The 57,671-nt window shown below is 46.3% G+C and carries 52 protein-coding genes and 2 pseudogenes (1 of these 54 running past the window's edge); 24 read left to right on the plus strand and 30 right to left on the minus strand.

What is annotated here, in order from left to right:
- The 7 genes and pseudogenes from AC2VDX_RS14470 to AC2VDX_RS14500 form a co-directional block, all read right to left on the minus strand.
- A pseudogene (locus AC2VDX_RS14470) lies at positions 1-231 on the minus strand (IS4 family transposase); the annotation flags it as partial.
- 158 nt (positions 232-389) lie between these two features.
- A complete protein-coding gene (locus AC2VDX_RS14475; protein ID WP_378182245.1) occupies positions 390-1,172 on the minus strand; it encodes an ABC transporter permease in 783 nt (260 codons plus the stop codon).
- 65 nt (positions 1,173-1,237) lie between these two features.
- Positions 1,238-1,698, minus strand: a pseudogene (locus AC2VDX_RS14480) (HNH endonuclease).
- Entirely contained in the window at positions 1,695-1,928 is a 234-nt protein-coding gene (locus AC2VDX_RS14485) for a hypothetical protein (protein ID WP_378182242.1), read from the minus strand. The pseudogene AC2VDX_RS14480 and the gene AC2VDX_RS14485 overlap by 4 nt, the downstream one beginning before the upstream one ends.
- Before the next feature lie 97 nt (positions 1,929-2,025).
- Positions 2,026-2,817, minus strand: a complete 792-nt coding sequence (locus AC2VDX_RS14490) for an ABC transporter permease (RefSeq protein ID WP_378182239.1) — start codon at positions 2,815-2,817, stop codon at positions 2,026-2,028.
- Positions 2,814-3,821, minus strand: a complete 1,008-nt coding sequence (locus AC2VDX_RS14495; protein ID WP_378182236.1) for an ABC transporter ATP-binding protein — start codon at positions 3,819-3,821, stop codon at positions 2,814-2,816. Before AC2VDX_RS14495 ends, AC2VDX_RS14490 begins: the two co-directional genes overlap by 4 nt.
- Positions 3,822-4,193: 372 nt before the next feature.
- Positions 4,194-5,492 carry a Glu/Leu/Phe/Val family dehydrogenase gene (locus AC2VDX_RS14500; protein WP_378182233.1) on the minus strand — a complete coding sequence of 433 codons (1,299 nt, stop codon included), beginning with the start codon at positions 5,490-5,492 and terminating at the stop codon, positions 4,194-4,196.
- A 784-nt stretch (positions 5,493-6,276) separates the two neighbouring features.
- On the opposite strand from AC2VDX_RS14500, the gene AC2VDX_RS14505 reads away from it, so the two are divergent.
- Positions 6,277-6,855, plus strand: a complete 579-nt coding sequence (locus AC2VDX_RS14505; RefSeq protein ID WP_378182230.1) for a DUF4126 domain-containing protein — start codon at positions 6,277-6,279, stop codon at positions 6,853-6,855.
- Positions 6,856-6,926: 71 nt separating this feature from the next.
- Here the strand turns inward: AC2VDX_RS14505 and hemH are convergent, their stop codons facing one another.
- On the minus strand, positions 6,927-8,090 hold the full coding sequence (gene hemH, locus AC2VDX_RS14510; protein WP_378182254.1) for a ferrochelatase: 1,164 nt from the start codon (positions 8,088-8,090) through the stop codon (positions 6,927-6,929).
- Positions 8,091-8,201: 111 nt separating this feature from the next.
- Between hemH and AC2VDX_RS14515 the strand changes: the two genes are divergently transcribed.
- Positions 8,202-8,828, plus strand: coding sequence for a class I SAM-dependent methyltransferase (locus tag AC2VDX_RS14515; RefSeq protein WP_378182227.1), 627 nt, complete (start codon positions 8,202-8,204; stop codon positions 8,826-8,828).
- Positions 8,829-8,977: 149 nt separating this feature from the next.
- A complete protein-coding gene (map, locus tag AC2VDX_RS14520) occupies positions 8,978-9,739 on the plus strand; it encodes a type I methionyl aminopeptidase (protein WP_378182224.1) in 762 nt (253 codons plus the stop codon).
- A gap of 116 nt (positions 9,740-9,855) precedes the next feature.
- On the opposite strand, the gene AC2VDX_RS14525 is transcribed toward map, so the two are convergent.
- From AC2VDX_RS14525 to AC2VDX_RS14545, 5 genes are all read right to left on the minus strand, one after another.
- Positions 9,856-10,212 carry a hypothetical protein gene (locus tag AC2VDX_RS14525; protein WP_378182221.1) on the minus strand — a complete coding sequence of 119 codons (357 nt, stop codon included), beginning with the start codon at positions 10,210-10,212 and terminating at the stop codon, positions 9,856-9,858.
- Between the two features lie 306 nt (positions 10,213-10,518).
- Positions 10,519-11,052 carry a hypothetical protein gene (locus AC2VDX_RS14530; protein WP_378182218.1) on the minus strand — a complete coding sequence of 178 codons (534 nt, stop codon included), beginning with the start codon at positions 11,050-11,052 and terminating at the stop codon, positions 10,519-10,521.
- Positions 11,053-11,117: 65 nt separating this feature from the next.
- Positions 11,118-12,452: a bifunctional ornithine acetyltransferase/N-acetylglutamate synthase gene (argJ, locus tag AC2VDX_RS14535; protein WP_378182215.1), complete on the minus strand. Its 1,335-nt coding sequence runs from the start codon at positions 12,450-12,452 to the stop codon at positions 11,118-11,120.
- A 155-nt stretch (positions 12,453-12,607) separates the two neighbouring features.
- Positions 12,608-13,783 carry a DUF1822 family protein gene (locus tag AC2VDX_RS14540; RefSeq protein WP_378182212.1) on the minus strand — a complete coding sequence of 392 codons (1,176 nt, stop codon included), beginning with the start codon at positions 13,781-13,783 and terminating at the stop codon, positions 12,608-12,610.
- Positions 13,780-15,015: a sigma-70 family RNA polymerase sigma factor gene (locus AC2VDX_RS14545; RefSeq protein ID WP_378182209.1), complete on the minus strand. Its 1,236-nt coding sequence runs from the start codon at positions 15,013-15,015 to the stop codon at positions 13,780-13,782. The genes AC2VDX_RS14540 and AC2VDX_RS14545 overlap by 4 nt, the downstream gene beginning before the upstream one ends.
- A gap of 155 nt (positions 15,016-15,170) precedes the next feature.
- Between AC2VDX_RS14545 and AC2VDX_RS14550 the strand changes: the two genes are divergently transcribed.
- Both AC2VDX_RS14550 and AC2VDX_RS14555 read left to right on the plus strand, forming a co-directional pair.
- Positions 15,171-15,932, plus strand: a complete 762-nt coding sequence (locus AC2VDX_RS14550; RefSeq protein WP_486928187.1) for a hypothetical protein — start codon at positions 15,171-15,173, stop codon at positions 15,930-15,932.
- Between the two features lie 7 nt (positions 15,933-15,939).
- Positions 15,940-16,125 carry a hypothetical protein gene (locus AC2VDX_RS14555; RefSeq protein WP_486928188.1) on the plus strand — a complete coding sequence of 62 codons (186 nt, stop codon included), beginning with the start codon at positions 15,940-15,942 and terminating at the stop codon, positions 16,123-16,125.
- On the opposite strand, the gene AC2VDX_RS14560 is transcribed toward AC2VDX_RS14555, so the two are convergent.
- Together AC2VDX_RS14560 and AC2VDX_RS14565 are read right to left on the minus strand one after the other, a co-directional pair.
- Positions 16,122-17,258, minus strand: a complete 1,137-nt coding sequence (locus tag AC2VDX_RS14560) for a PDDEXK-like family protein (RefSeq protein ID WP_378182204.1) — start codon at positions 17,256-17,258, stop codon at positions 16,122-16,124. The genes AC2VDX_RS14555 and AC2VDX_RS14560 overlap by 4 nt on opposite strands.
- Positions 17,259-17,595: 337 nt before the next feature.
- Positions 17,596-17,994 carry a Uma2 family endonuclease gene (locus tag AC2VDX_RS14565; protein WP_378182202.1) on the minus strand — a complete coding sequence of 133 codons (399 nt, stop codon included), beginning with the start codon at positions 17,992-17,994 and terminating at the stop codon, positions 17,596-17,598.
- Positions 17,995-18,865: 871 nt separating this feature from the next.
- Here AC2VDX_RS14565 and AC2VDX_RS14570 point away from each other — a divergent pair.
- The 5 genes from AC2VDX_RS14570 to AC2VDX_RS14590 all read left to right on the plus strand — a co-directional run bounded on the left by AC2VDX_RS14570 (position 18,866) and on the right by AC2VDX_RS14590 (position 24,865).
- The gene (locus AC2VDX_RS14570; protein WP_378182199.1) at positions 18,866-20,236 is read left to right on the plus strand and encodes a CmpA/NrtA family ABC transporter substrate-binding protein; all 1,371 of its coding nucleotides are present in this window, start codon (positions 18,866-18,868) and stop codon (positions 20,234-20,236) included.
- Between the two features lie 101 nt (positions 20,237-20,337).
- Positions 20,338-21,171, plus strand: a complete 834-nt coding sequence (ntrB, locus tag AC2VDX_RS14575; RefSeq protein WP_378182195.1) for a nitrate ABC transporter permease — start codon at positions 20,338-20,340, stop codon at positions 21,169-21,171.
- 101 nt (positions 21,172-21,272) lie between these two features.
- Positions 21,273-23,273: a nitrate ABC transporter ATP-binding protein gene (locus AC2VDX_RS14580; RefSeq protein ID WP_378182192.1), complete on the plus strand. Its 2,001-nt coding sequence runs from the start codon at positions 21,273-21,275 to the stop codon at positions 23,271-23,273.
- A 154-nt stretch (positions 23,274-23,427) separates the two neighbouring features.
- A complete protein-coding gene (locus AC2VDX_RS14585) occupies positions 23,428-24,282 on the plus strand; it encodes a nitrate ABC transporter ATP-binding protein (protein WP_378182189.1) in 855 nt (284 codons plus the stop codon).
- Positions 24,283-24,406: 124 nt separating this feature from the next.
- The gene (locus AC2VDX_RS14590) at positions 24,407-24,865 is read left to right on the plus strand and encodes a phosphate-starvation-inducible PsiE family protein (protein WP_378182186.1); all 459 of its coding nucleotides are present in this window, start codon (positions 24,407-24,409) and stop codon (positions 24,863-24,865) included.
- Positions 24,866-25,275: 410 nt separating this feature from the next.
- Here the strand turns inward: AC2VDX_RS14590 and AC2VDX_RS14595 are convergent, their stop codons facing one another.
- Complete coding sequence (locus AC2VDX_RS14595) at positions 25,276-25,443, minus strand: hypothetical protein (protein WP_378182183.1); 168 nt, start codon at positions 25,441-25,443, stop codon at positions 25,276-25,278.
- Between the two features lie 957 nt (positions 25,444-26,400).
- Here AC2VDX_RS14595 and AC2VDX_RS14600 point away from each other — a divergent pair.
- On the plus strand, positions 26,401-31,659 hold the full coding sequence (locus tag AC2VDX_RS14600) for an nSTAND1 domain-containing NTPase (protein WP_378182180.1): 5,259 nt from the start codon (positions 26,401-26,403) through the stop codon (positions 31,657-31,659).
- 35 nt (positions 31,660-31,694) lie between these two features.
- Here the strand turns inward: AC2VDX_RS14600 and AC2VDX_RS14605 are convergent, their stop codons facing one another.
- The 3 genes from AC2VDX_RS14605 to AC2VDX_RS14615 all read right to left on the minus strand — a co-directional run bounded on the left by AC2VDX_RS14605 (position 31,695) and on the right by AC2VDX_RS14615 (position 35,546).
- Entirely contained in the window at positions 31,695-31,904 is a 210-nt protein-coding gene (locus AC2VDX_RS14605; RefSeq protein ID WP_378182177.1) for a hypothetical protein, read from the minus strand.
- Between the two features lie 498 nt (positions 31,905-32,402).
- Positions 32,403-34,274, minus strand: a complete 1,872-nt coding sequence (locus AC2VDX_RS14610; protein WP_378182174.1) for an iron uptake porin — start codon at positions 34,272-34,274, stop codon at positions 32,403-32,405.
- Between the two features lie 66 nt (positions 34,275-34,340).
- Complete coding sequence (locus tag AC2VDX_RS14615) at positions 34,341-35,546, minus strand: hypothetical protein (protein ID WP_378182171.1); 1,206 nt, start codon at positions 35,544-35,546, stop codon at positions 34,341-34,343.
- A 431-nt stretch (positions 35,547-35,977) separates the two neighbouring features.
- On the opposite strand from AC2VDX_RS14615, the gene AC2VDX_RS14620 reads away from it, so the two are divergent.
- Positions 35,978-36,733, plus strand: coding sequence for a class I SAM-dependent methyltransferase (locus tag AC2VDX_RS14620; RefSeq protein ID WP_378182168.1), 756 nt, complete (start codon positions 35,978-35,980; stop codon positions 36,731-36,733).
- A 197-nt stretch (positions 36,734-36,930) separates the two neighbouring features.
- Here AC2VDX_RS14620 and AC2VDX_RS14625 read toward each other — a convergent pair whose 3' ends face one another.
- On the minus strand, positions 36,931-39,186 hold the full coding sequence (locus AC2VDX_RS14625) for a Tex family protein (RefSeq protein ID WP_378182165.1): 2,256 nt from the start codon (positions 39,184-39,186) through the stop codon (positions 36,931-36,933).
- 101 nt (positions 39,187-39,287) lie between these two features.
- Here AC2VDX_RS14625 and AC2VDX_RS14630 point away from each other — a divergent pair, with 101 nt between their 5' ends.
- Positions 39,288-39,896, plus strand: coding sequence for a Uma2 family endonuclease (locus AC2VDX_RS14630; protein WP_378182162.1), 609 nt, complete (start codon positions 39,288-39,290; stop codon positions 39,894-39,896).
- A 26-nt stretch (positions 39,897-39,922) separates the two neighbouring features.
- The gene (locus tag AC2VDX_RS14635) at positions 39,923-40,417 is read left to right on the plus strand and encodes a DUF6615 family protein (RefSeq protein ID WP_378182159.1); all 495 of its coding nucleotides are present in this window, start codon (positions 39,923-39,925) and stop codon (positions 40,415-40,417) included.
- Between the two features lie 386 nt (positions 40,418-40,803).
- Here the strand turns inward: AC2VDX_RS14635 and AC2VDX_RS14640 are convergent, their stop codons facing one another.
- The 4 genes from AC2VDX_RS14640 to AC2VDX_RS14655 form a co-directional block, all read right to left on the minus strand.
- Entirely contained in the window at positions 40,804-41,166 is a 363-nt protein-coding gene (locus tag AC2VDX_RS14640) for an aspartyl protease (protein ID WP_378182156.1), read from the minus strand.
- On the minus strand, positions 41,163-41,480 hold the full coding sequence (locus tag AC2VDX_RS14645) for a hypothetical protein (RefSeq protein ID WP_378182153.1): 318 nt from the start codon (positions 41,478-41,480) through the stop codon (positions 41,163-41,165). Before AC2VDX_RS14645 ends, AC2VDX_RS14640 begins: the two co-directional genes overlap by 4 nt.
- 135 nt (positions 41,481-41,615) lie before the next feature.
- The gene (locus tag AC2VDX_RS14650; protein ID WP_378182150.1) at positions 41,616-42,503 is read right to left on the minus strand and encodes a hypothetical protein; all 888 of its coding nucleotides are present in this window, start codon (positions 42,501-42,503) and stop codon (positions 41,616-41,618) included.
- Between the two features lie 272 nt (positions 42,504-42,775).
- Positions 42,776-43,270 carry a DUF4385 domain-containing protein gene (locus AC2VDX_RS14655; protein WP_378182147.1) on the minus strand — a complete coding sequence of 165 codons (495 nt, stop codon included), beginning with the start codon at positions 43,268-43,270 and terminating at the stop codon, positions 42,776-42,778.
- 80 nt (positions 43,271-43,350) lie between these two features.
- On the opposite strand from AC2VDX_RS14655, the gene AC2VDX_RS14660 reads away from it, so the two are divergent.
- From AC2VDX_RS14660 to AC2VDX_RS14675, 4 genes are all read left to right on the plus strand, one after another.
- Positions 43,351-43,833: a VOC family protein gene (locus tag AC2VDX_RS14660; protein ID WP_378182144.1), complete on the plus strand. Its 483-nt coding sequence runs from the start codon at positions 43,351-43,353 to the stop codon at positions 43,831-43,833.
- Between the two features lie 16 nt (positions 43,834-43,849).
- Entirely contained in the window at positions 43,850-44,128 is a 279-nt protein-coding gene (locus AC2VDX_RS14665; RefSeq protein WP_378182141.1) for a hypothetical protein, read from the plus strand.
- A gap of 337 nt (positions 44,129-44,465) precedes the next feature.
- Positions 44,466-44,858 (plus strand): phage holin family protein, encoded by a 393-nt coding sequence (locus AC2VDX_RS14670; RefSeq protein ID WP_378182138.1) that lies wholly within the window; start codon positions 44,466-44,468, stop codon positions 44,856-44,858.
- Between the two features lie 212 nt (positions 44,859-45,070).
- A complete protein-coding gene (locus AC2VDX_RS14675; RefSeq protein WP_378182134.1) occupies positions 45,071-45,259 on the plus strand; it encodes a YqaE/Pmp3 family membrane protein in 189 nt (62 codons plus the stop codon).
- A 411-nt stretch (positions 45,260-45,670) separates the two neighbouring features.
- Here the strand turns inward: AC2VDX_RS14675 and AC2VDX_RS14680 are convergent, their stop codons facing one another.
- Together AC2VDX_RS14680 and AC2VDX_RS14685 are read right to left on the minus strand one after the other, a co-directional pair.
- Complete coding sequence (locus tag AC2VDX_RS14680) at positions 45,671-46,480, minus strand: histidine kinase (protein WP_378182131.1); 810 nt, start codon at positions 46,478-46,480, stop codon at positions 45,671-45,673.
- Between the two features lie 164 nt (positions 46,481-46,644).
- Positions 46,645-48,171 (minus strand): alpha/beta fold hydrolase, encoded by a 1,527-nt coding sequence (locus AC2VDX_RS14685; protein WP_378182129.1) that lies wholly within the window; start codon positions 48,169-48,171, stop codon positions 46,645-46,647.
- Positions 48,172-48,294: 123 nt separating this feature from the next.
- Here AC2VDX_RS14685 and AC2VDX_RS14690 point away from each other — a divergent pair, with 123 nt between their 5' ends.
- The 3 genes from AC2VDX_RS14690 to petJ all read left to right on the plus strand — a co-directional run bounded on the left by AC2VDX_RS14690 (position 48,295) and on the right by petJ (position 49,270).
- Entirely contained in the window at positions 48,295-48,519 is a 225-nt protein-coding gene (locus tag AC2VDX_RS14690) for a hypothetical protein (protein ID WP_378182126.1), read from the plus strand.
- Positions 48,520-48,618: 99 nt separating this feature from the next.
- Positions 48,619-48,882: a hypothetical protein gene (locus tag AC2VDX_RS14695; protein WP_378182123.1), complete on the plus strand. Its 264-nt coding sequence runs from the start codon at positions 48,619-48,621 to the stop codon at positions 48,880-48,882.
- A gap of 52 nt (positions 48,883-48,934) precedes the next feature.
- Complete coding sequence (gene petJ, locus AC2VDX_RS14700) at positions 48,935-49,270, plus strand: cytochrome c6 PetJ (protein ID WP_378182120.1); 336 nt, start codon at positions 48,935-48,937, stop codon at positions 49,268-49,270.
- Positions 49,271-49,331: 61 nt separating this feature from the next.
- On the opposite strand, the gene AC2VDX_RS14705 is transcribed toward petJ, so the two are convergent.
- On the minus strand, positions 49,332-49,541 hold the full coding sequence (locus AC2VDX_RS14705; protein ID WP_378182117.1) for a hypothetical protein: 210 nt from the start codon (positions 49,539-49,541) through the stop codon (positions 49,332-49,334).
- Positions 49,542-49,600: 59 nt separating this feature from the next.
- Here AC2VDX_RS14705 and AC2VDX_RS14710 point away from each other — a divergent pair, with 59 nt between their 5' ends.
- The 3 genes from AC2VDX_RS14710 (at position 49,601) to AC2VDX_RS14720 (ending at position 53,592) form a co-directional block, all read left to right on the plus strand.
- The gene (locus AC2VDX_RS14710; protein WP_378182114.1) at positions 49,601-50,620 is read left to right on the plus strand and encodes an aldo/keto reductase; all 1,020 of its coding nucleotides are present in this window, start codon (positions 49,601-49,603) and stop codon (positions 50,618-50,620) included.
- A 108-nt stretch (positions 50,621-50,728) separates the two neighbouring features.
- Positions 50,729-52,861 carry a M3 family metallopeptidase gene (locus AC2VDX_RS14715; RefSeq protein WP_378182111.1) on the plus strand — a complete coding sequence of 711 codons (2,133 nt, stop codon included), beginning with the start codon at positions 50,729-50,731 and terminating at the stop codon, positions 52,859-52,861.
- A 359-nt stretch (positions 52,862-53,220) separates the two neighbouring features.
- Positions 53,221-53,592 (plus strand): cupin domain-containing protein, encoded by a 372-nt coding sequence (locus AC2VDX_RS14720; protein WP_378182108.1) that lies wholly within the window; start codon positions 53,221-53,223, stop codon positions 53,590-53,592.
- Positions 53,593-54,131: 539 nt separating this feature from the next.
- Here AC2VDX_RS14720 and AC2VDX_RS14725 read toward each other — a convergent pair.
- From AC2VDX_RS14725 to AC2VDX_RS14735, 3 genes are all read right to left on the minus strand, one after another.
- The gene (locus AC2VDX_RS14725) at positions 54,132-55,256 is read right to left on the minus strand and encodes a M24 family metallopeptidase (protein ID WP_378182105.1); all 1,125 of its coding nucleotides are present in this window, start codon (positions 55,254-55,256) and stop codon (positions 54,132-54,134) included.
- Between the two features lie 142 nt (positions 55,257-55,398).
- Positions 55,399-56,499 (minus strand): galactose-1-phosphate uridylyltransferase, encoded by a 1,101-nt coding sequence (gene galT / locus AC2VDX_RS14730; RefSeq protein ID WP_378182103.1) that lies wholly within the window; start codon positions 56,497-56,499, stop codon positions 55,399-55,401.
- Positions 56,411-57,671, minus strand: partial view of a glycoside hydrolase family 2 protein gene (locus AC2VDX_RS14735; RefSeq protein ID WP_378182100.1) — the 3' portion only. 713 nt of this gene lie beyond the right edge of the window; only the last 1,261 of its 1,974 coding nucleotides appear in the window; its start codon lies off the right edge, out of view; it ends in the stop codon at positions 56,411-56,413. Before AC2VDX_RS14735 ends, galT begins: the two co-directional genes overlap by 89 nt.

Below are 57,671 nucleotides of genomic sequence, written 5' to 3' on the forward strand. Positions count from 1 at the left end.
GCAAAAACACTCCCCCTCACGAGTTTTGCAGGCTTTAGAAAAAGTGGAAATATCAACTTCAATCCCGGCATGATTGAGCCGATAGAATAGGTCTCTCATGCTCATCAAACTCTGATCGAGAACAAAAGTTAACCAGATTTCAAAAAATAGCCGAGAGTGTAAAACAGGGTAGTCGCTCGCTGAAAGACGCTTGAGCAAGGATTTGACAATGCTGGCAAAGGACGTTAACATCAGTCATCATTTTTAGTTTGTGTGGGGGTAGAATACTACATTCTGCCCCCATTTTTTCCGTCTTAAGCTATCTTTCAACACTTCTGGGATAGCCCTACTAAGGAAGGGGGAATAATCTTCGCCCCTCTCCTTGTAGGAGAAGGGTTGGCGGAGAGGTTTTAACTCGACGCACTCGTATAAAATCGCAACGCAAACCGCCAGAAGACCCGCGAAGCGAATAATAGCGCCAACGCCAGAATCCCCGCACTCACCATCCAATCCACCTCAACTCGTCCCAGCATCGCCTCTGCTGGTATAGTCGTTAAAAACGCCACTGGCACTACAAAAGTAAAGAAAAAACGGTAAGCAGCGGGATAAGCAACCATCGGGTACCGCCCCGCTTCCAGAAAACCTCTAAGTACCTCTGTGACGTTGTAGATTTTCACAAACCAGATGCTGGTCGCTCCCAGCATAAACCACAGACTGTACAGAATTGCGAAACCGAATAGTAGCGGCATCGCACTTAAGAAATAGTCGTTTATTCTCAAACCCAACCGCGCCCCAGCATACCCAATCAGCACTCCTCCAAACACTAAATCTGGCAGTCCCCAAGGAGAAAGGGCGCGGGTAGAAAGCCAAAATTGGCTGCTGATGGGCTTAAGCAGCACAAAGTCTAGCGTCCCTTGCTGAACCTGATCGACAATCCGGTTTAAATTAGGCACCAAGAAGGTATTAGAAAAGCCTTGCAGGATCGTAAAAACTCCTAGCACAACCAAAGCTTCCTCCCATTTCCACCCTTCAAAGGTGTAACCATTGCGGTAAAACAAGGACAACCCAAACATACTACCGGCTAGGTTTCCCAAACTACTGAGTGCCGCTAGAACAAAATTAACCCGGTATTCAAGTTCGGCAGCGATCGCTGTACTCCAAAATAGCTTTAGTACCCGTAGATATCGTTGCATCTTCTCAAGGTTGCAAGGTGTGCCAATTTGAAAGTAACGCGATTTGTGGATAGCAACACCGCGCTTTAACCCTCACTCTCTTGACGCGGATCGTCCTTGGGAGGATGCCAGCCGCCTTGCACCCAAAATCGACGAGATTTCTGAATGAAACCATCATTATGAAACTCATCATTAAAGTCAAGTCGATTACAAGTAGCTCGACCTGTAGGGGTAATACCTAAAAATTTTTTATACTATCTGCTGTCCAGATAAAATGCTCTGCCCACTGGTGCTGACGAGGATTAAATAAGGGAATTTCTTCTTGAGTTTCAGTATCAATTCCGACTATAAAATTATAACGACGCTCGTTACAGCGACGACAAGCTAAGGCTAAATTTTCAATCTGATCAGACCCTCCCAAAGATTGCGGTAATAAATGCTCAATCGTGAGTAGAGCTGTACTCAAAAATTCAGGAGAATGGCAATACTCGCACAAAAACTTAGCTCGTTGCCGCACCAACTGTTGTATTTTGTTTGAAATAGTCACGAAGCAGCAATTTGGGCATTGATATAGGTAAAAATCATGTCTAATTCTCCTATCCCCTCCAGTTCAGCTGCTTCTTCTAACGTAAGCGAATCAGCCTTTTTTTTCTCTAAAAGTTCTTCCATTCGGGACTGGAGTTCTTCAGTAAACTTGAAAAGATTCATATTCTTAATTTTTTCAACTCGGATGCCAGTCGTTAGCCAAGATGAGGGTCTAATTACTACTGGGGTCATAGCATTTTTATAGTGGCTTTAGTTCTGTTGTACTATTATAGCGATCGCATCCTCACCCCATCTAGAAACGCGATCGCGCTTTTCCCCCTCTTGCTTCCTACGCCCCCATCCCCGAATACTGCTTCAAACCTTGCCGCCACATCCAACGATTCCAGACGAAAAACAGCAAACACCAACCAAACATTGCCAATAAACCCCGCCCTAAATCTACTGGCAACCCTACCAACAACGCCGCCGGGAAATGCACCAGATAGGGAAACGGCGTCCACAGAACCACTTCACGCACCGCTGGAGGAAAAACTTCAAGTGGGGCAACAATGCCAGAAAGAAACAGATACAGCAGAAACCAGAATTGCTCGATGGCGCTAGCGCGTTCCGTCCAAAAAGCAAACAGAGCAAAAGTGTATTGGATGAGAAAGCGGAGAGTGAAGGCGATCGCTACCACCCCGAAAAATAGTAAAATTCTCCCCACACTCGGCAACCAAATTGCCTTCGGGTAGAGCGTAAAAAACAAGATTACCAACCCCCCAATGAACGGGAAACGGGCAAGGCGTTCGGAAAGATGAGAAGCCACATGATGCCACACCGGGTCTAAAGGTTGCAGCAGCCGAGAAGACAACGTCCCTTGCACCACCTGCTTCTCAAATTCCCAAATCACCCAAACAACCGTAAACTGCCTAACCAAGAAAGCTGCAATGAAATAGCGGGCAAAATCTACTGGCGACAGCCCAAACCGTCCACCTTGCGCTGCTGCCTCCATCCAAATCCCCATCAAGATGAAGGGCACAGAACCCGATAGCGCCCACAAAAATAGCTCTGCCCGATACTCCAGCATATGAGCGTAATAAGCTACCAGCAAAGCTTTGGCTGTTCTCATTGCTGAACTCATACAACGACCCCTGCACGAAACACCTGACCGATTACTTCTTCAATCGGCGGCTCAGTCACTGCCAAATCCAATACATCCATTTCCGCCAAAATTTTAGCGACTGTGCGAGTCAGCGCCTCCCGCCGCACCAGCAACCGCACCACTTGACCTTCTACCGCTTCAATTTCGCCATAAGACTTTAAAGATGCCAAACTTCCCCTTTCGAGATCATCTTTGGGTAGCGGATGCGCCAACTCTACTTTCACTTCGCGGTAGGGGGCAAAGCGGTCTAGGAGTCCATCCAAACTGCCATCATAAATTAGCTGACCTTGATGAATCAGTAGCACCCGCTGACACAAAGCAGTGATGTCTGCCATGTAGTGGCTGGTTAAGAGAATCGTAGCGCCATAGAGCTGATTGTACTCCCGCAAAAATTTCCGCACCCCTACCTGAGCATTGATATCGAGTCCCAGCGTCGGCTCATCCAAAAACAGTACCTTGGGCTGGTGGAGGAGTGCTGCTAGCAACTCAGCCTTCATGCGTTCCCCCAAAGAAAGCTTCCGCACCGGCTGATTCAGCTTGCCTTGCAGTGAAAGCATCTCCGTCAGTTCCCCCACCATGCGCCGAAACTCTTTGTCGGGGATGTTATAAACAGCAGCGTTTATCCTCAGCGAGTCCATCGCTGGCAAGTCCCAGAGCAACTGCTGCTTTTGCCCCATCACCAGCGTAATTTGTTTCAAAAAAGACGCCTGACGCTGGAAAGGAACGTGTCCAGCCACCCGCACCACGCCTGCGGAGGGATGGATTAACCCCGTGAGCATCTTCAGAGTCGTCGTTTTTCCCGCACCATTGGCACCTAAAAACCCCACCACTTCCCCCGCTTCAATCTCGAAGGAAACGTCTTGAACCGCCTTCACCTCGCGGTAGGTGCGGCGCAAAAAGTGCTGTAATGTCCCCTTAAGTCCGGGTTCTTTGACCGCCACTGGATAGATTTTGCTCAGTTTCTCAGCCGAAACAATGGGCATTGTAATTCTTTTAGTTTATGGATCTAACTTCATAATCTCAAAGGTGACTGGTTGTTGCTATCCAATGGCAAGACTTAAACGGGTATCCAACATTACTCTCGATTCCAGGCTGAGCTTTCCCAATCCAAAGGTATTGACGTTTTTGTCTATCTACGTCATAAACTGCGACTGGCAGTTTGCAGATCAGGACTTACACAAAGCTTATACATATAGAGTTTTGTAGGGGCAATCCCCCTGTGGTTGCCCTCAGATGTGGTGATGTTGCGTAAGTCCTAAGATGTTTGGAGGGTTTCAGATGGATGATCTCAAAGAAATAGGGCAGGGGTGTCCCCCTGCCCTAGATAGCGCGATCGCCTCTCGTTAACTCATGTACTATGCGTAAACTCGACCGTTGATATAATAATCTCGCGTACCCTTGGCGTTAATGGCTTCTCCCAGCCGATTTAAAGCATGGACGTAAGCCGCTGTTCGCATTGGAATGGCTAGTTCCTGAGAAATTGCCCAAATTTTCTCAGTTTCTTCGACCATTTTTTCCATTAAGCGTTGATTGACTTCTTTTAGCGTCCAATAAAGTCCGCTGCGATTTTGTACCCATTCAAAGTAGCTGACTGTAACGCCACCCGCATTGACTAAAATATCGGGAAAGACATAAATTCCTCGTTCTTCCAGAATTCTGTCAGCTGCCGAACTAACCGGGCCATTAGCGACTTCAAAGATATATTTTGCTTTGATATCCTTGACATTCGCCTCATTAATTTGATTTTCCAAGGCGGCTGGAATTAGGATATCCACATCTAAGGTTAAAAGTTCCTCGTTACTGATGACTTCATGTTCATCAATGTGACAAACGGTGTCTTGGCAATAGAGGGCTTTAATTCCTTTGCTAGATAATTTGTATTGTCGAATTTTCGCAATATCTAATCCTTTTTTGGAATAGACTGCGCCTTGAGAATCGCTAACCGCAACGACTTTATATCCAGCTTTGGAGAGTAATTCTGCTATCTCTGCACCAGCATTCCCAAATCCTTGAACTGCTACTGTTGTCTCTTGAGGTAGTCGGTCAACTTTGCTCATGATGCTTTCAATGACAAAGAAAGCACCCGTGGCGGTGGCGGTATCTCTGCCTAAACTACCCCCCATTGTTAGCGGTTTGCCAGTGACAACTGCTGGAGTAATTTGACGGCGGATGATACTGTATTGATCCATCATCCAACCCATAATCATGGGATTGGTGTAAACGTCGGGTGCTGGAATATCTACGTCAGGACCAATAAAGTCTGCGATCGCATCCACATAACCGCGACTCAGCCGTTCTAACTCCATCTTTGAGAGTTCTTTCGGATTCAGCGTTATTCCCCCTTTCGCACCACCAAATGGTAAATTTAATACCGCGCACTTAAAGGTCATCCAAAAGGCTAAGGATTGCACTTCATCCATTGAAACATTGGGATGATAGCGCACCCCTCCTTTAGTCGGTCCTCTGGTATCATCGTAACGGACACGATAGCCCTGAAAAATTCTCAAAGTGCCATCATCCATCCGGACAGGAATTGAAACGGCTAAACTGGCTTTTGGATATTTTAAGTGTTCGGCTGCATCGTCGGAAATAGAAACAAATTTTAGGGCTTGTTCTAATCTTTGGCTAGCATCAGCAAATAACGAGTCTGACATCCCACGATTCCTCCTGTTGCACGATCAAGCTGGTATGCTAATACAAATTTCAATTTAAGAGAAGCAGAACGGTGCAAATTAAGGTGACTCTTTAAGGCTGGTAACGGATAATTTTCAGTAGTTTTTAGTCCGGTAGTCCCTGGTTTGTTGCCATTTCACTTTTGTGAAGCTACACATTAGATCGCCCCAACCCCTTTAAAAGAGGAGATAAGAAGAAGCTAAAGTGTCGCGGTGAAAAAGTGAACTGGGATGACGCATGACTAATTACCCATTACAAACCCTACAAGTAATGTTTAATTACACCACCTGCTTAAGTAGATCGCAATAGAAAACGATTGCTTTGGCTAGGGTTGTGAATTAAGTAGGCAAAAACTGCATCCCCCCTAAACCTATTTTTTAATAGGTAATCTTGCGAGTTGCTCATCGTCGAGTTTCTCAGCAAAGTGAGGATTTTTTGTTTATTTTTACCGACTTAATAAGTGTGCGCTTAGCAAGTATTGCAATTAATTTTCTTTCCTGAAAGACGCTTCACTTTCCCTATAAACATTAAAACACAAAAAAAACTGTATTATATGTAACATTTTAAGAATAAGCGACACAATTCCGGTTTAAGCGAAGCCTGGAGCAGCGGGTGAGGGGGGATCACCCATCAGCGCAGTCGCTGCTGATGAAATATCTTGGAAATTAGTGGCAAGCTCTCCATAGCAGTGTGAAACTGTAAACAGAGGAATCTTCTCATCTGTCCTGATGTCAAGCAATCAGTTCTTGTGTCGGCTGAATTCTTATGATTGAAATCTTAGCCGCACTCTCTGCGTCTGCGGCGGCAGGGATGAGAGTGGCTCTGCCCTTGCTAGTCATTGGTCTATTGCACAGTGCCAATCTCTGGTCAAGCGTGCCCCTACTGTCGCGCTTTCCTCCTCCTATCGTTTTAGGAGTGCTAACCAGCTGGTCGTTATTTGAGCTGTTCGCCTCAAAAAAGCTGTTGGGTCAGCGCGTATTGCAAATAATCCAGCTAGTTTTCAGCCCGATTGTGGGAGCCATTATGGGCGTTGCAGTTGCCCAAATCACTGGTGCTTCCACTTGGCTTCTGTGGATAGTTGCTGTGGTGGGCAGCTTATTAGCGTTCGTCCTCCAGCTAGTTCAGGTCGGCTGGTTCTACCGCTTGCGGCGTCTACCTCTGTGGGTCGTCTTTTTGCAAGATTTTCTGTGCGTTGTCTTGGTCATCTTCGCTTTCGATGCGCCCAAGCATGGAGGAATCATCGCCTTACTGTTGTTGTGGCTGGCTATTCGCAGCTCTAAGGAATGGTATCGCTGGTATCGAGGACACAAACGCTCTAGGGGAAACTATCAGCAACCCGACTGAAAGAAAACAAAAGTAAAAAGGCAAAAGAAAGGATTGTTTGTTTCTAGTTTTGCTTTTTTACTTTTTACTTTTCACATCAGTCCGACAAAGTGTAGAGGACCGCGACCGCTAAGTAACTCGATCACTAAGGCAATAAAGCCAAGCATTGCCAGACGACCGTTCCAGACTTCTGCTGCTGTGGTCATGCCCCACTCCCAGCGCTCTTGGGGATACATTTTGACTTTTTTCTTGAGCTGTGGGACTTGGGATAGCTTCAGACTGGGGGCGTCGAGGGCATCAACCACCAAAGTCGCCATTGCTTCAATAAAGCGGGGATGAGTATCTAGTGCTGGCACGCGGCGGAAGTCGTGGATGCCAGATTCTTCTGCCAGTTCGCGGTACTCGATGTCAATTTCTTGTAGGGTTTCGATATGCTCGGAGACGAAGCTAATCGGTACAACTAACAAATTTTCGACTCCCTCGGCTCCCAGTTCTTTTAGGGCATCTTCGGTGTAGGGTTTAAGCCACTCGACTGGCCCGACTCGACTTTGATAAGCCAGGGTGTGGGGATTGGGTCGATTGAGGGTTTGCATAATGAGAGCGGTGCAGTCCTCAATTTCTCTTTGATAGGGATCTCCGGCTTCTTCAACGTAGCTGACGGGAACGCCGTGGGCGCTAAAAAAGAGATGAACTTGGTCGGGATTGGCAAATTGGTCGAGTTCTTGGGTAATCAACTCAGCCATTGCTTGCAGGTAGCTGGGTTGGTGATACCAGGAGGGAATGACAGTGTATTCAATTCGGCTAAGTGCTGGGTCTTCCTGCCAGAGTCTTTCTAAAAGGCGGAAGCTGGAACCGCTGGTGCTGATAGAAAACTGCGGATAGAGGGGGAGAATTACCAGGCGCTCTATAGCGTCGCGCTTGATGCGAGCGATCGCTTCTTCAGTAAAGGGATACCAGTAACGCATCCCGATGTAAATATTCGCTTCTTGTCCTTGTTGCTGCAATTTTGCCTGAAGCGCTTCTGCTTGGGCTTCTGTAATCCGCCGCAGTGGGGAGCCGCCCCCGATTTCCCGATAGTTTTCTTGCGATTTCTTGGTTCTTAAGGTGGAAATCAGCCACGCTAAGGGTTTTTGTAACCCAGAAAAGGGTATGCGAATAATTTCTGGGTCGGAAAACAGATTAAACAGAAAAGGTCCAACATCCTCTAAGTCATCCGGCCCACCCAGATTTAGTAGCAAAACTCCTACACGACCCATAGCGGTTACAGTTTCCCAATCTTTCATTTTCGTTACTGATTTTAACAATAATATTCTTTTAAAGGTTCGGGTCTGCAATAAGAGATACACATTTTAACTAGGGGTGGAGTAGTGGCTACTATTTTAAGGACTTGGAGTTATCAACACCAGTGGCTGTATGATGCGATCGCTCGTTTGGCTGCTGTGAGTGTAGGCGGGGAAGCAAGATTTCGTCAACTGGCTTTGCAAGGGTTAACGATCGATTCAGAAACCAAAGTGTTAGACCTGTGTTGCGGCAGCGGTCAGGCAACCCAAATCTTGGTGAAATATTCCCAAGATGTCACGGGTCTGGATATCTCACCCGTATCCCTGGAACGGGCGCAGCGGAACGTCCCGCAAGCGAAGTATGTGGAAGCCTTGGCTGAAGATATGCCTTTGCTGAGCGATCGCTTTGACCTCGTGCATACCAGTGCTGCTATGCATGAAATGGAACCCGATCGATTGCGACAAATTCTCCGAGAAGTCTACCGGGTACTAAAACCGGGAGGCATCTTTGCCTTAGTCGATTTTCATCGTCCCACAAATCCGCTATTTTGGCCGGCAATCTCGCTATTTTTGTGGTTGTTTGAGACAGAAACCGCTTGGCAGCTGTTGCAGACGGATTTGCCTGGGTTGTTGGAGGAGATTGGGTTTAATCTGGTGGGAGAACCTACACTTCATGCAGGTGGAAGTTTGCAGGTGATTCACGCCAGGAAATAAACCGCTCCAGAACGCCAAGGACACAGAGCTAGAGGGAAGCAGCACTTCTACTCTCCATTCCCAGATACACTAATTAGCTGCAAATGAGACGCCTTCTCTTGCCTCAGAAGCGGCTACTCGCCACCAGAAAATCAAGGAAATATATCACGATGAAAAGCGAAACAATTGAGCTGTTATCGAGCCGGGAGTTGGATAAAATGCGTCAGGCTGGACGCTTGGCGGCTGAACTCCTCCACTATCTAGAACCGATGGTCAAGCCAGGAGTCAGTACCCTAGAACTCAACGATGAAGCTGAACGCTGGACTTTGGCTCGCAAAGCTAAAAGCGCCCCGCTTGGCTACAAGGGGTTTCCCAAGTCTCTTTGCACCAGCATCAACGAAGTGGTCTGCCACGGCATCCCCAGCGCTAAACAGGTTCTTAAAGAAGGTGACATCATTAACATTGATGTGACGCCGCTGGTGGATGGCTACCACGGCGATACCTCTAAGACGTTCTTTGTGGGTAAGCCCTCACCCATTGCGAAAAAGTTGGTTGAGGTGACGCTGGAGTGCCTGAACAGAGGAATTGCTGAAGTCAAGCCGGGGGCGCGGATTGGCGATATTGGGGCAGCGATTCAAGAGTACGCTGAAGGAGAAGGTTTTTCTGTGGTGCGGAACTTCGCGGGACACGGCGTTCACCGCATTTTCCATACTGCACCAGAGATTCTCCATTATGGTAGACGCGGAACCGGGAAGCGTCTGAGACCGGGCATGGTTTTTACGATTGAACCGATGATTAATGAGGGAACTTGGGAAGTCGAGATCCTCGACGATGGGTGGACGGCTGTCACACTAGATCGAAAGCTCTCCGCTCAGTTTGAGCATACAGTTGCTGTCACCGAGGAAGGCGTCGAGATCCTGACCCAAGGTTAAGATTAGACGGTTCCTTGATAAAAGGTTGCTTTGTCGGGCTGGAGAATATTGCTGGGAACTTGTGAGGAGCGTAGATGCACTAGGTTTTGACGAAAAAATCTAAAATTGTCTTGCTTCTACCGACGTTGTTGTTGTAATTCAGCTTGTGCTTCTAGTTTGTTGATGCGCTGCTTGAGTTCGATGACCAGAGTGGCTAGGCGGTCAAACATGGGGTCTGCTGAGGCGGGTCGATTGGCTCTAGGGGCAATGGGAGGCGCTGGTTTAGTGGAGCCGGTTCTTTGAGAGGTGGACTGGTTCAGTCCTAATACCTGCGACTGTAGCTGGTTTATTTGCGATCGCAATTGATAAGTTTCGGCTTCCAATCTAGAAATCCGCGATTCCAAGTAAGATGTTTCTTGCGCCAGTGTTTGTTTGGGCACTAGAGCAATTCCCAACATGATGGCAAGACAAAGCAACTCTATTTTTTTGAACATACATTATTTATCCTCCCAACTGCGTATAGCTATAGCAATCCTAAATGATTCGCACTCTCCCTGTAGAGACGCGATTAATCGCGTCTCTACACTAAGGCGAATACTCGCTTATGCTCACATTAAAGCACTTGCCCAAAGGAAGTGCGATCGCCAGCCTTGGCTACAATCGAATTGATTTGTTAGCTACAATACGAGTCGCCAGTAGGCATTAGCCATGACTGAGAACAAAGCATTGATAAATGAGACTGAGATAGAACAGTCATCTGATTTATCGACAGCTGATTCAGCCGAAAAGCAGCGATCGCGCTAAATTAAGTCAGAGAAGGCAGGTTTTGTGGGTGTATCGATTGATTCAGGCGCTGGGACTTTCATCTTTCTAATTTTTGATTTTTTGGTTTGCGTCCAGCTACAGACATCACGGGCTAGCTGTTTCCCATTGACTGCACACTCAGAAGCTTTTTTGATGAACTCTTCTACCGATATACTCGGTTCGCCCGGTTGAGACTTCACAAGACCATGAGCGCATTCATTCCGGTCGTAGCTCCAAAGCCTCACAGCGTCAATCAAATCTTCCCTAGTTTTATACGGAACTATTTCATCCCGCCTTTTCCATTCCTGAATCAATCTTCCGAGAAAAGTTTCTTTATTTGTAAACTGATGAGTTTCGCCTGCTTCTTTCAGTTTAACAATTAAGTAACTCAGAAGCCGATCTGAGATGATGCTTTCCGCAATCATAATTGATTCTAGGAAAAACTCTTTTTTAATTGCCTCCTCCATGCGCTCAAAAGCAAACTTATAGGATTGAAATTTGATGATATTTTTGGTTGTTTCAGCTTTCATCCTATTCACCTTTGCTAGAGTCGGCAATATGGCACCCCGAACAGATCGGCAAAATTACTCAAAAGTCAGGTTGTATACTCAGCGTTAATCTTCACATAGTCATAACTCAAGTCGCAGCCCCAAGCGATACCAGAACCAGAACCATTCCCGATGCTCAGAGCGATCGCCACTGTCTGTTCTTTGAAATTGGTAGGCGATGCGGGGCGACTAAACGCAACAGGTTGACCCGACTCTACTTGCATGACATCATTGCTGGAATCAGTGCTGAGTACCTCTTTTGCCGACGCCGCCGCCGCTTGTTTTAAATAAGCACTCGCCGCCGCCCGATCGAAGGGCAAAGGTTGACCATTTTCCATCAATAAGAAATCCCCTAGCTGAATCCGGAGATGTTCTTGATCGAACAGCACCCCGGAACGACCCGCCGCTGCTGCAATTCGTCCCCAGTTGGGATCGCGCCCAAACACTGCTGACTTGACTAAGGATGAACCGACAACCGTTTTGGCAACCTGACGGGCGGCTTTTTCATCGGACGCGCCGGTAACTTGCACTTCAATTAAGCAGGTAGCCCCTTCGCCATCACGGGCGATCGCTTTCGCTAAATATTGGCAAACTTCAGTCAGCATCGCCTCTAATTTCTCGGCGTCTGGCCCCATTTCGGTAATTGCCGGGGTGCGAGATTCCCCATTTGCTAAGGCGATCAGCGTATCGTTGGTACTGGTATCGCCATCGACGGTAATTTGGTTGAAACTTTGGTCGGCGGCTCGACTCAGCATTTTTTGCCATAGGGAGGGAGCCACCGCTGCATCGCAAGTGACAAAAGCCAGCATCGTCGCCATGTTGGGATGAATCATACCAGATCCCTTTGCCATGCCGCCGATTCGCACCGGGCGATCGCCAAAAGTTGTCTCTAGTGCAATCGATTTCGTCACTAAGTCGGTGGTGACGATCGCTTGTGCGGCTGCATCGCCCCCAGTCTCAGAAGCGGCGGCGACCAATTTAGGAATCCCATCCCGGAAGGCATCCATCTTAATGCGTTGCCCAATGACGCCCGTGGATGCCAACAAGATAGAGTCGGAGGGAATTCTCAGCGCCTGAGCTAACATTTGGGCGCTTTCAATGGCGTCAATCCAACCTTGGGCACCCGTGGCGGCGTTGGCTTGCCCAGCGTTGCAGAGAATCGCGTGGGCGCTGTGTTTGGTAGAGAGGTGCTGACGGCAATAATCGACACAGGCGGCGCGTACCTGACTGGTGGTGAAGACACCCGCTGCGATCGCTTCCACCTCCGAATAAATTAACGCTAAATCCGGTAAGCCTGAAGGCTTCAGTCCGGCGACGATTCCAGCCGCCCGATACCCTCTAGGAGCCGTTACTCCACCACTAATGATTTGCCAGTTTGTCATCACTCCCCCTGAAAGCTAAATGATGCAAATTTTAGCAATTCTCAGGGCTGCGGTGAGTGTTACTGAGTCATAAATTAAATTGGGAGCGATCGCGCAAGTAGATGCCAATACAGTTCACTCCCTTTCTACTTGGCAATTGTTGAAAGCGATCGCCCTTAAAAACGTAAGATTTCTCTTTCGTAGTTTTCTGGAACTGGCTCTATTTCCCACACCAATCCTTCTCCGGGTGCCAAAATGACATCAACGTAAAGCTGCTCTACAGCAGTCGTGGCAATATCTGCGTTGTTTTCAAAGGGTTGTAGGTCTTCAGTCAGCAGTCTCAGGGTAAATCCACCGGGAATGCTCGTGACTATTGATAAATTTCTTAGCTCAAAGCGCCACCTTCGCTCCTCTGGATTGCCTAGAGGGATGACCTGCAATTCATATTGTTGACCGGCAATCACCAATTGGCGAGACAGTGCGGTGGGTGTCGGTGTGGGTTCTGCGCTTCTAGCACCGGCAAAACTCGGTTGAAACTCAATCCGTCCCCAACCCAGTTGCTGTCCGACTTCTGAGACACCTATCCGGAGCCATTGCAGAATTGACCACTGCTCCGGTAGTCCTTGCCGTCGTTCGTACAACCGCTCTCGCCAGCCGCCATGCTCTAGTAACGCTCCCCAGATGGCAAACGGCACTTCTAGCCGAGGCGCTGCAATCGCAGTATTTGCTAAACGCTGGATCAAATTTTCTGCTTGCGTTGATGATAAAGCTGCCAAAGGTGCAACAGAAGCGCGGGTTGCTTCTTCCGGGCATAGTTGACGCGCCACCCACAGGGCATTGATGTCTGAAATTACGTCGCTTTCATCTAGAGAATAAGTGCGATCGCTCGCATCATAATTTCCTCTCGTCTTTAGCTGTTGATGAGTGCAATACCCCCAAATCCTCACCCACCCATCATCCGGCTCGACTTGCACCGCTAGGTAATAATCCCCAACCCAACTGGGTATATCTACCCATTCTTGCGGCACCCGCAACTCGCTCAAGTCGATTGCTTCGCTGGCAATGAATACGAATCGCGTTGTCCCTAATTCAATCGCGGTTCCATTCACCACTTCCCAGCCGCTGGGTAAAGCCGCAACACTAGGCCAAGCTTTGGCTCTCGGTTCGTACTCTTCTCGCAGCCAAGGTAAAATTGCACTTAGGGAAATTTGATTGAGATAAGCATTCCAGCGACTACTGAGTGTAGAAAAAGATTGGCTTTGTTGTTGAGCCTGATTTTGAGCGGTTGGCGATATTTCTAAGCACAGTTGAGTCGGATCGGCAAATGCAAATAAGGCGGCGTCATACGTCATAGGGGCTGCTCCCTGTGGGTTAGGGTGTCAGGATGGCTGTAGTGGATTTTGAGCCATTCTTCCAGCACTGCACTGGTATCTTTTAGTACGTCTGAGGTTAAGGCAATATGCAGGGTGTTCTGACTCCATTGAGCCAGTGCTAGCAGCAAGGATTGCCGCGCCTTAGAAAGCCGACGAGAAACGGTATATTGCTGGATCTCCAACTGCTGGGCAATCTGCTGTTGATTTAGCTGCTGAGTGTAGTACATCTGCAACAGTTGTTGTGCTTGGGATTCCAGCTTGGCAACTGCTGCGACTAAAACCGCGTTAATTTCAGCTAGCTGAGAATTGCGGCTTTGTTCTTCTTCTTTGCTAATTATTTCGGCAAGTAAGGATGGAGATTCAGTTCCTGGCAGAATCTCTAGGAATTCTCCAAAATCTTGTCCTTCTCTGGGAGTATTGAGGGAATTAAACGTGGGATAGAGATAGTCTCGTGCAGCTTTAGCACAACTCAGCAGCCACTTTTCCAACGTTTCAGGAGGAGATTCTGCGCCTTGTCGTTGCGAATTGTAATTGTACAGCGCGGCGATCGCGTTCCAAGCCGTGCTGTCTGGTTTAGGAAGTTTGCGACTAGCGATTGGCGTGGGGACATAAACCGCCTTGAAACAGTTCCAAGCGAGAACGTAACTAGCGATCGCTTGCGAAGATAACCCCGCTGTTTGCAAAGCCTCAATGAGTCGCTTTTGGCTAATTTTACGCAACAATCCCCAAGGCGTGCAGATATCCACTTCCCCGCGCTGGCGCAGGTTTTCGCGGATCAGATTGCTAAAAATGGCACTAGCGTAATTTTTCAGCGCAAAACCTTGGCTGGGGTTAAAGCCTTTGAGGACTTTATCAACTTGCGCGATCGCAATTTGAAAACAGTCGGCGACAGTATTCTGTCCGCTGGAAAAATTCGCAGCTGTTTTTTGAGCCACCCAATAGCAAGCTTCTTGAAGATAAGCGACTAGATGCCATGTTCCAGGGGAATGACTCATTTTGGGCGATCGCGCCAGACTCTCCCCCTGAGATTGCCTTTCCTTGTACCAGTAAAGCACCCAAAAGTTTTCTGAAGTTTCCGGTTGTGGCAGCTGACTCATGCAACCCAGCATACTTCGCCGCAGTTTGGCATCTGTCACCCAACCACTGAACCGATCCGCATCAAATTGCAAGAACGTCGAAAAAATTTCAATGATGTTTTGCCGAGTGTGCATAAAAAATCGCCAGCCGACATAGAGAACAACAGACGGGATTCAACAACGCTTCCCGAACTTGACTACAGGAACTCAACAACGTTCCTCAAACTTTACTACAAGGAAATAGCAAGATGGTCAGGCTGAATTTTCGTTTCCTCTTTCTCAGTGCCATTATGACAGTATCGACTGCATCAGCGGCGGTCGCTCAATTATCCATTCCCTTAACACCAAGCAACTTCAAACTCAGCCAAGCACCCAGCTTTAATTGTGGTCCGCATACTCTCACTTATGTTGTCAAACCTCTCGATCGACGTGAAGGAACTGGCGTGCGCTGCGTCAAGATGAGTGAAGGTAAGCCGGGTAGTAGCATTCCTAAATTGGCGTGGTACGGCGAAGGAAATTGGAAAGGTGCAACTTATCGCCACGTTGGTCACGCCTTCTACAGAGGTCGTAATCTCGTTGGATTCGCTTCCGATATTTATGGAAACGGAGAAAACATTAACAACAATTTTCCCGGAAATTTGTCAATTCAAGTCGTAAATTCAACCACAATTCGGGTCACAGGTGCGTGGAATGAAGAATGGAACCTAGTCAAAGCTGCAAACTATAAACCTCTGCCAAGACCCCAGACTTGCGGTAAATACTTCGACGAATATAAAGTTTCCGACCTAACAGGAACTCGCCAAGGTTCTGGCTTACGTTGTTTTCTGCGAGTAGGTCCCGGCAATACCACTTGGTTTGGCAACGGTAATTGGGGAGGTACCACCTACTCTCACCTAGGGACACGTTCGTTTAACGGTTACGGTGCTGGTGATATTTGCGCTTCCGGTTTCGGTCCCATTTGCAACACATTTGGTTGGGGTTCTTTGAAATTTACGAACATTGCACCGAGTGGATTTAATGTAACGGGTGCCTGGAGCGAAAAGTGGCAATAATTTCTAATTGAATCCCCTAGTTTTAATTTCAACTCCCTCTCATCTAGAGGGAGTTGTTTGTATTACTATTCTCGTGCAGAGGCTAGATATAGAATCGCGCCTTGAGCTATCTTATGTAGAGATAGCGATCGCCCTGAATGGAATACTAGGTAACTATTTGTTACTCGATAACATCAAAGGTTGGAAGCGTTAGCTCAAAGGCGAGATTTTTTCGGTAATTGCCTTCTTTATGACAGGCAAATCGATTGTCAAGAAATGTTCCCAAAAATCTTGAATTTCCCCTACTACACCGTCTATAGAAACTTCCGGATCAATAACTTCCATAATCGGCTGCTTGATAATATAGATCCAACCTTTCTCATTTTCCGGTTTGACTGCGGTAAAACCTGCAATATTATATGCTGCGAGAGCATTGTAGATATCTTGTCTAATTGAAAGATTACCTGGTCCAATTGTCAGCACAAGTATAACCTCTGAGGGTTCAACTTTGAATTCAAAACGTAAAATTCGCTTACTTCCTGCCCAATTATTGCAAGTTCTTTGGAAGGGAAAATCATCCCATTCAGCAACACAAAAGCGAACTAAGTTCTTGGAATTAGAATAAGAGTCTAGCCTCAAACCATGTGATTCAGCGTCTTGAATCAACTTCTTTGCAAAATCGGCAACCTCAGAAGCTAAATTTGGGCGATGCTCATAAATGAGATCGAGAGCTTGCTTATGTTGCTTATAGATTTTCCGACAGAGTTCAGCGATTTCTGAGTCTTTCGCGATATGTCTTCTGATTAAACTGCTGTAATGGCTCATCAATGTATAAATTTCAGAACCGATTGTGGATTGATACCTTCGGCAAGTATCGTCAATTAGTTCAGCAATTTTATCGTAGCTGTGGACTAACCAAACCTTACTGTCATCCTCAGATACTGGAGTCTGTCCTTCGGGAGTCAGATAGATAAATATATGACGGTAGCCTTTAAACTCTTTAAGGATTATTTCTCGGTATCGACGCAATTGGTCTGAATGTTCCTGTGAACCGACTTTATTTTCGATTACGCAGACAACTCGGCTGCTTGGAGAATATACTAAAACATCAATATTTTTCCACTCTCGACGAACTTCGGCATCTAAAAGGTTAGCAACATCAATCTCGACCGGACTGACTTGTGGCTTTTCAACATTTAAGAGGATTCGCTTGAGAAACCGCTTAAGAAACGTATCCCCTAGGCGATGTGTCCCAGAGGGGTTGAGCAGAAATGCTAAAAAGTTAGAGTGTCGAATTTCCTGACGGACGACCCCAATTGCCTCAAAAATATTGAACTGAGCTACCAACGTTTCTAGCTTCTCTAAATCTTCGTTATCAACTACGAACTGCTCCAGAGCAGTTTTATCCTGCCTATCTATCCGAATTTGGGGTTATGAATGTTATTGAAGATACAGTACAATAAACACTGTATTAAAAACTATTTTAGCTCTCACTACACCCTGGCGAAATTGGACAAAGTTACTCAAGCCAAAAGCCTCTTGACAGATACCTGGATGTCTGGAAATGGCAAAGACGCGATCCTAAATGCTGGCAATTGAATCTACGGATGCAGCTACATCTAGAAATGCCAATGCGTCAATCATCCCCTCATTTAGTGTAGATTTTGAGGCATACTGCCCATCTTCAGGGTCTCGAAATACTATAACTTATTCTCTTCTTGAGGTTTACAACCCAGTATTCAGGAATATTGACTTCAGCATAGACTTTACTTTTAGTCTGCCAATCCTTGTCTAATGTGGAATCTGAGTATTCAATCAAGCAAAAAATATTTTCAGGATAGGGGTGAGGCTCTAGGTATTCATGCTCCAAGCGTTGCACAATAGCAATGTCAGGCTCAGGCTCGGATTCATTCGGAAGGGTAATTGTCTTACTTGGGCAAATCATTGCGCGGTAAGCGAAGCCATCCCCAAAGGGCTTATCGCCCAACGAGCAAGTCAGATATTCTCCTGCTTTACTGCTGAAATAGGCGTAGGGTTCTCCTTCCAGCGACATCTCTACAATTTCGCCTTTGAGTAGTTCCACTACACCAATCGTTTAAAATACCACCGCAGCCATGCGGTGATAGTTATCCACAGAGCATTTGGCTATCGTTACGGTCATGGCGAATGCTTCTTCTCAGCTAGGCGATCGCTTTCTTTTGGATATTCTCACTTCACAGCGTAATCTACCAAAGTCACCCGTCTGTCTATTGCACTAGGCGGGAATTGACGATAACTTTAGCTCTCCCTACAGACTGGAGGGATGAAGGAATTCAGCATCAGCGATCGCCTCAAGTTGAGGAAATTAGATAAACCTCATTAAATAGGTTAAATAAGCAAAACTTAATTGGGCTGTTTATACGGTTGAGCGATGACATCCAAGGAAATTTCTATGATTACCATTGGATTTTTCATTAACAAGTCTGCCTGATTTATGCAATTCGAGCGATCGCGCTGCCTTTAGTTAGCTTTTATCGCAAATTCAGGAGTTTAGATAATCACCCATTAATCAGCCTATTAGTTTAGCTGATTATGCGTCTAAATCTAAAGAAAAAATTTATAAATACCATTGAAGATTCCACTGATAAGTAACGCTTTTTAGCTATGCGCTCACTGATTAAGGTGATATATTTACTTTTAACGCAGAGGGCAAGCAGCGTTACCTGACGCAGAGAAGCTAGCGCGACTAGCCTCAGCAAGTTTTCCTAAAGCTAATTGCCGTAGATCTATCACTAGGTTTGCGACTTGGTTGTAGCAAACAACCGTCAATTTTAGTGCATTAAACCTTTAACCATTGCAGGAAATCGGTTTGTTATGCCTCTAATTGGCATAGCTTTTGCGTTCAAAAAGCGTTCTTTTGATTAAGATAGCTTTTCTGTTCAAAATACTAAACAAGATTGTAGCAAGGAGACCTTATGAGCGAATTTTCTAAACTTTCACGCCGCAAATTCATCCTAACTGCTGGAGCCTCCGCAATGGGGTCTTTATTGCTCAAAGGCTGTTTAGGAAATCCTCCCGAACCGGGAAACAGCACTCAAGCACAGACAACTCCTGGTGCTGCTCCTGCCGCTAATATTAGCCCAGAACAAGCTCCGGAAACGACCAAAGTAAAACTAGGATATATCCCTATTGTAGAAGCAGCTCCTTTTATTATTGCTCAAGAAAAAGGCTTCTTTGCCAAGTATGGCATGACTGGAGTCGAACTTTCCAAGCAAGCTTCCTGGGGTTCTATGCGGGATAACACCGAAATTGGTTCAGTGGGTGGCGGGGTTGATGGTGGTCAATATCAGATGCCAATGCCGCATCTCATTACTGAAGGTTTAATCACCAAAGGTAATCAGAAAATTCCCATGTACGTGCTGGCTCAGTTGATTACTCATGGAAATGGAATTGCGATTGCTAGCAAGCATCTAGGAAAAGGTCTTGAGGTGAAAATGGATAAGGCGAAGGCATTTTTTGACGGACTAAAATCCGCAAAAACTCCTTTTACCGCTGCTTATACTTTTGCACAAGTTAACCAGGATTTCTGGATTCGCTACTGGTTAGCTGGAAACGGCATCGATCCAGATACTGAAGTTAAATTAATTCCCGTACCCTCTGCTCAAACTGTTGCCAATATGAAGACGGGGACGATGGACGCTTTTAGTACAGGCGACCCCTGGCCTTATCGAATCGTTAAAGATAAGATTGGCTTCATTTCAGCATTGACAGCGGAAATTTGGAAAAATCACCCCGAAGAATACTTCGCCCTGAGAGGAGATTGGGTTGATAAAAATCCTAAAGCAACCAAAGCGCTTTTGAAAGGCATTATGGAAGCGCAGCAGTGGTTGGATAATTTTGATAACCGGAAAGAAGCGTCTGAAATTCTTGGCGGACGAAATTATTTTAATCTTCCAGCCGAAATACTGGCAGAACCATTCCAGGGTAAATACGATATGGGCGATGGTCGCATCATTGATGATAAATCAATGGCATCTTATTACTGGAAAGATGAAAAAGGAAGTGTTTCTTATCCTTATAAGAGCCACGATCTTTGGTTTATCACAGAAAGCGTCCGCTGGGGATTTTTGCCTGAATCTACATTGGCAAATGCTAAAACCCTTATTGATAAAGTCAATCGGGAAGATATTTGGCGAGAAGCTGCCAAAGAAGCCGGAATTTCTGCTGCCGACATCCCTACAAGTACGTCTCGTGGCGTTGAAGAATTTTTTGATGGTGTCAAGTTTGACCCAGAGAATCCCACAGCTTACCTGCAACAACTGAAAATCAAGAAGGTGAAAGCTTAGTCGGTTGTCAGCAGTTAGTTGATAACCAACAACAGACAACGGACAACAACCAATAGACCAATTACCCATTAGCCAAGTTTAAGTTTAGGAGAACACTGTCCATGACAACGCTACAAAGACGTGCAACTGCTTCCCAGAACACCTGGTTATCCCGCCTGAACAAACAATTTCCCGACCTGATACCGCCATTTATTGCGATCGCTATCTTCCTCCTCGCGTGGCAGCTGTTTTCTTGGACTCCGGGTGCGACACTACCAGGCCCCATTCAGGTTATCAAAGACACTTGGATACTGATTCTGTATCCCTTTTATGACAAAGGTGGTACGGACAAAGGCTTGTTTTGGCAGATTCTCGCCAGCTTACAACGGGTAGCTATTAGTTACTCCTTAGCAGCAATTGTAGGCATTGCCTTGGGCATCTTGATTGGTACGAATAAAATGATGTCCAAAGCTTTAGATCCCATCTTCCAGTTATTGCGAACTGTACCGCCTCTAGCTTGGGTACCAATTTCTTTGGCAGCCTTGCGCCAAAACGAACCAGCCGCCCTTTTCGTGATTTTTATTACGGCAATCTGGCCTATCTTGATAAACACCGCTGTGGGAGTGAAGCAAATTCCTCAAGATTACAACAACGTCGCCAAAGTTCTGCAACTTTCACGGAAAGAATACTTCTTCAATATTCTCATCCCTGCTGCTTTACCATACATTTTCACAGGCTTGAGAATTGCGATTGGTTTGGCTTGGTTGGCGATTATCGCAGCAGAGATTGTGATGTCAGGTATTGTCGGGATTGGCTTCTTTATCTGGGAAGCTTATCAGAATAACGCAGTTAGCGAAGTTATCTTGGCTTTAATCTACATCGGTGTTGTTGGTCTGCTGCTAGATAAAGCGATGGCTTGGATCGAAACGCGGATTTTACCCGAAGGACAGAAGTAGAGAATGGGTAATGGGTAAAAAGCGACTACTTACTACCTATTACCTACTACCAATCACCCATCAGTCATCACCAACTTACTAATTATCAATCACCAACTACCATGAGCGTTTTTGTTGCCGTTGACCAAATCGATAAGGTTTTTTCGTTAGCCGGAGGTGGCACCTATGTCGCCCTCAAAGGAATTGACCTCCAGATAAAAAAGGGAGAATTTGTTTCTCTGATTGGTCACTCCGGTTGTGGTAAATCCACTTTGTTAAACATGGTGGCGGGTTTAGATTTGCCAACGGAAGGTGTAGTGACGCTGGAAGGACAACGCATTACTAGACCTGGCCCTGACCGGATGGTAGTATTCCAAAATTATTCCCTATTGCCTTGGCGCACAGTACGGGAAAATATTGCGTTAGCTGTCAACTCGGTAATGAAAGATTTGCCAGCCGGGGAACGCAAAGCAATCGTCGAGCAGCATATCGATATGGTAGGGTTGCGTCATGCTGCCGATAAACCACCCGCTCAATTATCCGGTGGAATGAAACAAAGGGTAGCGATCGCCCGCGCCCTCGCGATTCGTCCCAAGTTACTGCTACTCGATGAACCGTTTGGTGCATTAGATGCGCTGACGCGGGGTAACTTGCAAGAACAGCTGATGAGAATCTGCGAAGAAAACCAAGTCACCGCCGTTATGGTGACTCACGATGTCGATGAAGCAGTGCTGTTGTCTGACCGAATTGTAATGCTCACCAACGGGCCAGAATCCAAGATTGGTCAAATTCTGGAAGTTGATATTCCTCGTCCCCGCAAGCGGATGGAAGTCGTAGAACATCCCAGCTACTACAGCTTGCGGAGTGAGATGATTTATTTCCTCAATCAGCAGAAACGGATTAAGAAAATTCGGGCGAGGAAGACGGCAGCGATCGCGCGTCACGGACTAGAAAAAGTTAATCTTGATATTGGCTTCTTACCCCTAACCGCTTGTGCGCCTCTAGCGATTGCAAAGGAAAAAGGCTTCTTTACTAAGCATGGACTGGATGAAGTCAACCTGATGCGCGAAACCAGCTGGCGGGGAATCACCGATGGTATAACTGGCGGATATTTGGATGCTGCCCAGATGCCCTCCGGAATGCCCATCTGGTTAACCCTGGGAGGTCATGAGAACCGCCCGGTTCCGGTCGTCACCTCCCTGACCATGACCCGCAACGGCAACGCCATCACCCTCGCCAAGCGCTTCTACGAGCAAGGCGTGTACAGCTTATCTGATTTTAAAGATTACCTGCGTCGCACTCCCGGTCAGCACCGGATGGGAATGGTGCATCCCAGTTCCATGCACAACCTGCTGCTGCGTTACTGGCTGGCAGCTGGGGGCATTGACCCCGACCGCGACGTATCCCTCAAAACCATCCCTCCCGCTCAAATGATCGTGGATTTGCAAGCCGGAACGATTGACGGTTACTGCGTCGGGGAACCGTGGAATCTCCGCGCCGCCGAGGAAGAAATTGGCTTTACGATTGCGACAGACTTAGAAATTTGGCTGGGACACCCAGGCAAAGTTCTAGGGGTGCGGGAAGACTGGGCAGCAGCTTATCCTAACACCCACATCGCCTTAGTGAAAGCTCTCTTGGAAGCTTGCAAATACTGTGCAGATACGGCGAATGCCCAAGAGATTCGGGAGATTTTGGCGCGGCGGGAGTATGTAAGTACCGATTTGGCTTACATCCAGATGGGAGAACCAAACTTCTCCGCCTGTAGCTTAGACCATCCAATGCGCGAGTATGCCCATCACCAGTTTTACGGCGAAGGTGGAGTCAACCGTCCCAGTCGAACTGAGCAACTTTGGATTATGACGCAGCTGGCGCGTTGGGGCGATACTCCTTTCCCTAGAAATTGGGTAGAAATTCTGGAACGAGTCTGTCGAGTTGGTGCGTTTAGCACAGCAGCGCGAGAACTGGGTCTTGATATTAGTTATACTCGCGGCGCAATTCAACTGTTCGATGGCACTCCTTTTAACGCCGATGACCCGATAGCCTATCTCAACAGTCTGGCGATTAAACAGGATTTTTCAGTTGCGGAAGTGGTCATCGATTCAAGGACGAAGACAGCAGCCTAATTAACAGAAACCCCGGCGAATGTAATTCGCGGCTATACAAACACCGCTTACGCGGACTGAATTTAAAACTTGCGAAAGTAGGTAAAGTCTCGTGTAGCCGCGATTTCTAATCGCCCAATTTTGCTCCCACAGTTTATTTACCCTCTCTACAGCCATGCAAGCTTTTAACTTTCAAACTCCAACTTCTTTCACTCAAAACTCAAAACTCAAAACTCAAAATCCTAGTTCTCCATTTTTGGTGATTGAAAATGTCTCCAAAGTTTATCCAACGCCAAAAGGTTCTTACACGGTGCTGGAAGACGTTAACCTCACCGTACAGCAAGGCGAGTTTATCTGTATCATCGGTCACTCTGGGTGTGGCAAATCAACGCTGCTAAATATGGTGTCGGGTTTTAGTACGCCCAGCAGCGGCGAGGTGCGGGTTGGCTCTAAGCGCATCACCCAACCGGGGCCAGACCGCATGGTAGTATTCCAAAATTACGCTTTGTTGCCTTGGCGGACTGCTTTTGAAAATATTTACCTAGCAGTTAACGCAGTTTATCCTAATAAGCCGGAAGCTGAAAAAAGGGCGATTGTAAGAGACCATTTAGCAATGGTGGGACTCACAGAAGCTGCTGACAAAAAGCCGCCCCAACTATCCGGCGGGATGAAACAGCGGGTGAGTATTGCCCGTGCTTTGGCGATTCGTCCCCAAGTCTTAATTCTAGATGAACCTTTTGGAGCGTTGGATGCAATTACTAAGGAAGAATTACAGGAAGAATTGCTGAAAATTTGGAACGACAACCGAGCGACTGTATTAATGATTACTCACGATATTGATGAGGCTTTGTTTTTATCAGATCGCTTAGTAATGATGACGAATGGCCCTCATGCTAAGATTGGCGAGGTGATGGAAATTCCTTTTCCACGTCCGCGCGATCGCGCCCGAATTATGGAAGATCCGCAATACTACAAACTGCGAAATCGCGCTTTGGATTTCCTCTACAATCGCTTTGCTCACGACGAATAAAGCAAAAGGCAAAAGGAAAAATAACGCATCTTTTTTCCTTTTGCCTTTTACCGCGTTAAGTATAAAAAATACTAACGGTTTTAAAATAATCTGAATGGTGTGTCTATAAAAAGAGATTGGCAAAATGTGGATAAGCAAGAGGTTAACAAAACAAATTAGAGCAGCTTTCAAAGATGAAAACTTCCTGCACGGGCTGGAAAAGATAGAGGGCATTGTTTCTAAGGTTCTTTCAGTTGCTATGATCTTAGTTATCCTGGTAGCAATTTGGAATCTAGGAGTTGTTTTGGTAGAAATGCTAACTGGTCAACCAGATGAGCCTTTCACGAAAACATTATTCAAAATATTCGGACTGTTTTTGAATGTTTTAATTGCTCTTGAAATTTTAGAAAATATCACTGCCTATCTAAAAAAACACGTTATTCAAGTTGAGTTAGTAATTGTTACTTCTTTAATCGCCGTTGCTCGAAAAATTATCATTCTAGATTTAGAAAAAACATCAGGAGTTGATATAATTGGGTTGGGGATTGCCCTTTTATCTCTTTCAATTAGTTATTGGATTATTCGCTACATGAACGCCAAGTAGCCTCGCAAATAAGGCAGTTTGGGAACTGGAGATTTGCACCCTCACTAGCAGATTAAAGCGCAGCTAATGCAAAACTTAAAGCAGGTGCTAACTGAGCCTGGTTAGGTTCCATTAAATCTTCAGCGGAATTCAGCAGTGGTGGGCAGTCGGATATTGGGGGAAATTTTAACGTTATCACCTGTACTTTGTTCGGAAAAAACCGTCAATCTAAATTAGTAAAAATATTTCCTATGAATCGCAGCTTCTCCTCATGTTGGAGAAGCTGTTTTTATTTCTAAGTCTTTAAAATAAAGTTTAAATTTCCCTAATAGCATCCTAGCTAATATAGATTACCGAAAATAATGCTGCATAGGTATCCTGATGGCTTTTGGGAATACTGAGCAGGTTAGCACAACTATTAAATATCCAAATCAGCCCAGGACGAAAAAAGGAATTCCCCCCGCCAGTAGAAGCCAAACTACGAGAAGAATTACGCATATCCAGAAGGTTTCTGTAGCTACAAAGAAATCCAAGTATGGCTCAAAGCGATCGCTTCGCGCCAGACTCCGTCCTACGCGCATCCGTGCTAACAATTGCACTGTCCTGATTAGCCTGAACGGGTGAATCAGGACAGTGCATACAAAAAGCAAGCCAAACCTATGTAGTTAAGGAAAGGGTTTTAAAGCAAAACAGCGTTATTGCTAGAGTATTTCTGCTATGTTGAAACGTTACCTAATCGTGGCTTCTAGTACAGCATTGGCTATAGGTTTAGTAAATCCAATTGCAGCACCTCAAGACTTTACTTGTGCTGCGGAAAGACAGACACAAATTGCCAAACCAGAAAGCTCATCCGCGTGTTTCGTCGCACCTGCACCAGCAGACCGAAGCGCACCCAATGGTAGACACAGAGGAGGTGCTAGCCGGGTTAGGTTCCATTAAATCCTCAGCGGAATTCAGCAGGGGTGGGCAATCGGATATTGGGGTAAAACTTAACGATCTCACCTGTACTCCGTTAGGAAAACATCGTTCATGTAAGCAAATAAAACGTTTCATCTGAATCGCAGCTTCTCCTCATGTCGGGGAAGCTGTTTTTATTTATAATTATTGCAAATTTAAAAATTTTCCTGATAGCATCCTAGCTCAAACTGCATAGAACAACAGAGGTCAACCCTGAAAGACTATCCAAATCTCGGATGTGTTGGCTCCCTTTGAGCAGTTTGTTGCGTTTCGCTTACGCTCTACCCAACCTACGATTTTTCTGCATAGAACAACAGAGGTCAACCTATTCAGTGAATGAAGAGGTTCAAACCCGAATGCACGATCATTTACAGGAGAAAAAAAAATACTTGCGCGATCGCTTGTTGTCATGACTGCAATTAGTGCCACAGTTGGTGTTTTCTTGAGCCACAAAGCGGACTGTGCTAGAACTGAATCTATAGCAATCCTATTTGAGTCGTGAGATGCCAGCGGTTCAGATCCCCGACTTCTTGGAAAAGTCGGGGATCTCGCCTTCACGAGTAGCTAAAACTTTTTTCTAATTACCAATCCCTAAAAAAATGTCTCCAGTCAGCGTTGGTACCAGTCGCTCAACGCTTGCCTTAGAAACTGGGCAAGCGAAACTTTGGTTGCTATTGGTGGGAGTAAATCAATACCGGGATGAGCGATTACCTTCTCTGCGCTACTCCGCAGTGGATTGTCAGGGATTGGCAGATGCGTTGGCAGGCGCAACTCAGGGATTTCCGCAAAAGGAAGTGAGAATTCATCACGATTTTGCCGCCCAGTTGCCCCAGTTGGCATCGGTTCGTACCAGTTTGCAGCAAATTGCGGCGGCGGCTAAACCACAGGATACGATTCTGTTTTATTTTTCGGGACACGGGATGCTAGAACCGTCTAGGGGTGGAGTTTCTGCGTCCGGACAGCAGGCGGTTTTGTGTCTTGCCGATACCCAGAAGGACAATTTACTCGGTACGGGTTTATCTTTGCAGGAACTGTTGCAGGGGTTGGGAAATAGTCTCGCACATCAGCAGCTAGTGTGGCTGGATGCTTGTCATAGTGGTGGCATGACATTATGGGGGGCGAGAGGAGAACAAGCAGAATCATTGCCCAATCCGACACCCCAACTTGTGGAAGTTTTGCGACAACGGGCGCAAAAAAGTAAAGGGTTCTATGCTTTGCTGTCTTGCGATCAAGCGCAACAATCCTGGGAGTTTCCAGAATTAGGGCATGGGGTGTTTACCTACTATTTAATGCGGGGATTGCAGGGTGAGGCGGCAGATGCACAGGGCGTCATTGAGGCGGATGGGCTTTACCGATATGTTTATTATCAGACGCTGCAATATATAGATAAAACGAACCAGCAGTTGCGGTTGATTAACCAGCAGCATCGCGGTCGCGGTGAAAGTCAGTTGCATCCAGAATATCCCCTACAAACGCCGAAGCGGATTGTGGAAGGGGTTGGTGAACTGATTCTGGGACTTAAACCCGTGGGTGTGGCATCGCCCTATCCGCGACAAGCACTGGTGGTAGAGGGACTGGCTAGCAATCAGATTACTCTTGCGTTGAGCAAGGTGCTACGCGGTGCGGGTGGCTTTGAATTGGAATACTGGTCTCGACGGGGAACTGATGGATCGGATGTACGGGAAGCGATCGCTAAGTGCTTGCGATCGCGTAGTGTCTCCAACGGAGAATCGCCTTTTGTCTTTGAAACTGAACCGACAACGGCTTTATTGTATCTGCGCGGACACATTGAGGAAACTGAAGCTGGGGAGGCGATGTTGGTACTGGGAGATGATATTCGCCTGAGTCGTTCTTGGTTGAGGCAACAGCTACGTCACTCTACGGTTACTCAACACATTATCATTTTGGATTGTCCGGAAGGGATATACCAGCAGAGGAGCCGAGAAGATTACCAATCCTCTTGTTCAGATTGGGTAGAAGATTTGCAAGTTGGCTCAGAGCAAGGACAGTGTATCATCGCCGCGATCGCTCCAACGGATGCCCCAGAACAATTCGCCCAAGCTTTACTTGATACTTTAGTTGCAGCTAATCAACCAACTGGGTTAACAGCAGCCGGGTGGATTACTCAATTACAAGTTTCCTTGGCAGGAAGCGGCATTCCGTTTCAGGTTTGGCTATCAGGCGCACAGGGCGTCATTGAAGTTTTTCCGGGAAATACGCGATCGCGCGGCATTGAACAAACAGAAGGTTTTGATTTAGGACTCTGCCCTTACCGGGGGTTGAGAGCATTCGGGGAAGAAGATGCACAATACTTTTACGGTCGAGAAAATTTAACGCAGCAACTGATTAACCACCTGGCACACCGATCGTTTTTGGCGGTTGTCGGCGCTTCTGGCAGCGGTAAATCTTCGGTGGTGCAGGCGGGATTAATCGCTCAGTTGCGGCAGGGTAAACAGCTACCTGGAAGCGATCGCTGGTGGATTCGGCAGCTAATACCAGGCGCACGTCCCCTGGAAAATTTGGCGCGGCGGCTGGTCGATCCCGGTACGGACAGGGAAAAAGCCTACCAACAACAGCAACTAGAAGGAATGTTGTATCAGGGGGTAGAAGGCTTTGTTTACTGGGTGCGTAGCCGAACTGAGCCAATGGTAGTTTTGGTGGTGGATCAGTTTGAGGAATTATTCACGCTGGCTCCAACCGAAGACACAGAGCGCTTTTTAGAATTGGTGATGGGGGCGGTGAACTATGCAGGCGATCGCTTTAAGCTGATCCTCACGTTGCGGGTAGACTTCATCGCCGCTTGTTTAGAAGTCCCGGCACTCGCAAAAATTTTACAGCAGTCGAGCGTATTGGTTCCACCCGGTTTAACGGAGGACGACTATCGCCGCGTTATTGTTAATCCAGCGGAAAAAGTCGGCTTAAAAGTAGAAGCAGATTTGGTTGAAGTTTTATGTCAGGAGTTGTATGGCAGCGGTTCCCCCCACGCGAGTGCAGGCGATTTACCTTTACTAGAATTTGTTTTAGAGCAGTTGTGGGAACACCGTCATGCGGGTGAATTAACGCTACAAGCTTATTTTCAGAAAATTGGTGGACTCAAAGGAGCTTTAGAGCGAAAAGCACAAGCAGTTTACGATAGTTTAGACCCGGAGGCTCAAGGTTGCGCTCGCTGGATTTTCTTGTCGTTAACTCAGCTGGGAGAAGGAACAGAAGATACTCGACGGCGGGTATTTAAATCAGATTTAGTGGTGGAGAAATATCCAGCAATCTTAGTGGAGAGAACGCTGCAAGTCTTGACGAATGCCAAGCTGGTTGCGATCGACTTGGAGGACGATGCGGATGCGATCGCGCAAAGTCGGGGCGAAGCACCAGAGACTTTAGATGCAACTTCTTTACAATTATTGAAACAGGAAGTAACTGTAGAAGTTGCCCATGAAATTTTAATCCGCCACTGGTCAACATTGCGCTGGTGGTTGGAGGAAAATCGGGAGCGATTGCGACAAGAACGCCAGATTGAGCAAGCAGCTCAAATATGGCAGCAAAGTGGTCAACAATCTGATTTTTTACTGCGAGGAGTCCGGCTAGCGGAAGCCGAAGAAATTTATATCAAGTACACGGATGAGTTATCTTCAGATGTACAGCGATTTATTGAAGCTTGTCTAGAAGAAAGACATCAGCAACAATTACAGGCAAAAAGAAGACTGAGACAGGCTCAAGCTGCTGTTGTAGCGATTAGTGTCTTAGGACTTGCTGCTTTTGGTTTCGGCGGCTTGGCTTTTGGGCAAAAACAAGCGGCGCAGGTGCGGGAAATTGAGGCATTAAATGCATCATCGGAAGCACTTTTATTATCAAATCAGCAATTAGAAGCGTTGATTGCCGGTGTTAAAGCGGGGCAACAACTCAAGCAAATTTCTGCACCTGAAGTTACCAAAGTGAGAACGGTAGCGACTTTAGGACAAGCGGTTGAGGAAACGCAAGAGAGCGATCGCTTGCAGCAACACACTCAAAAAGTGAATAGCGTTACTTTCAGTCCCGATGGGAATTTTCTGGCTTCTGCTAGCGATGACAATACGGTGAAGCTTTGGCGTCGAGATGGCACGTTAATCAAATCTTTAGAACACAAAGAGAGGGTTATCAGTGTCGCTTTTAGCCTAGATGGTAATTTGATTGCTTCTGCTAGCGCCGATAAAACTATCAAACTCTGGCGTCTTGATGGCACATTACTGCAAACATTCACCGGACATGGAGATTGGGTAACAAGTATCAGTTTTAGCCCAGATGGTCAGTTTTTAGCATCTGCTAGCCGTGACAAAACGGTGAAACTGTGGCGTCTTGATGGCACTTTATTCAAAACATTGAACGGACACGCTGGTTGGGTTTGGGGTGTGAGTTTTAGTCCAGATGGCAAGATTCTCGCTTCTGCCGGTGAAGATAAAACAATCAAACTGTGGCGCAGCGATGGCACGTTAATTAAAAGTTTTACAGGACATAGCGATCGCGTTACTCATGTCGCGTTCTCCTCTCAAAATATCCTCGCCTCTGCCAGTGGTGACAACACGATAAAGCTTTGGAATGCTGACGGCAAATTATTGCAAACTATTGAAGGTCACACTAATCAAGTCAATAGCATTAGTTTTAGCGCCGACGGTCAACTCTTAGCTTCTGCTAGTGCTGATGGTACCGTAAAAATGTGGAGCATAGATACTAAATCTAGTCCAGAAGCAACACTTGTAAAAACCATAAAAGCGCATGGCGCAGAAGTTTTGAGTGTAAGTTTTAGTCCTGATGCTAAGAAGCGGGATACGCCCCTATTGGCTTCTGCTGGTGCAGACAAAACTGTTAGAATCTGGACCATTAATAATATGAAAACAACATCCGAGGGTGGCGTTTATAGTGTGAGTTTCAGTCCCGATGGCAAGATGTTTGCTGCTGCGGGTTGGGATGAAACAATCCAACTTTGGCGTCGAGATGGCATCACCGGGAAAGCGTTAATTAAAACCCTGAGCGGACATCAATCTACCATTACCGCTGTCGCTTGGAGTCCTGATAGTAAAGGTGGGAAAACCTCGCCCCTACTGGCTTCTGCCAGTGCTGATAAAACAATTAAGCTGTGGCGCGATGGGACTTTAATTCAAACATTGACAGGACATACTGATGGGGTGACTAGCATCAGTTTCAGTCAGGATGGTCAACTGTTGGCTTCTGGTAGTGCCGACCAAAAGATCAAGCTGTGGCGTGTAGCAGATGGCACATTAATCCAAACATTAAGGGGACATAGCGATGCGGTAAACAGTGTCAGTTTCAGTCCTGATAGCCAATTTCTGGCTTCTGGCAGCGCTGATAATACTGTGAAACTATGGAATATAGGAACTAAAAAAAATGCAGAAGGAATGCCTGTAAAAAATTTGCAGGGGCATGGCTTAGCAATTTCATCTGTTGCCTTCAGTCCCGATGGCAAAATTCTTGCAACCGCAAGTTGGGACAACACGATTAAGCTTTGGAAAGTCGCAGACGGCACCCCGATCAATACGCTTGCAGGACATAGTGACGGAGTGACAAGTATTAGTTTCAGTCGAGATGGACGAGTGTTGGTTTCGGGCAGTGCTGATAACACGATTAAACTTTGGAATATTGCCGATGCCACCCCGATCAAAACACTTCTTGGACATTCCGGAAAGATTAGTAGCATCAGTTTTAGTCCAGATGGCACATTGATTAGTGGAAGTGAAGATAGCGGCGTCAGGTTATGGAATTTGGATTTAGATAACTTACTGACGCGAGGATGCGATCGCTTGCGTGATTATCTGAAAACTAATCAAAATGTGAATCGGAGCGAATCTCATCTATGCAATCCGACGTAACACTTTACTCAACGTTTTCTTTTTAATCAGCCCCCTTAGTAGCTACCTGCACCTTCTCGACGTTCCGGATATCCCCGATCCGGTGGGTTGTATGCTTGGGGCGTTTCAGTAGTAATGCTGAAAGCGGTTTTGGCGGTATTATTTTGAGAAGGATCTGAGTTGGCTTGAACAGATGGATTAACTGAAGCAATTAGCCCTAAAGTCAGTAAGGAAGTAAATACAAGGGAGAAATATTTTGTTTTCATGGCTCCCTCCGAGCGAGAAACAGTAGCTCACTTGAGCCGTAATGATTAATAGGTTGGTTTCTCAGGAGATATGCATTGTCAGAAGATAGACAAAGTTACTGAAGGGAGCATCCCACTTTGGCAAATATACCTTTACTGAGAGAATGTAGAGCCAAAAACACCAAGGTTCGCGTAGGCAAATATACCTCTGCTGAGAGAATGTAGAGTGAAAAACACCAAGGTTCGCGTAGTTCGCGTAGGTTGGGTTGAGGAACGAAACCCAACTTTGGCAAATATACCTTTGCTGAGAGAATGTAAAGCCAAAAACACCAAAGTTCGCGTAGGTTGGGTTGAGGAACGAAACCCAACAAAACATAAGCATTTGTTGGGTTTCGTTCCTCAACCCAACCTACAATTATTTTTAACCGAACCGTATTGGTTCAGATCCCCGACTTCGTAAGAGTTGCCCTAGGATATCGCCTTCACGAATCATTTAGGACTGCTATATGCAACTGATAACTAAAAGCTAAAAGTAGTACGAATTGCTCCTACAAAAATATCGTTATTTCTGGAAATGTGTCCGGGGTCAGTAACGATAAAAAAGCCTGGAGTTATGGATAGATTATCACTGACGCGAAAGCGATAAAAAACCTCGTAATGCAAGGAATTTCCATCATCTACGTCCTCAATTAGAAGACCTGCATTCAGCCTCGGCGGTTGACCAACTAGAAAAGCTAGCAAATCTCCTTGTCTGCCAAATGGATCGGAGAAGCCTAAAGAAAAAAGGTAAGTGGTGGTTAAAGCCAGTGCATCTGATTTTAGAGAATTGGTTAAAATTGCACCGCCCCAAGTCCCAAAGGTAATGTTAGGATTCAATCGCCATTGGAAAGTAGCGCTGACAGCATGAATTTGGGAAGGCTCATTGAAACCCCCAGAAACATCGGCATTATTGCTACCTGTAAAAGTATCTAATCGACCATCGCTGGAATAGGCATTTACATAAGCTAAACCAGTGATGATGCTGGAGCTGGGCTTAAGTAAAAGCTGTATTCCCAAAGCACTATGCTCCGATTTAAATAAACCTTCTTCGCCATTATTAGCATTTCTGGTGCCATAGGCAAATTGCAAGCGAACTTTATTTGAAAGCAACCAATCAAAGCCTACCCCAGCATCCAAATTCCCAATTTTAAAAACGGGATTTCCTCCCGCAAAACGCGAAATGGCTCCCTGTCCAGCATCAGAGTAAGGGGTATTAAGACTGAGAACACTGCTTAAGCTAAAGCCGACAGGTTTCAGGGTAAAAACAACGCGATCGCCAAAACCAGCAAATCGATATTCCAGCGAATTCAGCTCAATCTGATTGTCCAAATCTGCTTGATAAGAAAGCAGAGCCATATTGGTGTTGAGCGACTCAAAATTTGTAAAGCCACGATTAGCAAAATTACCCGTTGCTAATCCTAATCGCAGTACATCTTTACCTGTGAAAGAAGAAAGGAGTTGCAATTGTGTCAGATGAGTGAGAACGGTGTTACTTTCTCCTCTTCCGGGAGGGTCGCCTCCAGCAGCTGTTTGCAATCCTAAGATGACTTCTCCCCCCAGAACTGTAGTTGTAGAAAACTGGTGCGCTTCTAAGAAAGTAGTTCGAGCTTCCAGATTATCGATACGACCTCGTAAAGTAGCGAGTTCAGTCGCAAAATCTGTTTGGAGTTTTTGCAGTGTTTCTAAGTCTTCTTTACGGACTTTGTCGATTAAACTAGAAGCAGTTATTTCTCGAATTTTTTCCAAGGTTGCATTCAATCCAGCCGCAAATTCATAGCGACTTAAGGCACGGTTTCCCCGAAAAGTGCCATCTGGATAACCAGAGATTGCGCCATAACGTTCTACAAGCGATCGCAATGCCTGATACGCCCAGTCACTCGGTTGCACATCCGACAGTTGAAATACGGGTGTCACCTGCTCCATGCTGCTGTCAGGCGAACCTGGTTCCGGCTCCTGTACCTCATTCTGAGTGAGAAGATCGGGTGAGACTGGATCGGTAGCATTCGGCGCGATCGCTTCTTCTGAAGTCGCCTGCACGATTTCGTCGGTGCGTATTTCGTCAGCGCCAGATGAAATTGAGCTTGCAGTTACAGGAGTATTGTCTGCAATATCAATCGGTTGAACCGGTTCGCTTTTAGGCGTTCGTGATGAGGAGACGCGAGAAGACTGTTCTGGAGCGCTGGATACACCACTCTGCGGCAATACTAAGGGTGTAATCCGCCGCTCATTTTCCTCGGTTGCTGGAGAATCTCCAAGTGGGATTAGTCCATCAGTCGGATTTGCCGCGATCGCTGGTTTAGATAAAAATAAAGCTGATACTCCGAATAAGAATAAAAAATCTTTAGTGTCCACAATTTTACCTCACACCTGTTAATAGAAACGCAAATTTCTCTGCCCTGATAATCTGCTGAAAATTAGTTATCTATCAGGTGCAATCCCAGTTGTCAGCGTTCCCGGAAAAGAACTGCCGACATTAGGTTCTTTCCCTCCTACACCAAAAACCTGAATTTTAGTGACTGTACCATTAGCATTGATAACTGTGGCAGATGCATTATTGCCACTCAAACCAACCGAATTAGAGACACCAGCATTGTTATTAATTGTGGTGGATTGGGTATCGAAATCTACACTAATGCTGCTGACTGTTCCATTAGTAGCCGTAAAAGTAGCAGTATTTTCACCCGTTCTTGTGAAAACTCCAGTAGTGACGCTTGGGTTGAAAATCAAAACGGATGTTTTTCCTTTTTGTCCATCGAAATTGCTATCCCCACCAGTCAGGGCATCTCTTAAGAAAGTTGTTTCAAAACTACTGATTCTTCTCGCTTGATTTCTGACTGCTGCCAACGTACTAATCCGAACAATATTGAGTGTCTGCTGAACCGCATAAGACTCTTGAGCAACGATACTTTCTTGCCCCGGCCCCAGACCTGCTGCTAGCGTAATCGTGCTATAAAACCCCTGAAGGTCAAATTCTACTGGCTGTCCCACCCCGCCCGCTGAGGCGACTACAACCTGCCCCCCTTTCAAGGAAACGGGATTGCTGCCTGTAGGAGTCGCTATTGTTACACCATCAGTGAGGGCAAAATGTTGTGCCGTGTTAGTAGCAGCGTTGTACACGACCATGACTGCACTGCTACCCTGCGATGGTGACAGTGGTGCAGCGGGGGTTGCTGAGGTTGCTAACGACTGAAGCTGGATTGTACTGGTTGGCGTTTCCACAGTCGTCACTGCACTTCCGGGTGGATTAATCACTAAAGCAATGCCATCTTTCAGTTGTAATACTGTTTCAGTAGCAACGCGATTTGTGAGTTGAAAGCGGCGCAGACCTGGCTTAAATAGGAAGGTGGTACTCTGATCGATTCGCGCCAAAGAACCTTCATTAAAGAGTAGTTCCGCTCTCGCACGCGCCGCAGTCCTTAGGGCATCTCTAGGCGCTAATATATCCGCTTTTTTGGCAGGTCGGGCTGGCTTGTTTCTTAAGAATAGTTGGACATTATTTAACAGTTTGTAAACTTCAGCACGGGTGAGTTCATCTTGCTGAGCCAGTCCCGGAGCCATTCCAGACAGCCCTAGGAGACTGCTAATAATTAAACTTAGACTTAATGACCAAATCTGTCTTGCCATCGTTGCATACCTTGAATGATGAATTTAGGTCGGCTAAGTAAGGTGGGTAATGCCTACTAAATACGCAAATTATGAGTATTTTTACCCTACAACTACTGAGTAATTGCAATGGAAAAACTACTAAAAGTTTTCCAAATACTCAGTTAAAAAGTTAAACTTCTTTAACAAATAGAGAATACATCGCTTCCGCTCTTACTCAAGATATTATTGTAATTGTTTATACAAATATTCTCTGTAGATGAACGCGATGCTGCTCTCGCAGCCGCAACGCTTACGCATCACCGACTACTTCCTAATACATCCAATTCTTCATACAGCCGTTTCTTCGGGAATTCGGAAGATTTTAAAGAATCGAATGATATGCTCCTGACTGTCTGGGTGCTAAATTGAGCAAATAGCACAAGGCTGAGGCATATTCAGGTAAAGCAAGGATGGAAACTTTGAAAAGATTACGTGTAGCAGGGATTGTTTTGGTAATTATAGGCGGTTTCTTGCTCAATCCTGCTGACACGGGACTAGCGAATACAATTGCTTCTGATAACGCTATTTATCAGGAACGGCGCAACCATAGCTCAGAAGGGATTGGCAAGTTTTACATGGGTCGAGAAATCGCCAAAGTGATGGGACATGAGGGAGCATTTTGGCTGGAACGACCGAGTCGAGAAGCTGAGGAGCGACCTTCTAAAGTGGTGAATGCCCTCGACTTGAAACCCACTGATATTGTGGCAGATATCGGAGCCGGGACAGGATACATGAGCTTTCGCATTGCTCCCCTCGTGCCACAAGGAAAGGTGCTGGCGGTGGATGTTCAGCCGGAGATGCTCGATATGATTAATTTTATGAAAAAGGAGGAAAATATTACGAATGTTGAGCCGATTTTAGCTAGCATTAAAGACCCGAATCTGCCGACAGCAAGTGTTGATTTAGCGTTAATGGTGGATGCCTATCACGAATTTGAGTATCCCAGAGAAGTGATGGAAGCACTTGTGAAGGCGCTTAAACCAGGTGGACGTGTAGTTTTAGTTGAGTATCGTGGTGAAAATCCGTTTATTTTGATCAAAGCGCTGCACAAAATGACTCAGAAGCAAGTGCGTAAAGAAATGTCGGCGGTGGGTTTGCAATGGGTGGAAACGAAAAGCTTTTTACCTCAGCAGCATTTGATGGTGTTTCAGAAGTTGGAGGGATAATATAATTTTGGGCTTCTGCTGCTATAGCAATCCTACTTGATTTGTGAAATAGTCTTTTTTAACGAACCGCAGAGGACGCCAAGGACGCAGAGAAAAGAAATACGAATTATACAAATCAGTTAGGATTGCTATATATTTTATCCCGCTAACCCCCTTTTTAAGGGGGGTTGGGGGGATCGATCGAGGAAGTTGGAAGCTTACGATTTTCTACCAAACTTCGTTTTTAAATCGTTCAGTGTGGGTGATTTTTGCTGGGTGCGATCGCTTGTTTTTTTGACACTACTTCCACCGCTTACCTCGCCTGCTGATTTCATCGACAAACTAATGCGTTTCAATTGCTCGTTGACTTCCAGCACTCGCACTTTCACGACTTGTCCTACTTTGACAATTTGCTTTGGATCGTCTACAAATCGGTCAGAGAGTTGCGAAATATGCACCAAACCATCTTGGTGAACGCCGATATCGACAAACGCGCCAAAGTTGGCGACATTTGTCACAATACCTTCCAGTTCCATGCCAATTTGGAGATCCCTTATTTCTTTGACTCCCTCTCTAAAAGTGGCATACTTAAACTCGGCGCGGGGATCTCTTCCCGGTTTTTCCAGTTCGTTGATAATATCGCGCAGCGTCGGTTCGCCGACGGTATCGGTGACGTATTTCTTCAAGTTTGTTGACTTGAGTTTTTCTGCAACCTGCGTAATTTGCTCCAACGGCACATTTAAATCTTTAGCGATCGCTTGTACAACCCCATAACTCTCAGGATGCACGGCTGTATTATCCAAAGGATTTTCGCCAGCGCGAATCCGCAAGAAACCAGCCGCCTGTTCAAAGGCTTTTGGACCTAATTTTGGTACTTTCATAAGTTCCCTGCGGTTTTTGAATGCACCCTGCTTGTTGCGATAGGTGATGATATTTTTGGCAACCGTTGGAGTCATCCCGGAAACAACGGTCAAAAGTTCCTTCGAGGCGGTGTTCAAATCCACGCCGACATAGTTCACGCAACTTTCTACCGTCTCATCTAGCTTCGTTTTCAGTAATTTTTGATCGACATCGTGTTGGTACTGTCCGACGCCAATCGATTTGGGGTCAATTTTGACGAGTTCGGCTAAGGGATCTTGCAAGCGACGACCGATGCTGATAGCACCGCGAACGGTAATATCAAGATCGGGAAATTCTGCGATCGCTACATCACTAGCAGAATAAATCGATGCTCCCGACTCATTCACAATTACTTTAATCGGTTTGCGATCCATCGTCTTGAGAATTTCTGCAACGAACTCATCCGTCTCTCGTCCGGCGGTACCATTGCCGATAGCTATCAGTTGAATATTGTACTTTTCAATCAATTTCTTGAGAGTGCTGGCAGCCTTCAATCGCTGCTCGGCTGCTTGATGGGGAAAGACAGCCTGGTATTCTAAAAATTGTCCCGTCTCATCAAGAACGGCAACTTTGCAGCCAGTCCGAAATCCCGGATCGATTGCCAGCGTTGGCTTCATCCCCGCTGGACTCGACAGCAGCAACTCCCGCAAATTGTTTTCAAATGTCTTAATCGACTCGACATCTGCATAAGCTTTTCTATCAGCACGCACTTCGCTAATCAGGGAAGCTTTCATCAAACGGTTGAAGGCATCTTTGAGCATTCCCCGATAAAAATCTCTCACCGCCGGGACTTTCGTTTGAATTTCCTGCGACTCTAAATAGGACAGTACAACTTCTTCATCGAAGGAGAGTTCTAAGTTCAACACTTCCTCCGTCTCCCCTCGCAGCAGTGCCAGCAAGTTGTGCGGCGCAATATTTTTCACCGAAGCCTGGAAATTTCGGTACATCTCAAATTTGGTAGAACCTTCGGGATGATTATCTTTGATGTGCGAGACAAATACCCCTTCGTTCATCAAATAGTCGCGTAAATGCGATCGCACCTCAGCCTTCTCTGACACCGCTTCCGCCAGAATGTCAGAAGCACCTTTGAGCGCCTCCTCCACCGTCTTCACTCCCTTTCCTTCAGAAATATACTTTGCCGCCTCTTCTTCCAGGGATGCAGGCTTAGCAGTGCGATTGTTCAGCGACTTGATAAACTCTGCCAGGGGTTCCAGTCCTTTTTCCCTAGCGATGGTGGCGCGTGTCCGTCGCTTCGGTTTGTAGGGTAGATAAAGATCCTCTAGTTCGGTTTTTTGCACAGAGGATTCGATTTTAGCTTTCAGCTCATCGGTAAGTTTACCTTGGGATGCGATCGCTTCCAGTATCGCCGCCTTGCGCTCTTCCAGCTCCGTCAGGTATGTAAATCGCTCCGACAGGTTGCGAAGCTGGATTTCGTCCATTGTGCCAGTCCGCTCTTTCCGATAACGAGCAATAAAGGGAATGGTTGACCCCTCAGCGAAAAGTTCCAGCGCACTTTGCACCTGAGAAGGTTTGAGGGAAAGCTCTTGTGCCAGTAGTTGAGGAATGTTCAGCATAGCGTGTGAGTTCAGTCTGCCTTTCCAAGGATAAGCTGAGACTAACTAAGATAGTATCGCTCGTCTAAAGCAAGTAGGTATCCGCTCTTTCAGCAGCCACCATGACTACACCACTCCTAGACAAATCTACCCCACAGCCAGAGCAATTTGTCCGGCATGGTCTAACTTGGCAGCAATTTAAAACAATTCAAGCCAGTTTTGAGGATGTTCCAGGCGTTCGCCTCTCCTACCTCGATGGAACTTTTGAGCTTATGACTATTCGTGAACCCCATGAAGTTGTCAGCACTATCTTAGGAGTGCTGTTAGCGCTCTACTTTGCTGAAATCGGAATAAACGTTTATGGCACTGGTAGTGTCACCCTTGAAGCTGTGGAAAGCGCTTCAGTGGAACCGGATCTTTCCTATTATGTGGGAGGAACTGAGGGCAAAGACTACCCAGATTTAGCCATTGAAGTAGTCTATACCAGTGGGAATACTAAAAAACTAGAGAAATATAAGCGGTTTGGGGTTAGAGAAGTTTGGTTTTGGGAAAATGAACAGCTTTTTCTCTATCGCTTGCAAGAACAAGAGTATGAGCAAATTGCCCAAAGTGAGTTTTTCCCCGATTTAAATCTAGCTTTGTTGTTGCGGTGTAGCCTGATTCATTTGCGGGAGAAGAATATGACACAAGCAATGACAGAGTTTATTAAGGAAATTCGTGTTAATAATTAGTAAATAGCAGTTTAAGGGAGTTAAGAATGACTATTTTAGCTGTCCAAATTTTTGAAGAGTTGGCTAAGGCGACTTGGGAGCGAATCCAATTTGGTGAAAAGTTGGGCTGCCGTCAAGGAGAAGAGACTATTACTGATATCAATATTCTTGACTTAAAACGTGCTAGACTTTGCGAAGTTTTTATACCAAAAATCAATAAAGGAACAGAGTCACAAACTGGCATAGATTGGGAATGGTGGATAGGCTCTGACCAGAGAGGTTGGTGGCGTTATGCAGTCCAAGCTAAAAAAGTTGATATTGACCAAAAATATGGAAAACTTAGACATAAAATTGGAAAATTTCACCAAAAAAGATTTCAAATTGACATCCTTGAGAGTTATGCCCAGGGGAACAATTGTATTCCGCTTTACTGCTTATACAATTTTATTGATGATAATAACCTTCAAAAATACTGGCATTGTAATCTTAACTATGATAAATTTCAGTTCGGATGTACAGTTGTGCCTGTAGATGTTATTTGAAAGGCATTTGAATCCGGAGAAAAAAAAACGTTTCAATTTGTGCATTCCCATGAGCCGGTTTTGCCTTGGCGCTGCTTAGTTAAATGTCCGTTAATACTCTCCGCGTGTCATGGTGAACTACATCCTCTTGCAAATGGTATATATGCCGATGTTTATTCGTATGATACACTCCCTTCATTCTTCAGCCAGGAAGCTAGAGAAGAAGCTAGAGAAGGAAATATGATAGAACTCTCAAATGATTTTTATAACCGTCAACTTGAAATTTATCCGAAACGAATCCTGATTATTAAAGTTGATAATGAAGCTTGAGGTAATCTCTCGCTCGCTTTTACCCTGTCAACCTAGACAAAACTTTATAAAAGTTGCAGAAATAAGGGATATTAACTTTACCCCAGCGTCAATAATCCTGCTGTAAAATCCGCTACTAACCGCCGCTGTCTTAAACAAGGCGCACCCATAAGACTTTCCCTAAATGCAGCTCCAGCAACGACTTCAATGGTAAATTCCTCTCCATCCAATACCACTTTTCCCAAGTAGGTATCGAGAGTAGTTTCACCCATTGCAGTTACTATTTTGCGTCTACCGATGCGACTCCATCCAAGACCTTGTAAATCCTGGTCGTTAATTGCTAGCCACTGAGTCGAACCTGTATCCAGTAGTGCCGTTATCGGTAAAATTTCGCCATTGGCAGCAATTAAATCAATTTCAAAAAATAACTGACCTATTTCATCAAACTCGCCTTGGATCATACCCGTCCGGCAACTCCTGTCTCGTTGAGGCGAAAAGTAAAAAATAAAGCTTGCGGGTGTTTCTCAAGTGCTATTTGTAAAGCAGCCATGCTATCTTGTGCGATAAAGTAGTCCTCACTGTCAGGTTCAATGATGATAAACCAGTTGTAGTGGTCTTTAATCAATTCAGGTCGAACTCGCTCAAAAATCAATCGACAACGCTCGTCAAATATTTGGTCTTCAGCTTCTTTCTTAACTCGTTTTTCTGGAGATATGGTAAGTTCTGGGAATATTCTGCCGCGTCGTGCTTGGCGCTTAGATTGTTGCTGTGTCATATTTTTATATGCTAATATTTATGGGAATAATATCATAAATTCAGTCTTTAGTTTAGAGATTTTTAAATAAATATATAAAAGCGATCGCTTGTATTTTCCAAAAGAGCGATCGCTTACTTTTAGCAGCAGCCTTTCTTAGCGGTTTAAACAGCTTGTAGGTGCTTTTTTAAGTTGATTGTGGCGATAAAAACCATTTAAGTTAAGTAAAGCAGAACGATAGCGAATCCTTCTGACATTGTTACTGCCAGAGCTATTAACTCTGCCCATTACAGTAGCTCTCGCAACTTTCAAGTAACCTTGATTATCCCAATTAACCAATTTAGTGCCTGAGGAGTTTGGCGGTGGATTTTGCCGACCAATATCTCCGACCAATTCTATAGCTTGACCGCTAACAGTTTTCTTATTAACTGCGCCGCTAACACAGGCGGTTACTTCGCCAAAAGTTTTGGTATCGTAGAGGTTTCCGACTAGGCGATTTCCTTTCTTACTAAATACATAACAATGACCTAAATCTACACCCTGCTGATCCCCGGTGCCTGAAGGTGGTTTGCTACAAAAGGTGTAGTTACCATTTGGTAAACTTTGAATAGACGTAGTGGGAGTTGGGGTTGAAGTGCTGGATGCGATCGCTGTGATTTTAAACGGTGTAGCTGCCCAACGTTCAGTAGGATAGATTTCTTTTACTTCACCACTAAATACGATGGCTTTCCCTTCAGCTTTGAAGGCATCGGGAAGATTACAAGTGGCATATCTTGTGCCATCGTTTCCTTCACTCACAATGACATAAGTGTCACCAATTAGTGTCACCTTGCCCTTTTGGTTTTTCACAGTCTCCACTGTTTTTCTATTGTCATAGCTGCATTTAGAAGAAAGCTGTGCCAAGGGTGATGATTGTGATATTGTGACTGCCTGGGTTGATTCTGAAGATTGAGCGATCGCTATGACGTGTTGCCCATAGAACATTGTTCCCCAAATGGTGAGGAATAAGCTAAAAAATAGCATTGATTTGCGGCTATTACTCATTTTGATTCTTGTTGCTAAACTAATGGTATACAACACCAATATAAAAAGCGTTTCCGAAAAATTTGGTTTGATTGTGTGTCAATATTTGAACTGACATAAGGGATTGAGTTTTACATTCGGGGAAATAAAATTGCCCTGTAACAGAAAAAAAACTGCATACGTAGGTTTTAAATCCATTTGTAGAGACGCTTTCATTTCGTGTCTCTACAATCCGCGCCGACAGACTTTGTTTGTGGAGTTGCGAATTATATTCGCCGGGATTTATTTTCATTTTATCCTGGCTCGTACATCTGTTTATGCTTCGCTAAAAGCTGTAGATACTTCTCATTCATCTTGGCTTGCATCCATTTTTCTTTAAAGATTGCCGCCGATTCAGCTTTCACTGGGTCTACTTCATGGGGTAAAATATCTTTCCTTGCCTGAAGTTGGGCTTCTTTAGAGGTTTCTTTTTGAGGATTGCTCTTATATTTCCTGCCACTTTTATGATTGGCATATCTGCGCGATCGCGTATAACCCATTTGTAAAAACTTCCGCGCCATATCCGCACCGACAAAATCATCTCGATCGAGGTAATCTAGAAACATCTGGTAGACTTTTTCGCTAGATTCTCTGGCAATTTCCGGAGTTTTGAAGCGCCAGTAGGGAAGGATTTCCGATTTGTAGGGTTCTACCAAAAGCACTCCCTGTTCGCCCTTGCCAACTCGATAAAGTTCAGGAGAAGAGCGAAAATCGATTGCCTTAAAATCTAAAGTGTAATCAAAGGGCATGATAATTTTTATTTTAAATAATAGACTTAAAGAAAAAAGTCTGGCTTCTATCGAAAGTAACCAAAGGAGTCCTTTCTGCCATGCTATCTAGCCTCCAATCCGTCAACACTGCCCTTTCCCCAGGCGATCTGCGTCGAGTCCACCACATTGCCTTGAATGTCCACGATCTGCAAGCTTCCCGGCACTTCTACGGGGGTATCCTGGGTTTGTACGAACTTACGGGTGAAGAAGTGCCAACCACACTGCGATCGCTTGTAGCATCGGGCAAAGTTACCAACTTTGTCACCCCCGATGGCACCGTCCTCGACTTGTTTTGGGAACCGGATCTGCCACCACCAGACAATGACCCCGATCGCGCTTTTACCCGCGCCAATCACCTCGCCTTTGACATCAACCCGCAGTTGTTCGATCGGGCAGTCGAGGTGCTAAAACAAAATCAAGTGCCCATCGATCGTGGCCCAGTCAGCCGTCCCACCGGACGAGGCATTTATTTTTACGACCCGGATGGATTCCTGGTTGAAATTCGCTGCGATCCAGAAGAAACTAAAGGGGAAAGTATCTAATGGGAGTGTGCAACCAGTGCAACTAATTAAGGTGATGGAGGAGGCGTTAAACAAGCCTCCGATCGAATTTGAACCACACAAGCACACGCTGAAAGCTTGGGTTATGTATTGTCTTAGAGACAGAGGCTTTAAAGTGGTTTATGCGGAAAAAGCGGATTTTGCCGTTGAAACTCGCGGCGGAGAGAAGTTCTATTTTAAAGTGACAAATAGTGCAGATAATTTAGACGGGAAATCTGGCTGGATTGTGTTGGATGACTCAACCAACAGCGTCAGCATAACTGCACCTCAACAGTAAGTAGGCGGATGCAATTAAATTGAAGATGTTCGTAGGGAATGGTTGACGCTCTTGAAACCCAACACCTGCACGGGTTACGCGATCGCTAACCACTACTACACATAATTAATCCCACCTACTTAGTTGTGTTGATTGTATTAAAATTTACTGCTTTGTCCTGGCGAGAGGAACTACCTTATCTACATCTTGTGTGTAATGAATCACCAAGACACCAAGGCAACAGGCGATCGCTTTCAGGAAAAATCTACCTTCGTAGGGAGGTTGAAGGCTAGGCGATCGCTGAGCATAGTATCAGCACTTTAAAATTTTCTATTGTGTCGATTTAAGGAAAAAAACCATGATGGGAACGTTTTTTACCTGGATGGCTACAGCTCTTAGCCTGCTGATTGTTGATTTAGTTGTTCCAGGTGTTGATATTGTTACATTTCCCGCTGCTTTAATTGCTGCTGTGGCGATTGGTCTCGTCAATGCCGCAGTTAAGCCGACTCTATCCTTCCTAGCGCTGCCGCTTAACTTTGTCAGCTTAGGAACGTTTTCGCTCGTCGTTAATGGGATCTGCTTTTGGTTGGCTTCAATTTTGGTTCCAGGATTTGGAATGCATGGAATCTTAGCTTTTCTGTTGGCACCCGTCGTCCTGTCTTTTGCGAATACTTTCATCAGCAAATATTTTGCTGAGAGAAATTTGGGTCAACTAAGCGGCAGCAGTAGTGACCTAAAAACTGGAGCTTAATCTCTATCAATAGAAGTAGAATTGAGTGGGGAATTGAAAGGAGGAAAGCTAGATGCTGTTCCTCCTTTTTTATTTGGGAAGCTATAAAGATGAATGCCGTTTTGTATACCATCTATCCAACCGAAGATAATTCGTTAGGAGGAGGTTTTCAATTACTTGATTTAGGAAAATAGAAGTAATAAGAGTTTAAATAAGAAAGTTGAAGTAGCCTCATGAAATTACTCCGAATTCTTGCTGGTCTTCTCGTGCCTCCTTTAGGCATTTTTCTGACAGTTGGTGTGGGTCCAACTTTATTCATTAACATTTTGCTTACGCTTCTGGGTTGGCTTCCCGGTAGTATTCATGCAGTTTGGGTAATCGTGAAGCACGAAGAAAGAATGGATAGAGAAGGCGTATACTAAGCCAACGTTAGTTAGACGCTTCTATCCTTTGTATCTGTAGTGGTGGGGATAGAACTGAGAGACTATCCAATTCTCGAATGTGTAGCCTCCCCTGGCTGACTGACAAATCTTTCCGTGTAGGTTGGGTTGAGCGGGAGCGAAACCCAAAGAACGACTTTTCAAGAGTTTTGGAGAGTCTTGCAGGTAGGCTCCCTTTGAGTTCACGTTCCCCAGCAGTGGTGCAGTTTGTTGGGTAACGCTATCGCTCTACCACTCCCTACGATTTTTATTCATGTTTCAGGAGTTTTGGATAGTCTTTCCGAGGGTTAGAGTCTATCTTCAGCGCTGGTTGCGCGACAAAAGCCTACTAGAAGTTTAAAAATTGAGTTTCAAAAAACAGAACCGGCTAAGTCTTAGCCGGTTCTGTTTTAATTAATGGTGAGAATCTTTAGAAGTCTCCGATTTACTAACAGGTTCCTTTTCTCGAATCGCATCTGCTGCTGTTCGTAACAACTCACTCAAGATTTGCCGTACCTGACGCTCTTTTTTAGCGATCGCTACCCCAGCATCACCCAGTTTTTCTTCAACTTGCGATCGCTTTTGTTCTACCTGTTGCACCATTACTTCAGCTTGAGGACGAGAACGATTGTACCAGTGCTTAGCCTCTTCCAGGTACTCTTTCACGTCCTCAGCGCGTCCCCCGTAACGTGCAGCTAAATTCGCTCGGAGAATCGCTAGTTGAGCTTGCAGTTGAGCGTAGCGCTCTCTCAGCGATGCTACCTCTTCACTGTTTTGGAGGCTATTAATCGCCGATTCAAGGGCAGTTTTGGTAGAAGGCGATGTATCTTTGCTTGTTTCTTCAATGTCTATCAGCAGTTTATCAATGTCTTGCTGGAGTTCATTTTCTTCGTTATCGAGTTGAGCCTGTAGCTGTTTAACCTCTGCTTGAGTTTTCGCAATATTTTGATGCCTTAGATGGCTAAACCCTTCAACCGCTCCCTCAATGGTAGCCGTGACTTCTTCTTTGAGTTCGCCACCTTTTTCTTGCAAGTTCTCCAAGACGACGGAAACCGCATCTTTAACAATTGAGCGAAGTTCGCTGGAACCTTCTTTAAACTCCGAACCTACCTGAGATACAGCAGCTTGAACAATTTCTCGAATTCGCTCTGCTCTTAACTGTCCAGTTTCTTTGGCTTGATGGAGATCGGTTCTAATTTGTTCTTTGATCTTATTATTAGGCATTTTCTTCCTCGCTTTGTAGTAGTTGATTTAGATGGAGCTTTAATTAAACTACTTGTAGAAGCTTTCTAGCAAAAAAAGAGCTTAGAATGCTCTTCCTATATAGTGGCGCAATCGCTTCAAAATCGGTACTTCCTTTAGGTAGAAAAGTTCCAATTTTGGATTGGCTAACTTGCGAGAGGGAAAGCAGCGGCGATCGCCCAACCGAAAAACAAGGCACTCCCCAGGGCATAACTCCACGTTTCGTTAAGCTGAGCGGCAGCAAAGGAGAAAATTGCCATAAATAGCGGAAATAACGGCAGCAAGAGGTAAATAAAGCTGAGTTGAGGCAGCAGGTAAAGCACCAAAATAAAGCCTCCCACCAGCGCCACACTTTGTCCCAGCCACCACGCCACCCGTTTGAATATCCCAGCATCTTGTTGTGCTACCCCCGACGCCAAGAACCAGGGAAGACAAGCCAGCGACAACAAAGGCCAGAGTTTTAGACGTGCTGGAATCAGCCACCACTGAACCCAAACTACCTGCGCGATCGCTCCAAAAGCTACCCAAAGTAGTCCAAACAGTGCCAATCCTAGCCCTACCGCTCGAATTGTGGGGCGCGGTAAACGAGAGAGGATACCCAGCCAAACCACACCTGCGATCGAGAACCAAATCCCCATTGCACCGCCAACCAGCAAGCCACCCAAGCTATCAATGTTGCCCCCACGACTGAGCAACAGGAGTCCACCACTTGCCACAAGTGGGGCTAAAAGTAAACCGAATCCCCTAACCTTCTTGCCGACAAGAATCACTCTTCGCCCTTCTCCTGGTAGGAGAGGGGTTGGGGGAGAGGTTAACTCAGATGGATTAGGTTGTAAAGGTGTTTTGCGATCGCGCGACGGCGAAGCCAGAACCGGGGAAATTGCGAAAAGTAACAGCAGCCATGCCACCAGATGCAAGCCATACCAAGCCATCCGGCGGTCAACATAGTTACTGCTGCTTGACACCCCAAAAGTAGCATCCAGCCATTTTCGGGCGGCTTGGTGGCTGACATTTCGCAAGAGAATGGTGATGTGTTCCGCGTTTGGGATGACGATCAGCGATCGCGCCCTTCCCTCAGCAAAGTTATCATTTTCTCCCCCCGCCGCCGCCAGCAACCGCTGGGCATTCGTCACAAATCCACCTTCCCAACTCCCTGCTTGTAGCTGAAGATTGCGCGGGACAGAAGGCGTGACCCTCGCACCCGTCGGCGAGATGGCAACGGTTGCCGCAAAGCGGTCGGGATTGCGGATACCCGCCGACATCACCGCACCACTACCCATTGAGTGCCCCAGTAGCGCCAAGCGGCTGGGATCGACCTCTGGTTGCTCCAACAGGGCAGCATAAGCCACATTCAGGTCTTGCTGAAGTGTATCGCGCTCTAGGGGTGCTGGATTTGCCCCATGTCCGCCGAAATCCCACAGCATCACGGCATACCCCGCGTGCGCCAAAACGTGCGCGTAGCCCAGCATTAACTGCTTAGAACCCGCATAGCCGTGCGCCACTAATACACCGGGTATTTTCTCAGAATTTTGTGGTGCGACGTACAGCATCGGCAACCCTTTGTCTGAGAATGTTCGCGTCACCAATCCAGTCCGCGCCGCCGCCACCCCCCACCAGGAAAGCGCAATCAGCAACAGCGCCAAGATTGTTAAAAATAAGCGCTTGCGAGTCATATCAATCCTTAACTCCGGAGTTAGGCTTATGGTGATAACCCTTGATATGATGCATCAGATTGCGTCAGAGAAACTCAGAGTTTTAGCGATCGCAGCACCCCCAATATCAATGGAGACTCAATTATGTGGCTGATAACGATTAATTGTTCGGGCGATGCTTGGAAACGGTATGCGAATGACTTTAAGGCGATCGCAGACAAGTATCACAGCACTTGTGTCTCTTCCAAAAAAACGCCAGATGGTCAGCGCTTCATGGAATACAAGGTTGAAGATGTAGGAGACGCCGAATCTTTCCAAGACGAGTGTTTAAGTCTTGAAGGATTCACGGCTTCCTTTGAATCACTTTGACATCGGTGCTTTTGGTCGCTGGCTTTTCAGAATCATTCCCCCAATTCCCACCCGCCGCTTCAGCTTCAAATTAGGAAGTCAAGAAAGAAGCCCAAGCTTATGTTTAGAGTCATCACCCGTGAATTTTCTCAAGAGTTTGAAAGATGGACGGACGCATTAAATACAGCTAAGTCGCTGCAACCAAAATGTAAGAGTCTGTTTCAAGACATCCGCATTTTTGATGGGAAAGAACTTGTATGGGTGTACAGCCGTTCTCACACTTATCCTCAATATATTGGCGCTGGCACCTATAACCGATTGGCACGCTTATTTCTTCAGGAAGCTACAGAAAACGACGAAGTTGATGGAGACACCGATCCATAAAATAGTGGATTGCCACTGGTTATTAATTTAATCGAAACCGAGGAAAATTACCTTGAGGAAGCTACTAACCGTCCTACTGCTAACATTCACTATGCTAATTGCCTTTAGCATTCCAGCTTTAGCCGCAGATACTGCCAACGGTGCCAAAATCTTTAGCGTCAACTGTGCTGGTTGTCATCTCAACGGCGGCAATATCATCAGACGAGGGAAGAATCTGAAACTCAAAGCATTAAAAAGAAATGACATGGATAACGTGGATGCGATCGCGTCTATCGTCGCCAATGGCAAAAACAATATGTCCGCCTATAAAGACCGCTTAACCGAACCAGAAATCCAAGCTGTTTCCGCTTACGTGTTAGAACAAGCTGAAAAAGACTGGCGTTCTTAACATACCAGCCAATTCACAAAGAATCGTCTTTGCCTTAACTAAATTTACCTTCTTGGCAGCTTTAGGGAATTACAGAATTGTCTAAAAATTCTACATCTCCAGTTGGTGGAATATCTTCGACATTATACAAACCTGTCTCTAAGGTTTCTGCAATCTCCCATGCCGTATCTATATCTTCAGCTTCGAGCATTCTGACAACTCGACGTTCGGAACCGGTTCTGTCATAGATGGCATAAAAAGTCTTCAGCGATTCTGGTTGGTTCGTTGTCATAATTGTTAATAAGCTTTTCTTTTCAAACTTTACCAAAATAACCCTAACAAAGCATCAAAATGAACTTACCCGAATCAAGCAGACTGCAATTTACCCCAGATTTGAATATTTGCCGCGTACTGAATGGAATGTGGCAAGTGTCAGGCGCACACGGACGAATTAACTCAAAAGCTGCGATCCAAAGTATGTTTGATTACATGGATGCAGGCTTCACAACTTGGGATTTAGCCGACCATTATGGTCCCGCCGAGGACTTTATTGGCGAGTTCCGGCGACAATTGGTAGAAACTCGTGGTAGAGAGGCGCTGTCTAACTTGCAAGCTTTTACAAAATGGGTGCCAAGACCCACTAAAATGACGCGCAAGTTGGTTGAAGATAATATTAATATTTCCCTCAGAAGGATGGGAGTTGATTCCTTAGACTTGATGCAGTTTCACTGGTGGGATTACCGCGATAAAAACTACTTGGATGCGCTCAAGTATATGGCGGAACTCCAAGATGAGGGAAAAATCAAGCATCTAGCTTTGACAAATTTTGATACAGAACGCCTGAAAATTATTACCGAGGCAGGGATCAAAATTGTGTCCAATCAGGTGCAATTTTCTATTATCGATCGCCGTCCTTTAGTTAACATGGTGCAATTTTGTCAAGAGAACGACATCAAGCTTTTTGCTTATGGGACACTCTGCGGCGGCTTGCTGTCAGAAAAGTACCTGGGACAACCAGAACCGCGAGGGGAAGAACTGAAGACTGCTAGCTTGCGAAAATACAAGAATATGGTGGATACGTGGGGTGGTTGGAGTTTATTTCAAGAGTTACTTTTTGGGCTTCAAGAGATTGCCCAGAAGCACGCGGTAAATATCTCTAATGTGGCGGTGCGTTATATTCTGGAGCAGTCAGCAGTAGCCGGTGCAATCGTCGGCGCACGGTTAGGAGTGTCGGAGCATATCGAAGACAATGCCAGGGTGTTTGATTTGATACTGGATGCAGAGGATGATAAGCGAATGAATGCGATCGCTCAACAATCGCACGATCTATACCAGCTCATCGGTGACTGCGGCGACGAATACCGACGATAAGCAGCAACTTCGCTACGGTTAACCACCCTGTAAGGGTAGCTGATTTTTTTCTTAAGATTCGGATAACCAGGACGATTCAGCCCAAACACGTTTACGAACAAATCACCTATGAGTGCAAACGCCATTGTTATTGATAACCCGTTACTCATCGGCAAAGGGCTGCCCCCATTTGATGCCATCAAGCCGGAACACATCGTTCCGGGGATGACGCAGCTACTGGCTGAACTAGAACAGGAACTTGCCACCCTAGAAACCCAGGTAGAGCCGACTTGGAGCGGTTTAGTCGAACCACTCCAACAACTGGTAGAACGTTTAACCTGGAGTTGGGGCATTGTCGGTCATTTGATGGCTGTGAAGAATAGCCCCGAACTGCGCGAAGCTCAAGAAACCGTGCAGCCAAAAGTGGTGCAGTTTTCCAATAAGCTGAACCAAAGTAAGCCGCTGTATGAAGCATTTAAGGCACTGCAAAATAGCGATCGCCCAGATAGCCTGGAATCAGCCCAAAAGCGTATTGTAGAATCAGCGATCAAAGATGCCGAACTTTCCGGTATTGGGTTGGAAGGAGAAAAGCGCGTAGGCGAAGCCCTTTCGGAGAAAGCTCGCTTTAATGCCATTCAACTGGAATTAGCAGAACTTTCCACTAAGTTTGGCAACCACGTCCTTGACGCCACCAAAGCGTTTAGCTTGACGCTGACTAGCAAAGACGAAGTTGACGGCTTACCGTCCAGTTTAATTAGTCTAGCCGCTCAAACTGCCCGTGCTGCTGGCGAAGAAAACGCCACCCCTGAAAATGGCCCCTGGCGCATCACTCTGGATTTTCCCAGCTTTGGTCCTTTCATGCAGCACAGCACTCGTCGGGACTGGCGCGAAAAGCTTTATAAAGCCTATATCAGCCGTGCATCGAGTGGCAAGTTGGATAACACCCCACTCATTGAGCGCATTTTGCAACTGCGACAAGAAAAGGCAAAGCTACTCGGTTTTGACAGTTTTGCCGAGTTAAGCTTAGCCCGAAAAATGGCTCCCAGCGTTGAGGCAGTGGAGGCGCTGCTAGAAGAACTGCGCGGCGCTAGTTATGATGCTGCCAAGAAGGAATTAGAAGAATTAAAAGCTTATGCTGCTAGTAAAGGAGCCGCAGAAAGCAGCGACTTGAAGCACTGGGATATCAGTTTTTGGTCGGAACGCCAGCGGGAAGAAAAGTTCGCCTTCAGTGCAGAAGAGTTACGCCCTTATTTCCCGCTACCGCAAGTGCTAGATGGGCTATTCAGCCTCGTAAAGCGGTTATTTGGCATTACCGTCACGGCGGCTGATGGTCAAGCCCCAGTGTGGCATCAGGATGTGCGTTACTTCCAGATTGCCGATGAAACGGGCAATGCGATCGCTTATTTCTATTTAGATCCTTTCAGCCGTCCAGCCGAAAAGCGCGGCGGTGCCTGGATGGATGAGTGCCTAGTCCGTGCCAAAATTATCGAAGCTGGCACGCCCACCACACGCTTACCCGTCGCCTATTTGGTCTGCAACCAAACCCCCCCAGTCGATGGCAAACCCAGCCTGATGACCTTTGGCGAAGTAGAAACCTTATTTCACGAGTTCGGTCACGGGTTGCAACATATGCTAACCAAGGTAGATTATCCTGGGGCGGCAGGCATCAACAATGTGGAATGGGATGCTGTAGAATTACCCAGCCAGTTCATGGAAAACTGGTGCTATGACCGACCCACTTTGATGGGAATGGCGAAGCACTACGAAACAGGCGAAACCTTACCAGAGCATTATTACCAAAAGCTTTTGGCAGCACGCAACTACATGAGCGGTACTGGCACCCTGCGGCAATTGCACTTTAGCTTAGTTGACATCGAACTCCACCATCGCTATCAACCGGGTGGGAATGAAACTGTGGCTGATGTGCGGAACCGCATTGCCAAAACCACGACAATTTTGTCCCCTCTGCCAGAAGACGCCTTTTTATGCGGGTTTGGACATATCTTTGCTGGCGGCTATGCGGCGGGTTATTACAGCTACAAATGGGCTGAAGTTCTCAGTGCTGATGCCTTTGCAGCTTTTGAAGATGCTGGCTTAGAAGATGAGACGGCTGTAGCTTCTACAGGTAAGCGCTTCCGCGATACCGTATTGGCGTTGGGTGGTAGCTTGCACCCGATGGAAGTGTTCAAGTCCTTCCGGGGACGCGAACCGAGTACCGAACCTTTACTGCGGCATAGCGGCTTAGCCGTGGCGTCGCGTTAAGGAACCATTTCGCCTGGAGTAGAAATCCCATCCTGTAGAGACGTAGAATTTCGCGTCTCTACAATTCCTGATATTTTGCACATTCTTTGTGTATTCAGGACTTACGCAACATCACCACATAGTAAGGGCAACCACAGGGGGATTGAACCCGAAAAAACGCTATATGTATAAGCTTTGCGTAAGTCCTGGTATTAACAAAGCTCAGTCATCCGACTTGAAAATTTTGCTGAGTTTTATAAAATTGATGCTTGCATAGAAGCCAGGATTAGCGAATGCAGTCTAAAGTTGTTGTTGGGAATGCTCATAGTGAAGGTGCAGTTTTATAAAATTGATGCTTGCATAGAAGCCAGGATTAGCGAATGCAGTCTAAAGTTGTTGTTGGGAATGCTCATAGTGAAGGTGCAAGTCGTTCTGGTTGGTTTCTCGGTCATTTTATAAACCCAACCGATGACATTCGTTCGACTTCCAGCCTAGAAGTAAAATGGGGGATTCACCCAGCAGGAGACGGCAGATCCGAGTGGGCAATGAACGCGGAAGCAACTACACTTTCTGTCCTGATTCAAGGACGATTTCGCCTTCAATTTCCAGAGCAAGAAGTCTTACTGTCTCGTGAAGGTGACTACGTTCTCTGGTCTCCAGGTGTGCCCCATTCTTGGTCTGCTGAGTCAGATTGTACCATTCTAACTGTCCGGTGGCCCTCGAAGTCAGGAGATAGTGTAGCAGTTAGCTGATTGCTGAAAAAGAAGGCTGCATGATAACCTAACTTACCCCCTGAGGATTTAAATCTTTAGCTAATAGCTTAATTCGGCTTAAACTCACATCTTGCACCAGTCGCATTACCCGCCTGGGGTTTAAACCCCAGGCTAATAGCTCAAGTCCACTTTAGTGGACTGAAGTTCTTCCCCAGTCCATTTTAGTAGAGTTAATAGCTTCAGTCGACTTTAACTCACATCTTGCACCAGTCGCATTACCCGCCTGGGGTTTAAACCCCAGGCTAATAGCTCAAGTCCACTTTAGTGGACTGAAGTTCTTCCCCAGTCCACTTTAGTGGACTTGAGCTATTAGCCCGGAACTTGAGTTCCGGGCGGGATTGGCTAGACTTGAGCTAAGTAGATGGAGCTAATTATTTGTAGGATGAGGAGAGGGATAGCAAAACTCATAAAACCCATACCCATTTTGGGTTACAGATAAGCAAACAGGGCTTTCGCATTCGGGAATACATATCTGAAATTACCCACTATATTTTCGCCCGAATGCGAAAGCCCCTACATTATCCAATTTCTAAAGGCACAGGGCGCAATCTTCCTGCTACTTCAACACTAGGAAAATTTGGATCGAAAGTTAGATTTTCCAATCCATTGTCGAGAATTACAAAAGTATCTTCAATCTTTGCACCTGGTAAACTTGGATTCCAAGCTACAGCCATGTTTTCTTCTAAGGTGTCATTAGTCTTTGGATTTGCCACAACTTCTCTAGCCAAATATCCCGTAGTTCCACCCTGATGATGTTCGCGCATGGCATTATGATATCCATGCTTTTGATAAGTATTGGCTAAAGTGTCATAAACTGCATTCAGAGCGATTCCAGGCTTTAAAAAATTCAAGACTTCCGCTTCAATTTGGCGAACATCACCGTGCAGTTTGGCGTGTTCATCGGACGCACCAAATGAGACAAATCGGGTAAGATTCGCATACAAACCATGTCTTCTCGCGCAAAATACCAGCATCGCTTGCCGTCCAATCTCTTCGCCAGTGGCGGTAGCATGACGGTACAGCGGCAAACGCCTCTCGCCAGCTACTAGAGTTAGCGCTGGATGTATCCCCCTCGCCCACAACGCCTCGGCACCCGCACCGGCAAGCTGATATTCTGTCCAATCCGGCTTAGCGGCTTTGAGTACCTCTGTCATCGCTTCGCTTGCCTGACGCCCTAGCTGGCGATATCGCTCCAGCTCACTTGACATCAGGGTGCGTTTATGCTGTTGTAGAGATGCGGGTAATCGCTTTTCGACGTGAGGGATGGAGCGAGCAGGGCTAGGAGCGCTAACGCTGGGGCGATCGCTTAAAATTTCCCCTCCATTGGTCGCCTCGCGCACAAAAGACTCCCGCTTTTGTGCATCTGCCCAAGGATTGACGTAAAACTGGAAATTTCCGGGTATTTCCTCATCTTTTAACCGTTGCGCTTCGATTTCATCGGTTAATATCCAGGCATCTTCGGCAGTCACCAGCACTTCTGCAACTCCAGTTTCAGCCGTCAGCAGTACGGTGTTGGAACCGCCAGCAGTCGCCCAGGCGAACCAATCTGTGCCGCGCAATCGCAAACCCTGCGCTTCAGCTTCCGTTAAGGCGTTTCGGATTAACTCTAGCTTCTGAGAGACTTCTTCACTAAGTTGATTCATAACTCACCTTTTACACCAAAAAACCCCTCTCCGTTTCGGGGAGGGGAACCGGAGTTCTTCCCCGTATAAAAATATTTATTCCGCTTCCCTTTCCTGTTAGGAGAGGGTTAGGGAGAGGTGGGAAGGGTGTTAAGTTTTAATTTCACAACCGCAGGGGATTTTCAAGTGCGATCGCGACAGCTTGTAACTCCTTCGCCTTCTCCTCCGGAAGCGCATCATTCGCAAACATTCCTGCGGCTAGTTCGGTTCCCGCCAGATACTTGAGCCGATCCTGAGTCCGATAGGGAGGATACAACTCTGCGTGCAAGTGTGCTTCTGGGTGCGGATTTCCATCTGTGGGTGCTTGGAACCACGCCATCAAGTAAGGGAAAGGACGATTCCACAAGCCGTCATACTTGAGAGTGACAGTTTTTAAGGCTTTGGCGAGTCCTTGACGCTGTTGTGCCCTCAGATCCACAAATGTAGCGACGGGCTGAATCGGGGCAATCCAGACTTCGTAAGGGTAACGGGCGAAAGCGGGGACAAAGGCGATCGCTTCCTCATCTAGATAAATAATTCGCTGGTTATCCAAAATCTCTTTTTGGATCAAATCTTGCAGTAAACCCCGCTGATGCTCCTGATAATAAGCTTGTTGCCTCTCTAACATCCGCGCTGGGACGGGTGGGACAAAGGGATAGGCGTAGATTTGCCCGTGGGGATGCTGCAGAGTCACCCCCATCTCAACCCCTTTGTTCTCGAAGGGCAGTACATACTGAATCTGCGGCGTTTCGCCCAAAGCGCGAGTGCGATCGCCCCAAACTTGCAACAATAACTCCAATTGATCTAATTCCAGGGAACCGAGGGAAGCTTGCGGATCTTGCGTAAATACCACCACTTCGCACGCGCCGTTTGCCGGGAGAGTTTGCACAATGCTGGCAGGTGGATCGTGCGCCGTCAAAGCCATTGAGGGAAAGCGGTTGTCGAACACCGCCATATCATATTTCCCTTGGGGGAGTTCTGTCGGAAACTGAGGATCTTTGGTGGGGGAAAGCGGATTGTATTCTGGGGGCGGCATAAAAGTCCGCCCCTGACGGTGACTTGCATAAGCAACCCATTCGCCCCGCAACGGATGCCAGCGCAGGTGAGGATTCGCGGCGACTGGTTCATTACTAGGGCTAGTGGTTGTAATTTCCTCCGCAATGGGGAATCTGCTGTATAGAATCAGCTTGCGACCATCCGGCTTCAACAGCTCCTGGGAATACATTTTCCTCTTGCCGCCATGCAGCTTTAACTGTTGTGAGCATAACGTCCTCTTCGTCTTCCTCACCCCTGCCTAGAGTCGCATATGCGATCGCTTCTAAGGGGAATTTCGGAGTTCGGTCGGCATATAGCAGTCCGTTAGCTTCCTGGTAGGTATCCGTCAACTGGGTGTAACAAAAACCGCTAAATAATTCGACTCTGTTCACCACATCTAGTAGCGCCGTATACCTGATTTGCAGTTCGGAGACATCATGGGAACGCACATATCCCCAAGCTTTTTTATCTTCCCGACCCGCATAAGCAATGCCGCCAAACTCAGTCAGCATGATCGGCTGTCCTTGATGGGGATAGCCGTCCAGCGTTAGAACGCGCCCACCCGGACGCTGGCGATCGAAGAGGTCTGATAGCTTCACCTCTGGGCCATAGCGCTTTGCCAACCGAGTCGGCTTATTATCATAATCGTGGATAGCCAGGATATCAGTTGCCGCACTCTCCCAGCCGTCGTTGCCGATGACAGGGCGAGTCGGGTCAAGAGTCTTGGTCAAGTGATACAGTGCTTGGACGCAGTGCTGGTGGGCTTCCGTCGCCGTCAAGTCGGGAACGCCCCAAGATTCGTTGAAGGGCACCCAGACGACAACGCAAGGATGGCTGGCATCGCGTTCAATGACCTCAGTCCACTCCTTAGTAATCCGTTCCACCGCTTTAGGCGAGAAGCGATAGGCGCTGGGCATTTCTTCCCAAACCATCAGTCCTAGCACATCTGCCCAATACAAGAAGCGGGGGTCTTCAATCTTTTGGTGCTTGCGAACCCCGTTGAATCCCATTGCTTTGACTAGCTCAACATCGCGCCGCAACGCTTCATCGGAAGGTGCGGTCATCAGAGTCTCAGGCCAATAGCCTTGGTCTAGAACCAGTCGCAGATAGTAGGGACGACCATTGAGCATAAAGCGATCGCGCTGGATTCCCACCGTCCGCATTGCGGTATAAGACTTGATTTCATCCAGCAACTCGCCATTAGACCACAACTGCACCTCCGCATCGATCAAAGTTGGCTTCTCCGGACTCCACAGCAACTCGTTGCGGTAGTCGTCAATGCCAGGGTCAGAAAGGGCAATGCGTCGGTGAATCTCCCCGTGGATTACTTCATAGGTATCGTTGACTAGCAACTGGCAGCCA

This window comes from Coleofasciculus sp. H7-1 (genome assembly GCF_057473865.1).

What these genes read in the sequence shown, in the direction of transcription:
- AC2VDX_RS14600 (WP_378182180.1), top strand. Translation starts at nt 26,401, where the DNA reads ATGTCTCCAGTCAGCGTTGGTACCAGTCGCTCAACGCTTGCCTTAGAA.
- galT (WP_378182103.1), bottom strand. Translation starts at nt 56,499, where the DNA reads ATGTATTCCCAGGAGCTGTTGAAGCCGGATGGTCGCAAGCTGATTCTA.
- AC2VDX_RS14495 (WP_378182236.1), bottom strand. Translation starts at nt 3,821, where the DNA reads ATGCCCATTGTTTCGGCTGAGAAACTGAGCAAAATCTATCCAGTGGCG.
- AC2VDX_RS14545 (WP_378182209.1), bottom strand. Translation starts at nt 15,015, where the DNA reads ATGCACACTCGGCAAAACATCATTGAAATTTTTTCGACGTTCTTGCAA.
- AC2VDX_RS14580 (WP_378182192.1), top strand. Translation starts at nt 21,273, where the DNA reads ATGAGCGTTTTTGTTGCCGTTGACCAAATCGATAAGGTTTTTTCGTTA.
- AC2VDX_RS14720 (WP_378182108.1), top strand. Translation starts at nt 53,221, where the DNA reads ATGCAGTCTAAAGTTGTTGTTGGGAATGCTCATAGTGAAGGTGCAAGT.
- AC2VDX_RS14690 (WP_378182126.1), top strand. Translation starts at nt 48,295, where the DNA reads ATGTGGCTGATAACGATTAATTGTTCGGGCGATGCTTGGAAACGGTAT.
- argJ (WP_378182215.1), bottom strand. Translation starts at nt 12,452, where the DNA reads ATGACAAACTGGCAAATCATTAGTGGTGGAGTAACGGCTCCTAGAGGG.
- AC2VDX_RS14640 (WP_378182156.1), bottom strand. Translation starts at nt 41,166, where the DNA reads ATGATCCAAGGCGAGTTTGATGAAATAGGTCAGTTATTTTTTGAAATT.
- AC2VDX_RS14710 (WP_378182114.1), top strand. Translation starts at nt 49,601, where the DNA reads ATGAACTTACCCGAATCAAGCAGACTGCAATTTACCCCAGATTTGAAT.
- AC2VDX_RS14590 (WP_378182186.1), top strand. Translation starts at nt 24,407, where the DNA reads ATGTGGATAAGCAAGAGGTTAACAAAACAAATTAGAGCAGCTTTCAAA.
- AC2VDX_RS14655 (WP_378182147.1), bottom strand. Translation starts at nt 43,270, where the DNA reads ATGCCCTTTGATTACACTTTAGATTTTAAGGCAATCGATTTTCGCTCT.
- AC2VDX_RS14530 (WP_378182218.1), bottom strand. Translation starts at nt 11,052, where the DNA reads ATGAAAGCTGAAACAACCAAAAATATCATCAAATTTCAATCCTATAAG.
- AC2VDX_RS14625 (WP_378182165.1), bottom strand. Translation starts at nt 39,186, where the DNA reads ATGCTGAACATTCCTCAACTACTGGCACAAGAGCTTTCCCTCAAACCT.
- AC2VDX_RS14585 (WP_378182189.1), top strand. Translation starts at nt 23,428, where the DNA reads ATGCAAGCTTTTAACTTTCAAACTCCAACTTCTTTCACTCAAAACTCA.
- AC2VDX_RS14715 (WP_378182111.1), top strand. Translation starts at nt 50,729, where the DNA reads ATGAGTGCAAACGCCATTGTTATTGATAACCCGTTACTCATCGGCAAA.
- AC2VDX_RS14525 (WP_378182221.1), bottom strand. Translation starts at nt 10,212, where the DNA reads ATGTTCAAAAAAATAGAGTTGCTTTGTCTTGCCATCATGTTGGGAATT.
- AC2VDX_RS14660 (WP_378182144.1), top strand. Translation starts at nt 43,351, where the DNA reads ATGCTATCTAGCCTCCAATCCGTCAACACTGCCCTTTCCCCAGGCGAT.
- AC2VDX_RS14695 (WP_378182123.1), top strand. Translation starts at nt 48,619, where the DNA reads ATGTTTAGAGTCATCACCCGTGAATTTTCTCAAGAGTTTGAAAGATGG.
- AC2VDX_RS14725 (WP_378182105.1), bottom strand. Translation starts at nt 55,256, where the DNA reads ATGAATCAACTTAGTGAAGAAGTCTCTCAGAAGCTAGAGTTAATCCGA.
- AC2VDX_RS14570 (WP_378182199.1), top strand. Translation starts at nt 18,866, where the DNA reads ATGAGCGAATTTTCTAAACTTTCACGCCGCAAATTCATCCTAACTGCT.
- map (WP_378182224.1), top strand. Translation starts at nt 8,978, where the DNA reads ATGAAAAGCGAAACAATTGAGCTGTTATCGAGCCGGGAGTTGGATAAA.
- AC2VDX_RS14540 (WP_378182212.1), bottom strand. Translation starts at nt 13,783, where the DNA reads ATGACGTATGACGCCGCCTTATTTGCATTTGCCGATCCGACTCAACTG.
- ntrB (WP_378182195.1), top strand. Translation starts at nt 20,338, where the DNA reads ATGACAACGCTACAAAGACGTGCAACTGCTTCCCAGAACACCTGGTTA.
- AC2VDX_RS14550 (WP_486928187.1), top strand. Translation starts at nt 15,171, where the DNA reads ATGACAGTATCGACTGCATCAGCGGCGGTCGCTCAATTATCCATTCCC.
- AC2VDX_RS14680 (WP_378182131.1), bottom strand. Translation starts at nt 46,480, where the DNA reads ATGCCTAATAATAAGATCAAAGAACAAATTAGAACCGATCTCCATCAA.
- AC2VDX_RS14500 (WP_378182233.1), bottom strand. Translation starts at nt 5,492, where the DNA reads ATGTCAGACTCGTTATTTGCTGATGCTAGCCAAAGATTAGAACAAGCC.
- AC2VDX_RS14615 (WP_378182171.1), bottom strand. Translation starts at nt 35,546, where the DNA reads ATGGCAAGACAGATTTGGTCATTAAGTCTAAGTTTAATTATTAGCAGT.
- AC2VDX_RS14670 (WP_378182138.1), top strand. Translation starts at nt 44,466, where the DNA reads ATGATGGGAACGTTTTTTACCTGGATGGCTACAGCTCTTAGCCTGCTG.
- AC2VDX_RS14605 (WP_378182177.1), bottom strand. Translation starts at nt 31,904, where the DNA reads ATGAAAACAAAATATTTCTCCCTTGTATTTACTTCCTTACTGACTTTA.
- AC2VDX_RS14685 (WP_378182129.1), bottom strand. Translation starts at nt 48,171, where the DNA reads ATGACTCGCAAGCGCTTATTTTTAACAATCTTGGCGCTGTTGCTGATT.
- AC2VDX_RS14630 (WP_378182162.1), top strand. Translation starts at nt 39,288, where the DNA reads ATGACTACACCACTCCTAGACAAATCTACCCCACAGCCAGAGCAATTT.
- AC2VDX_RS14620 (WP_378182168.1), top strand. Translation starts at nt 35,978, where the DNA reads ATGGAAACTTTGAAAAGATTACGTGTAGCAGGGATTGTTTTGGTAATT.
- AC2VDX_RS14490 (WP_378182239.1), bottom strand. Translation starts at nt 2,817, where the DNA reads ATGAGTTCAGCAATGAGAACAGCCAAAGCTTTGCTGGTAGCTTATTAC.
- AC2VDX_RS14485 (WP_378182242.1), bottom strand. Translation starts at nt 1,928, where the DNA reads ATGACCCCAGTAGTAATTAGACCCTCATCTTGGCTAACGACTGGCATC.
- AC2VDX_RS14645 (WP_378182153.1), bottom strand. Translation starts at nt 41,480, where the DNA reads ATGACACAGCAACAATCTAAGCGCCAAGCACGACGCGGCAGAATATTC.
- AC2VDX_RS14705 (WP_378182117.1), bottom strand. Translation starts at nt 49,541, where the DNA reads ATGACAACGAACCAACCAGAATCGCTGAAGACTTTTTATGCCATCTAT.
- hemH (WP_378182254.1), bottom strand. Translation starts at nt 8,090, where the DNA reads ATGGGTCGTGTAGGAGTTTTGCTACTAAATCTGGGTGGGCCGGATGAC.
- AC2VDX_RS14635 (WP_378182159.1), top strand. Translation starts at nt 39,923, where the DNA reads ATGACTATTTTAGCTGTCCAAATTTTTGAAGAGTTGGCTAAGGCGACT.
- AC2VDX_RS14505 (WP_378182230.1), top strand. Translation starts at nt 6,277, where the DNA reads ATGATTGAAATCTTAGCCGCACTCTCTGCGTCTGCGGCGGCAGGGATG.
- AC2VDX_RS14650 (WP_378182150.1), bottom strand. Translation starts at nt 42,503, where the DNA reads ATGAGTAATAGCCGCAAATCAATGCTATTTTTTAGCTTATTCCTCACC.
- AC2VDX_RS14675 (WP_378182134.1), top strand. Translation starts at nt 45,071, where the DNA reads ATGAAATTACTCCGAATTCTTGCTGGTCTTCTCGTGCCTCCTTTAGGC.
- AC2VDX_RS14475 (WP_378182245.1), bottom strand. Translation starts at nt 1,172, where the DNA reads ATGCAACGATATCTACGGGTACTAAAGCTATTTTGGAGTACAGCGATC.